This window comes from Paenibacillus xerothermodurans (assembly GCF_002220865.2).
GTDB classification, from domain to species: domain Bacteria; phylum Bacillota; class Bacilli; order Paenibacillales; family NBRC-103111; genus Paenibacillus_S; species Paenibacillus_S xerothermodurans.
The window spans coordinates 173015-230685 of sequence record NZ_NHRJ02000002.1 but is presented as its reverse complement, the minus strand read 5'-3'; the positions used below and the strand labels follow the sequence as shown (position 1 = coordinate 230685).

General features: G+C 50.8%; 52 protein-coding genes and 2 pseudogenes (2 of these 54 running past the window's edge). 47 read left to right on the top strand and 7 right to left on the bottom strand.

Annotation, left to right across the window (positions count from 1 at the left end; genetic code table 11):
* Window positions 1–906, bottom strand: partial view of a phosphatase PAP2 family protein gene (locus CBW46_RS04695; RefSeq protein WP_111361059.1) — the 5' portion only. It extends 27 nt beyond the left edge of the window; only the first 906 of its 933 coding nucleotides appear in the window; the start codon lies at window positions 904–906; the stop codon falls past the left edge of the window.
* Between the two features lie 294 nt (window positions 907–1200).
* Here CBW46_RS04695 and CBW46_RS22255 point away from each other — a divergent pair.
* The 11 genes and pseudogenes from CBW46_RS22255 (at window position 1201) to CBW46_RS04630 (ending at window position 14262) form a co-directional block, all read left to right on the top strand.
* Window positions 1201–1877: pseudogene (locus CBW46_RS22255) on the top strand (RraA family protein).
* A 563-nt stretch (window positions 1878–2440) separates the two neighbouring features.
* The gene (locus CBW46_RS04685; RefSeq protein WP_089198860.1) at window positions 2441–4009 is read left to right on the top strand and encodes a polysaccharide lyase 6 family protein; all 1569 of its coding nucleotides are present in this window, start codon (window positions 2441–2443) and stop codon (window positions 4007–4009) included.
* A gap of 262 nt (window positions 4010–4271) precedes the next feature.
* Window positions 4272–4823 (top strand): DJ-1/PfpI family protein, encoded by a 552-nt coding sequence (locus tag CBW46_RS04680; RefSeq protein ID WP_089198859.1) that lies wholly within the window; start codon window positions 4272–4274, stop codon window positions 4821–4823.
* Window positions 4824–5086: 263 nt separating this feature from the next.
* Window positions 5087–5629 carry a cyclase family protein gene (locus tag CBW46_RS04675; protein ID WP_089198858.1) on the top strand — a complete coding sequence of 181 codons (543 nt, stop codon included), beginning with the start codon at window positions 5087–5089 and terminating at the stop codon, window positions 5627–5629.
* A gap of 127 nt (window positions 5630–5756) precedes the next feature.
* Window positions 5757–6347 carry a TVP38/TMEM64 family protein gene (locus tag CBW46_RS04670; protein ID WP_089198857.1) on the top strand — a complete coding sequence of 197 codons (591 nt, stop codon included), beginning with the start codon at window positions 5757–5759 and terminating at the stop codon, window positions 6345–6347.
* A gap of 313 nt (window positions 6348–6660) precedes the next feature.
* Window positions 6661–7044 carry a hypothetical protein gene (locus CBW46_RS04665; RefSeq protein WP_089198856.1) on the top strand — a complete coding sequence of 128 codons (384 nt, stop codon included), beginning with the start codon at window positions 6661–6663 and terminating at the stop codon, window positions 7042–7044.
* Between the two features lie 13 nt (window positions 7045–7057).
* Entirely contained in the window at window positions 7058–7762 is a 705-nt protein-coding gene (locus CBW46_RS04660; RefSeq protein ID WP_089198855.1) for an SIR2 family protein, read from the top strand.
* Window positions 7746–9482: an ATP-binding protein gene (locus CBW46_RS04655; RefSeq protein ID WP_424446070.1), complete on the top strand. Its 1737-nt coding sequence runs from the start codon at window positions 7746–7748 to the stop codon at window positions 9480–9482. Before CBW46_RS04660 ends, CBW46_RS04655 begins: the two co-directional genes overlap by 17 nt.
* A 1393-nt stretch (window positions 9483–10875) precedes the next feature.
* Window positions 10876–12093, top strand: coding sequence for an MFS transporter (locus CBW46_RS04640; protein WP_089198851.1), 1218 nt, complete (start codon window positions 10876–10878; stop codon window positions 12091–12093).
* 125 nt (window positions 12094–12218) lie between these two features.
* Window positions 12219–13595, top strand: coding sequence for an Ig-like domain-containing protein (locus CBW46_RS04635; protein ID WP_089198850.1), 1377 nt, complete (start codon window positions 12219–12221; stop codon window positions 13593–13595).
* Between the two features lie 283 nt (window positions 13596–13878).
* Window positions 13879–14262, top strand: coding sequence for a VOC family protein (locus CBW46_RS04630; protein ID WP_089198849.1), 384 nt, complete (start codon window positions 13879–13881; stop codon window positions 14260–14262).
* Here CBW46_RS04630 and CBW46_RS04625 read toward each other — a convergent pair whose 3' ends face one another.
* A complete protein-coding gene (locus CBW46_RS04625; RefSeq protein ID WP_089198848.1) occupies window positions 14263–15135 on the bottom strand; it encodes a helix-turn-helix transcriptional regulator in 873 nt (290 codons plus the stop codon).
* Window positions 15136–15290: 155 nt separating this feature from the next.
* Between CBW46_RS04625 and CBW46_RS04620 the strand changes: the two genes are divergently transcribed.
* Both CBW46_RS04620 and CBW46_RS04615 read left to right on the top strand, forming a co-directional pair.
* Window positions 15291–16658: an MATE family efflux transporter gene (locus CBW46_RS04620; protein ID WP_089198847.1), complete on the top strand. Its 1368-nt coding sequence runs from the start codon at window positions 15291–15293 to the stop codon at window positions 16656–16658.
* Between the two features lie 258 nt (window positions 16659–16916).
* The gene (locus tag CBW46_RS04615; RefSeq protein WP_089198846.1) at window positions 16917–18614 is read left to right on the top strand and encodes a polysaccharide lyase 6 family protein; all 1698 of its coding nucleotides are present in this window, start codon (window positions 16917–16919) and stop codon (window positions 18612–18614) included.
* Window positions 18615–18791: 177 nt separating this feature from the next.
* On the opposite strand, the gene CBW46_RS04610 is transcribed toward CBW46_RS04615, so the two are convergent.
* On the bottom strand, window positions 18792–19718 hold the full coding sequence (locus tag CBW46_RS04610; RefSeq protein ID WP_165842195.1) for an AraC family transcriptional regulator: 927 nt from the start codon (window positions 19716–19718) through the stop codon (window positions 18792–18794).
* 246 nt (window positions 19719–19964) lie between these two features.
* Here CBW46_RS04610 and CBW46_RS04605 point away from each other — a divergent pair, with 246 nt between their 5' ends.
* The 3 genes and pseudogenes from CBW46_RS04605 to CBW46_RS04595 all read left to right on the top strand — a co-directional run.
* Window positions 19965–20501: an NfeD family membrane protein gene (locus CBW46_RS04605; protein WP_341538167.1), complete on the top strand. Its 537-nt coding sequence runs from the start codon at window positions 19965–19967 to the stop codon at window positions 20499–20501.
* A gap of 46 nt (window positions 20502–20547) precedes the next feature.
* The gene (locus tag CBW46_RS04600) at window positions 20548–22065 is read left to right on the top strand and encodes a flotillin family protein (RefSeq protein ID WP_089198844.1); all 1518 of its coding nucleotides are present in this window, start codon (window positions 20548–20550) and stop codon (window positions 22063–22065) included.
* A 227-nt stretch (window positions 22066–22292) separates the two neighbouring features.
* Window positions 22293–22557: pseudogene (locus CBW46_RS04595) on the top strand (transposase zinc-binding domain-containing protein); the annotation flags it as partial.
* Window positions 22558–22830: 273 nt separating this feature from the next.
* On the opposite strand, the gene CBW46_RS04585 reads toward CBW46_RS04595, so the two are convergent.
* Window positions 22831–23994 carry an epoxide hydrolase family protein gene (locus tag CBW46_RS04585; protein WP_089198843.1) on the bottom strand — a complete coding sequence of 388 codons (1164 nt, stop codon included), beginning with the start codon at window positions 23992–23994 and terminating at the stop codon, window positions 22831–22833.
* A 41-nt stretch (window positions 23995–24035) separates the two neighbouring features.
* Window positions 24036–24479: a MarR family winged helix-turn-helix transcriptional regulator gene (locus tag CBW46_RS04580; RefSeq protein WP_089198842.1), complete on the bottom strand. Its 444-nt coding sequence runs from the start codon at window positions 24477–24479 to the stop codon at window positions 24036–24038.
* A 377-nt stretch (window positions 24480–24856) separates the two neighbouring features.
* Here CBW46_RS04580 and CBW46_RS04575 point away from each other — a divergent pair, with 377 nt between their 5' ends.
* From CBW46_RS04575 to CBW46_RS04490, 19 genes are all read left to right on the top strand, one after another.
* Window positions 24857–25711 carry a hypothetical protein gene (locus CBW46_RS04575; protein WP_089198841.1) on the top strand — a complete coding sequence of 285 codons (855 nt, stop codon included), beginning with the start codon at window positions 24857–24859 and terminating at the stop codon, window positions 25709–25711.
* Window positions 25712–25869: 158 nt separating this feature from the next.
* Window positions 25870–26373, top strand: coding sequence for a PIG-L family deacetylase (locus CBW46_RS04570; protein WP_165842194.1), 504 nt, complete (start codon window positions 25870–25872; stop codon window positions 26371–26373).
* A gap of 149 nt (window positions 26374–26522) precedes the next feature.
* On the top strand, window positions 26523–26699 hold the full coding sequence (locus tag CBW46_RS21190) for a hypothetical protein (RefSeq protein WP_165842193.1): 177 nt from the start codon (window positions 26523–26525) through the stop codon (window positions 26697–26699).
* Window positions 26700–26886: 187 nt separating this feature from the next.
* A complete protein-coding gene (locus tag CBW46_RS04565) occupies window positions 26887–27165 on the top strand; it encodes a hypothetical protein (RefSeq protein WP_089198839.1) in 279 nt (92 codons plus the stop codon).
* A 365-nt stretch (window positions 27166–27530) separates the two neighbouring features.
* A complete protein-coding gene (locus tag CBW46_RS04560) occupies window positions 27531–29279 on the top strand; it encodes an ABC transporter ATP-binding protein (RefSeq protein WP_089198838.1) in 1749 nt (582 codons plus the stop codon).
* A 102-nt stretch (window positions 29280–29381) separates the two neighbouring features.
* On the top strand, window positions 29382–31508 hold the full coding sequence (locus tag CBW46_RS04555) for an ABC transporter ATP-binding protein (RefSeq protein ID WP_089198837.1): 2127 nt from the start codon (window positions 29382–29384) through the stop codon (window positions 31506–31508).
* Window positions 31509–31668: 160 nt separating this feature from the next.
* Window positions 31669–32346: a ribose-5-phosphate isomerase RpiA gene (gene rpiA, locus CBW46_RS04550; RefSeq protein WP_089198836.1), complete on the top strand. Its 678-nt coding sequence runs from the start codon at window positions 31669–31671 to the stop codon at window positions 32344–32346.
* Window positions 32347–32383: 37 nt separating this feature from the next.
* Window positions 32384–33568, top strand: a complete 1185-nt coding sequence (locus tag CBW46_RS04545) for a MalY/PatB family protein (RefSeq protein WP_089198835.1) — start codon at window positions 32384–32386, stop codon at window positions 33566–33568.
* Between the two features lie 180 nt (window positions 33569–33748).
* The gene (locus CBW46_RS04540) at window positions 33749–34918 is read left to right on the top strand and encodes an alpha-hydroxy-acid oxidizing protein (RefSeq protein ID WP_341538166.1); all 1170 of its coding nucleotides are present in this window, start codon (window positions 33749–33751) and stop codon (window positions 34916–34918) included.
* Between the two features lie 228 nt (window positions 34919–35146).
* Window positions 35147–35623: a hypothetical protein gene (locus CBW46_RS04535; protein ID WP_089198834.1), complete on the top strand. Its 477-nt coding sequence runs from the start codon at window positions 35147–35149 to the stop codon at window positions 35621–35623.
* Between the two features lie 221 nt (window positions 35624–35844).
* Window positions 35845–36627: an IclR family transcriptional regulator gene (locus CBW46_RS04530; protein WP_089198833.1), complete on the top strand. Its 783-nt coding sequence runs from the start codon at window positions 35845–35847 to the stop codon at window positions 36625–36627.
* Between the two features lie 297 nt (window positions 36628–36924).
* Complete coding sequence (locus CBW46_RS04525) at window positions 36925–38034, top strand: amidohydrolase family protein (RefSeq protein ID WP_089198832.1); 1110 nt, start codon at window positions 36925–36927, stop codon at window positions 38032–38034.
* Window positions 38019–38381 (top strand): Rieske (2Fe-2S) protein, encoded by a 363-nt coding sequence (locus CBW46_RS04520; protein ID WP_089198831.1) that lies wholly within the window; start codon window positions 38019–38021, stop codon window positions 38379–38381. The genes CBW46_RS04525 and CBW46_RS04520 overlap by 16 nt, the downstream gene beginning before the upstream one ends.
* A gap of 44 nt (window positions 38382–38425) precedes the next feature.
* Window positions 38426–39382, top strand: coding sequence for a glutarate dioxygenase GlaH (gene glaH / locus CBW46_RS04515; protein WP_089198830.1), 957 nt, complete (start codon window positions 38426–38428; stop codon window positions 39380–39382).
* Entirely contained in the window at window positions 39372–40436 is a 1065-nt protein-coding gene (locus CBW46_RS04510; RefSeq protein ID WP_089198829.1) for an Ldh family oxidoreductase, read from the top strand. Before glaH ends, CBW46_RS04510 begins: the two co-directional genes overlap by 11 nt.
* A 230-nt stretch (window positions 40437–40666) precedes the next feature.
* Window positions 40667–41674: a hypothetical protein gene (locus tag CBW46_RS04505; protein WP_089198828.1), complete on the top strand. Its 1008-nt coding sequence runs from the start codon at window positions 40667–40669 to the stop codon at window positions 41672–41674.
* Window positions 41675–41879: 205 nt separating this feature from the next.
* Window positions 41880–42311 (top strand): NUDIX domain-containing protein, encoded by a 432-nt coding sequence (locus CBW46_RS04500; protein WP_089198827.1) that lies wholly within the window; start codon window positions 41880–41882, stop codon window positions 42309–42311.
* 108 nt (window positions 42312–42419) lie between these two features.
* On the top strand, window positions 42420–42764 hold the full coding sequence (locus tag CBW46_RS04495; protein WP_089198826.1) for a hypothetical protein: 345 nt from the start codon (window positions 42420–42422) through the stop codon (window positions 42762–42764).
* A gap of 303 nt (window positions 42765–43067) precedes the next feature.
* Entirely contained in the window at window positions 43068–43382 is a 315-nt protein-coding gene (locus CBW46_RS04490; RefSeq protein ID WP_089198825.1) for an NIPSNAP family protein, read from the top strand.
* A gap of 268 nt (window positions 43383–43650) precedes the next feature.
* On the opposite strand, the gene CBW46_RS21185 is transcribed toward CBW46_RS04490, so the two are convergent.
* Window positions 43651–43806 carry a hypothetical protein gene (locus tag CBW46_RS21185; RefSeq protein WP_165842192.1) on the bottom strand — a complete coding sequence of 52 codons (156 nt, stop codon included), beginning with the start codon at window positions 43804–43806 and terminating at the stop codon, window positions 43651–43653.
* Window positions 43807–43997: 191 nt separating this feature from the next.
* On the opposite strand from CBW46_RS21185, the gene CBW46_RS04480 reads away from it, so the two are divergent.
* The 3 genes from CBW46_RS04480 (at window position 43998) to CBW46_RS04470 (ending at window position 45310) form a co-directional block, all read left to right on the top strand.
* Window positions 43998–44315 (top strand): DUF3892 domain-containing protein, encoded by a 318-nt coding sequence (locus CBW46_RS04480; RefSeq protein WP_089198823.1) that lies wholly within the window; start codon window positions 43998–44000, stop codon window positions 44313–44315.
* Window positions 44316–44824: 509 nt separating this feature from the next.
* Window positions 44825–44995, top strand: a complete 171-nt coding sequence (locus tag CBW46_RS04475) for a spore coat protein (protein ID WP_165842219.1) — start codon at window positions 44825–44827, stop codon at window positions 44993–44995.
* Window positions 44996–45013: 18 nt separating this feature from the next.
* The gene (locus CBW46_RS04470; RefSeq protein ID WP_089198821.1) at window positions 45014–45310 is read left to right on the top strand and encodes a spore coat protein; all 297 of its coding nucleotides are present in this window, start codon (window positions 45014–45016) and stop codon (window positions 45308–45310) included.
* A 226-nt stretch (window positions 45311–45536) separates the two neighbouring features.
* On the opposite strand, the gene CBW46_RS04465 is transcribed toward CBW46_RS04470, so the two are convergent.
* Window positions 45537–46160: a DUF3298 and DUF4163 domain-containing protein gene (locus CBW46_RS04465; protein ID WP_089198820.1), complete on the bottom strand. Its 624-nt coding sequence runs from the start codon at window positions 46158–46160 to the stop codon at window positions 45537–45539.
* A 146-nt stretch (window positions 46161–46306) separates the two neighbouring features.
* Between CBW46_RS04465 and CBW46_RS04460 the strand changes: the two genes are divergently transcribed.
* From CBW46_RS04460 to CBW46_RS04420, 9 genes are all read left to right on the top strand, one after another.
* Window positions 46307–47506: a NupC/NupG family nucleoside CNT transporter gene (locus CBW46_RS04460; protein ID WP_089199323.1), complete on the top strand. Its 1200-nt coding sequence runs from the start codon at window positions 46307–46309 to the stop codon at window positions 47504–47506.
* An 862-nt stretch (window positions 47507–48368) separates the two neighbouring features.
* The gene (locus tag CBW46_RS04455; protein ID WP_165842191.1) at window positions 48369–49670 is read left to right on the top strand and encodes an ABC transporter substrate-binding protein; all 1302 of its coding nucleotides are present in this window, start codon (window positions 48369–48371) and stop codon (window positions 49668–49670) included.
* 59 nt (window positions 49671–49729) lie between these two features.
* Window positions 49730–50629: a carbohydrate ABC transporter permease gene (locus CBW46_RS04450; protein WP_089198818.1), complete on the top strand. Its 900-nt coding sequence runs from the start codon at window positions 49730–49732 to the stop codon at window positions 50627–50629.
* An 8-nt stretch (window positions 50630–50637) separates the two neighbouring features.
* Window positions 50638–51477: a carbohydrate ABC transporter permease gene (locus tag CBW46_RS04445; protein ID WP_089198817.1), complete on the top strand. Its 840-nt coding sequence runs from the start codon at window positions 50638–50640 to the stop codon at window positions 51475–51477.
* Window positions 51478–51888: 411 nt separating this feature from the next.
* Complete coding sequence (gene aepX / locus CBW46_RS04440) at window positions 51889–52788, top strand: phosphoenolpyruvate mutase (protein ID WP_089198816.1); 900 nt, start codon at window positions 51889–51891, stop codon at window positions 52786–52788.
* Window positions 52788–53930 (top strand): phosphonopyruvate decarboxylase, encoded by a 1143-nt coding sequence (gene aepY / locus CBW46_RS04435; protein ID WP_424446068.1) that lies wholly within the window; start codon window positions 52788–52790, stop codon window positions 53928–53930. The genes aepX and aepY overlap by 1 nt, the downstream gene beginning before the upstream one ends.
* Window positions 53931–53945: 15 nt before the next feature.
* Window positions 53946–55085, top strand: a complete 1140-nt coding sequence (locus CBW46_RS04430) for a 2-aminoethylphosphonate aminotransferase (protein ID WP_089198814.1) — start codon at window positions 53946–53948, stop codon at window positions 55083–55085.
* Window positions 55072–56505 carry a YheC/YheD family protein gene (locus tag CBW46_RS04425; RefSeq protein ID WP_089198813.1) on the top strand — a complete coding sequence of 478 codons (1434 nt, stop codon included), beginning with the start codon at window positions 55072–55074 and terminating at the stop codon, window positions 56503–56505. Before CBW46_RS04430 ends, CBW46_RS04425 begins: the two co-directional genes overlap by 14 nt.
* Window positions 56506–56659: 154 nt before the next feature.
* A protein-coding gene (locus CBW46_RS04420) for a LacI family DNA-binding transcriptional regulator (RefSeq protein ID WP_089198812.1) crosses the window boundary here: on the top strand, window positions 56660–57671 show its 5' portion. It continues 8 nt past the right edge of the window; only the first 1012 of its 1020 coding nucleotides appear in the window; it begins with the start codon at window positions 56660–56662; the stop codon falls past the right edge of the window.

Below are 57671 nucleotides of genomic sequence, written 5' to 3'. Positions count from 1 at the left end.
CAGCGGTTTTTGTCCTTGTCCTGTCAGCAATGCATACAGGCGCAGTCCCAACCACTCCCAAGCTGATGTCACCTTTGTAAACGGCCTGCTGTCCACGATCACATCCGCAAGCTTCACGCAGACGTACGCAAACGCCACACCGGCGACCACATCGATAACCCAATGGATCTTCAAATACAGCGTGCTGAAAATAATGGCTGTGCAAAACACGGTCATCAGCCCCCGATACAACCGGCTGTTTTCCCGCTGAACGAGCAACAATGCCGCAAAGGCGATGGACGTATGCATGCTCGGGAAGCAGTTTACGCTATTTATCCCCTGCTCCACGGCATCCCAGCCCCTCTCAAGCATATCCGGTGTTCCCTGCACATACCAAACCTCCTGAAGCAGAACGGTGTTATAGAACGGTAGAATGAGCGGTACCTGCAGCAGGTAGCCTGCCAGAGAGTAACGGGCGAACCTTTTCACATCTTTCGTGAAAAAGGCGCGTATCACACACACCCAGTACGACAGAGTGAATCCAAACATATATACTGCCTTCAATACAGCGGTCAGCCACAGAGGCTGCCATTGACGGGCGAAGACCGCATCATTGCCAGGTATCGCATTAAAAGGCTCATTCCAATGAAACCAATGGCGGATCGACTCCGTTTGCCAGGCAACCACATGCTCCCAGAAGCCTCCTGCGTTTGCATAGATCAAATAGAACATAGACAGGGATAGACAGCCGGCAGGCATGAAAATCGGCCACGGTGTATCTTTGGCGTCATGGCGAACCCCGATTAACGACAGGAGCAGGATCGCGAAGCACGCGGCCCCCCAATGTTCAACACGGGTAACTTTATACAAAATTACAGCGGTCACAAGGGCCCAAGAGCCGGAATAAGCGAGTTCACGGGGTGACATAGATCCAGTCCTCCTGGCGAATTTTGTGTGTTCCTAGTTTGGCAGAATAAGCCGGATTTATTCCCGGCGGCTTCCAATCGGTACTGCAGCAAGCCAGTTGAAGCCAACAGAATGCCAGATGACCCTGCAATCCGCCGCGTGGGGGTCGCTATTTAATTGGCACACGAACAAGGCTTTTTACAATGATCTAAAAGTACTGTCCACGCAATATAAATATTAGCAGGTGGTGCTGACATGCTCGCAGCGCTGTAAGGCTTCACATTTTCATAATAAATATGGGAGGAACAATCGGATATGAATAACATTGGTTTTCGCATTTTCCCGAAAGTAAGAAAGGTGCCTGACCCGGTGCTGGCACAATATCATGAGTTTGTCACGGCACATCTGTCGGACAATATGAACCGCTTGAATGCAGTGCACGCTGCCATTCGTCCGATCCATACGAGCGGCAAATTAGTTGGCTCAGCGTTCACTGTCAAAACGAGACCAGGAGATAATTTAATGGTACATAAGGCGATCGATATGGCGGGCCCCGGGGATGTGATCGTGGTAGATGCGGGCGGTGACCAGACGAATTCCATGATGGGGGAGATTATGGTCAACATCGCTAAAAAGCGGGGAGTGGAGGGCTTCATTATCGATGGAGCCATACGCGACTTTGAGCAAATACGCGACCTCACTATCCGCTGTATGCCAGAGGCGTAACACATCGCGGTCCTTACAAAGATGGCCCCGGCGAAATCAACGTGACGGTTCAAGTGGGGGGAGCGATCATTCGCCCGGGAGATATCATTTTGGCAGACATGGACGGCGTTGTTGTTGTACCTTTCGAATACGCAGAAGCGCTCATCGATAAGGTCCGGAAGACAATGGCGATGGAAGCGGACGTTATGGAGTCCATTGACAATGGGACAGTGGATCGCAGTTGGGTGGACGAAGTGCTTCGTAAAAAAGGCTGCGAATGGATGTGATCGTAGAATCCGGCCTCGATTGAGCGGTCAGTGTGGCGGGAAAGTGCTGACTGGAATAGCGCAGAACACTCAAAACGGGGGTATCCTCTTCCGGCCGTATCTCTCCTCCAGAGGATACTCACCACCGTATCTGTTCGCTATTCCATTGATGAAAGCAGTTCTGTACTCGAGCTCCGGCGTCGTTGAGGCCGGTTTTTTTGTGTGGCAGCGGAAGGAAAAAGGATCGCACCACCGAATAATTTTACATATATGGTAAAAATAGTTAAACAACTGCACATCGCCATAAAATTGCATATCATGTTGTCTTAACTTTTGCACACTGGCAAACGCTTACATATTTCTCCCGGTATCCTCTCTGTAATATGTTGTGGACAAGTTGGTTTTCCCGCTCGGTTGTGCCCCATGTGATTTGCCAGGCTCGGAAAGGGGGTGGTTAGCGTTTACTAACAAACGGCTAAAGGCAGCTAGAGAGTTCACGTGGCATGGAGCAATGGCGGAATGGTTTCGTGGTTTTTGTGGATTGCGGGAAAAAAGTCGAAGAACAATGAGGAGGAGTACGTTAAATGATCCGGAAAAAAATGTTGGGTCTTACACTTTGTATGAGTCTCACAGCATCACTGATGCCGACGGTAGTAATGGCCGCGGAGAAAGCAGAGGCGGATGCTGCTGCAGCGAGTGTCACTGGAAATGTATATTGGGACAACTCTAATGGTACCGGCCTCTATGGCGATCTGCCGTATGTCGGCAGCTTCGCTATCGTATACGTGTCCAACTCGGAGCAATTAACCGCGGCGATAGCTAAAGTCTCCGCAGGCACTCTCATCATCCTGGCCGACGGCAGTTATACCAATTCGGGGCCGTTCGTGGTTCAGAGCAAAAATGGCACAAAAGAGAAGCCCATCCTGATCCGGGCACTTCACCGCGGCAAGGCGGAGATCACCGGCGGCGCCTACTTTGAAGTAAAAGGCTCCTCCCATATCATCCTGGACGGCCTCAAGTTTACCAATACAGACAACACCTCCGTTGTGTTGGATGCCTCCAACAATGTTCGGGTAACCCGCAGCACCTTTGCGTTAAAAGAAAACGGCAAAACGTTGAAGTGGCTGCAGATCAAGGGCCAGAACAGTCATCACAACAGGATCGATCATAATGAGTTCGGTCCCCGGCGCGATCTGGGACAAATGATTTCGATTGAGGGCCACGGCTCCCAGGTGTCGCAATATGACACGATCGAATACAATTATTTCCATGATTCCGCTCATCAAACGGCTAACGGCGGTGAAACGATCCGTGTCGGCCTGTCCGGGCTGTCCATGTCCGACGGCTTCATTACGGTGCAGCATAACCTCTTCGTCAACTGCAACGCAGACCCCGAGGTTATTTCAGTAAAAAGCGGGCACAACACGATCCGATATAATACCTTCATCAATAATGCGGGCCAAGTGACAGCACGGCACGGCCATAATAATAGCTACTACGGCAATTTCTTCATCGGCGACGGCGTTAAGCCCGGCGTAGGCGGATTCCGTCTGTACGGCAACGACCAGAAGGTGTATAACAACTATCTGGCCAACCTGACTGCAGATGCGATCAGCATCGACGGAGGGGATTTTGACGCAGGTCCGGAGGGCAAAGAGTATACGAATGCCAACTTGACGGCACATTGGAGGATTTACCGCGCCCAGGTGACAAATAACACCGTAGTCAACAGTACGACGGGCATTGTTCTCGGCAGAAGCTACAAATTCGCGCCGGTAGATAGCGTTGTGGCTAACAACATCGTCAAGAATTCCTCAGGTACCCTCTACAATGAGGTGAAACAGGTGAATACAGCCTTCGAGGGCAACATTGGTTATGGCTCAACGGTCGGTAACGTGCCGCGGACGGAAGCTGAAATCCGCAATGTTGATCCTCTGTTGGTAGAAGTGAACGGCCTGCACAAGATCTCTGCTAACAGTCCGGCAATAGATGCTGCCGTTGGTTCTTACCCATACGTGACAGAAGATATGGATGGGCAAAAGCGCTCAGCCAACGATGTCGGCGCGGATGAATACTCGAAGCGGCTGGTTTGGCGCGCACCGCTGACTCCGGCACACGTAGGCCCGAATTCGATCCACATTCCCATCGACTGATGTGCCCAAATGTTCGCTTGCACTGCTGCGAGTCCGATTATGCCCGCGTCCGGGGCTTGCTTAGCTGCGGCAAACGCACGCACTGCCCCGAATCCACCCCATTGCTCATAACGGTTCACGGTGGTACAGGAATATCAACCTGTTGTCCTTCGACTACGCCTTTCCTTGGGGGAAACTTGCGGCAAGATTCAGAACTGGTGTATGCTAACAATGATGTTGGGCATATTATCCTTAAATGGTTGGAATGGGAGGCTATGTTTGTATGAGCAAAAAAGTGTTGATTTTGACGGGAGACGCCGTAGAGGCTCTTGAGGTGTTTTATCCTTATTACCGCTGCTTAGAAGAAGGGTTTGATGTCACGATCGCATCCCCGGCGGTGAAGAAGCTTTACACCGTTAGCCACGACTTTATCGAAGGCTTGGAAACATACGTGGAAAGACCGGCCTACAATCTTGATTCCCATGCAGCTTTAGCTGATATTGATCCTGAGCAATTCGATGGGTTAATCATACCGGGAGGTCGGGCACCCGAATACATTCGCATGAATGAAGCTGTGCCGGCGATTCTGCGTCATTTTTTTGAAAAGAACAAACCGGTTGGAGCAATCTGTCATGCGGCACTGATGCTTGAAGTGATTCCAGATGTGATGAAAGGCCGGGAGTATACGGCTTATCCTGCTTGTAAGCCGGATGTGCTGGCGTGCGGCGCCACGTATATCGACCAAAATCTGCACACTCACAAAAACCTTGTTTCCGGCAAGGCATGGCCGGATTTGCCAGGATTCATGCGGGAGTTTATTCGCTTGCTGAAGTAATCTCACATGTGGCTTGGTCGCCACAATGCCTATCTGATCCCCTTGCGGTACACAGTGATTCAGCGTCCATGGTGTTACGGACTGGTCACTGTCGCCCCGAGGGGATTTCTTTGTTTGGCATGCAAAAAAATCACCGTTCCAGCAGGCTGTCTTACATCGTTGGGGCGGCCTGCACGTGCATTGATCGGTGCACGAGGTGAACACTACCATGCCGGTATGTTAATCTTAGTACAATAAGATAGCCGCACCGGGAGGGCAGTTCTATGAAAGTGATCGACCTATCCATGCCGCTATACACAGGTATGCCTGTGTATGATGGTGATCCGCAAGTGACATTTGACATTGTACATACACACGAGACGCATAGCTGGGAGCTCAGACAGTTGAGTTTGGGATCCCATACCGGAACGCATGTGGATGCCTTCTCTCATATGCACAAAGGTCAGGCGACGCTGGATGATATGCCGCTAGAGAGATTTTTTGGTAAGGCGCAAGCGGTCACTCTGCACTGCGATTGGCCGAGCAATACAGGGCTGTTGTTCGTAGGGGATGTTGGACCGGGCTTAGCGGCTGACATCATCAGCCGCAACCCGGGTTTTGTCGGCGGCAATATCCACGAGGATCTGGAGAGAATTTTGCTCGGTCAAGGAATCGTCACCTATACCAACTTGGTCAATTTGGAGCTGCTGCCACTTGGCACGGCTTTTATGTTTTACGGATTGCCTCTGAAAATTCACGCCGGAGATGGATCACCTATACGGGCAATAGCTATACTGCCCGGGCAGCAGGAAGACACCGGAAGTTAAACCGCGATCATACCATCGAAGAATGGAACGGGCGACGATTTTGTGTTATCGTTACCGAATAAGGATGAGTTTCACTCGATAGCGGCCGAGGCCGGAGATTGCAGACCATTAGAAGGGTGAGTCACAGATGAACTTGATAGATCAGCTTTCCGGACTCTCCTGGGAAGATATCGAATATATATTGCATCAGTATGAGGGCCTAGGGCCTTTGCCGGGAATTTTCGGGGCGTTTCTCGAATCGTTCCTCCCCATTTTACCGTTAATTGCAATTATCGTGGCGAATGTCAATGCTTATGGCTTATGGGAAGGCGCAGTTTATTCATGGTTTGGAGTTGTTGGAGGCGCTACGTGCGTATTCCTGCTTGTGCGCAAATTCGGAGGCCGCTTCCGCGGCTTCATTGAGAGCAGATATCCTAAGTCGAACAAATTCATTCACTGGGTAGAGACGCACGGTTTTACTCCCATTTTTATACTGGCATGTTTTCCGTTTACACCATCCGCATTTATCAATATAGTCGCGGGTATATCAAAGCTGCCTACCAGGGTATTTCTGATCGCCACTGCGATGGGGAAAGCGGTCATGATTTTATTGGTGTCGATTGCTGGACATGATCTTGGTAACCTGCTGGAACAGCCTTGGAAAATCGTTACCATCGTTGTGCTGTTGGCTCTTATCTGGCTGATGGGGCGTAAGTTGGAGTCACGGTACACGCGATGACAGCAGACGTACAACACGCACACGTGGACTAGCTGCAACAGAAACCACTGCAAATTCACATTGTTTCTTTTGTTTTATCATACCACTGGTTGAGGAGGAAACGCTTGGACCGGAGGTCCAAGCCGCTGCAGCTGTGGCCGATCTACGTTTGGCTGACCGGATGAGGCGGAACATCAACCAAGCACACCTGAGCGTTTACCAGGCCTGATAATTGTAAACACTGGTTAATACCAAACATGCTAAGGGCGTAGCGCACCTATCTACACCTGGCAGCAATCTATTAGGTGTTATTTGTGGTAAGAGGAGGGAGCCTATGAAACAATATGCGCGCTTTATCGAAGAGACCATTAAATCGAATCCGGTATACATAGTTGGAAGCGGTTCCTCTGCTGGGGCAGGGATTTCGGGCATGGGTGCGTTAGCTGACTATCTCGTAAAAAGTGTGTCTCTCACGCATTTTGCCCCGGCTGAAGCAGATGCATGGCAAGAGATTGTTCACCGCCTGGTCAATGAAAACAAGGGATTAGAACAAGCGCTGCAAGAGTCCGGAGACAGGATAAGCACAATGATCACCAATGAGATTGTGCAGCATACTTGGCGCTGCATCTCTGCAGACGAGTGTGAGCTGCTCATGCGATACGCTGCCGGTGAAGATCCTATTGGATTCGGAAGACTTTTTCACTACTTAGTCAAATAATAAAGTCGTTCATATCATCACAACAAACTATGATCATCTGATAGAATGGTCGGCGGCAGCCCACGGCTGGCAAATATGGGACGGATTCAACACAGGCGCTATCGCCGAGCCATTGAGTTCGACAGAGTTGACTGAACGAATGAGCCGAAGTATCAAAACAGGCAAGCTGCATAGCACTGAAACGATTCAACATCTCAGGATCTACAAGCCGCACGGATCTCTTTCCTGGTTCAGAATGCCGGACGGTGCCATAAAGAAGGTGAGCAGCGTACCAATGCATCAGCTGCATAATTTGAGCCGGGCAGGTATCACCCCTGTGATAGTGACTCCGGGAATGGGCAAGTACCTGGAAACACATTTTGAACCGTATTCAAATATCCTCGCGGAGATGAAACGAGCGATTGACAGGGCGAGCGGTCTCGTGTTCGTGGGATTCGGGTTTAACGATATTCATATACAGGGCAATTTTCTTGCTGCGCTGAGAAATGCTGCTGTGCCGATACTGATCATCACCAGGACACTGAGCCCGGCATTCTTCAATATGGTGGCAGCCGGAGAAATTCGCAACTATGTTGCTATACAAGAATTAGGTAAAAAAAGTCAAGTGTTCAGCGACATCATGAATGTCGATATTGTGGAGGAACCAAACCATTGGACTTTGAAGGGACTGCTGCGGCAGGCATGGGGGGATGACAGTGAGTATGCAGCTTCTGTTTAACATGGCTGACGACTGCTGCGTGGGCGTCGTAAATAGAGTAGACAGCTACCGTGTGCACATCGCGGTGCCTGACGATATGCTGCTGCGCAAAGTTCATGTCAACGGATACGTGCTGCTCCATACTTCTGATCCAAACACCAGGTTAGTTGGGCGGATCGAGCGGGTTGTTTGGCTGGAGCCGGAACAACAGAAATTGGAAGAGGACGCAGAAGAGCAGTACGAATATATCGTAAACAACGATGTCTGCGTGAATGCCCTCGGGACATTGAAAGGCCCCGGCGGAGGACGGGAGAAGACGTCGTTCACCAGAGCGGTAGAACTGCTGCCGGAGATTGGTGCCAAGTGTTTTTTGCTGGCAGGGCCCTATCTCACGGCTTTCACCGGGTTGGTTGCAGAAGAAAGTGTTGGCTTGAGCAATCCGCTATGCCTAGGGTCCTATACTATCGCTCCTGACGCCAAGGCGATCATTGACGGCAACGTCTTTTTTCAACGGCATGCGATGGTCGTTGGATCCACCGGGTCCGGCAAATCATGGACAGCAGCCAAGATCATAGAGCAAGTGGCGGGCCTTGATTCGTCAAACATGCTGATCTTCGATTTGCATGGCGAATACGCACCATTGACTGATCATCCAAATATCGTACGCTACCGTATAGCCGGCCCGAGCGATTTAGAGAGCCCTGGAGATGATGTAATCTTTTTGCCATATTGGTTGCTGGGCTATGAAGACATGCTCGCTCTGGTGCTGGATAGATCAGACGACAATGCCCCTAACCAAGCTATGGCTTTCAGTTGTGCAGTGATTAACGCGAAAAGAAAAGCGCTGCAAGAAGCAGAGATGCTGGAGGAGCTGCGCACCTTCACGATAGATAGTCCTGTCCCCTATGATATGGAGCATGTTGCTGCCGAATTGGATTACTTGAACCGCGAGAAAGTATTGAATCGCAGCACCGGAAAAGAAAATAACGGCCCCTTTAACGGACGGTTTAGCCGCTTTTTGCCGCGGTTATCTGCCAAAAGAAGTGACCGCAGGCATGGATTTTTGTTTCATCTCGGGGGCGAACAGCTCCAAGCTGATTATTTGCATAAGCTGGTAGATCAATTGATGCATTATAATCGTCCACCGCGGGCGGGTGTGAAAATCGTTGATTTTAGCGAAGTTCCGTCCGATATACTTCCGATTATTATCAGTTTGGTAGCGAAATTAGTTTTACAGGTTCAACAATGGTCACACGCCGAAAACAGATACCCTATCTCACTAGTATGTGATGAAGCACATTTGTACCTTCCGAATCGTCACAGCGCCGGCGCGGCTGAATTGCGTGCTTTGGCACACTTTGAACGTATTGCCAAAGAAGGCAGAAAGTACGGCGTGAACCTATTAATAATCAGCCAGCGGCCGTCGGAGCTGAGTACTACGGTGCTGAGCCAATGCAACAACGTAGTGGCGCTGCGGCTGTCAAATCAGTCCGACAAATTGGCGGTGTCCAATTTATTGCCGGAAAATCTCGGCGGTATCCAAGAAATATTGCCCACGCTAGGCGTTGGCGAAGCGGTAATTGTGGGCGATGCCTGTCTATTGCCAAGCAGAATAAAAATCGATGAACCTGAGTACAAACCCAGCTCGGGCTCGGTGCAGTTTTGGGATATTTGGGCAGAGCCAAATGCAAAGCAGGATTTGACTGGTGCGGTGCGCAACATGTGGCGGCAAAGCACGTAGACGCCGGAGCAGTAACGGCATCGTGCAGCCCGACAGCAGCAAATCGCTGGTTTTGCAATCTGAAGTCACCCTTTCACCGAGCCTGCCGTGATGCCCTCTATGAGCGTACCCGCAAACTTTGTCACCGACAGCGTAATCCAACACCTCGCCGCCAACCTCAGTGCTCCGTCCTACCCATTGGTTGCCCAAATTCCATTGCCCATAGCTGCCATGCCCAGAGGGGGTTCCAGTGCGCGGGAGAAAGGCATGCCACTCCTCATCGTAATACTCGTCGATGTGCGGGCTTTCGTTGCGGAAGGCGGCAAGTTCCGAGCCGTGTTTTGATGAAGCAAATTCAACGCGAACTCTGACTTCATCGGGCTCAACTGCACGGCTGTCCGCATCCAGAATAGCCGCTTGGCGCGGCGCTGTGGCTATTAATTGTTTTATCATGGAGAAACCTCCCGCGGCGTTGTTTAAAAGCGCTTACAATTGAATTATATAACGGGACTGGAGGATTGAGATTAGCCAGGATACATCATTTTTTATCACTTTTACAGGTACGCAAAAGTAATTCGGCTATGAGGTGGATGCTGAGGCGTAATTCCGTCAAGCAGGGGAAATGCAATCAAAAACATCCACAGCTAACGGCAGCCATACGCAGGAGGGCTCCACAGACTCGGCCGGGATGGCCTGAGTGTGAAGACCTATTTATACTCTGCCGGACAATGGAATATTAAATATCCCAACCCGGGAAACATTCCGTAGTGTTCACCAACATTTTGTGGAACAGGTGGGATATGATTTTACTCATTGTATTATGTTTCGACAAAATTTGAAATAGAGGAGTGAGTAGGGGCGTACGATCTGAATACTCAACGTGCTAAAAGAACCACGAAATAAAAAACACCTAAGATGTGCAGACACCGGCGATAAAGGGAGTGAGCTCCATACGGCGATGTATATGTACAAAGGTGAAGGAATGATCGGAGCAAACGCGAATCTGATGTTCCAGGGTGGCCAGTTTGAATCCAAAGCACAAATGGGCTTGTTGTAAATTACGAGTATGGTATGATCGAGATAGGGAGAGTGAGCGGACATGACTAACGAAGGATTACTGCAGCAGATCGCTTCTAAGATGGACGGGTTGCGTGATGAAGTGAAAGGCATCAACGCACGGTTCGAAAGACGGTTCGACAGAATGGACAATAAAAAATAACATAGAGAACACGAGCATATAACTTCCGCACGAATATTCAACCCCTCTGCAATTCACCAAACGAATTTATCGCTACCGGTGTAGACCCTTTTCATCGCGATCAAGCGGGCTTGTCTCGTTGTGCGATTCGTCATACTACGGCCTGTGGTTGCGGTCATTATACATATAAAGCTGATCTGTTAGGGAGTTGAGCGTTTGAAACAGTTGGAGTTGCTGCAGAATCCGAAACACCGGAAATTGCTTGTCAGTGCCGGCTTAAGCTGGTTGTTCGATGCCATGGATGTCGGCATTATTTCATTCATCGTGGCGTCGCTCGCGGTTGAATGGCAGTTGTCACCTCAGCAAGTGGGAATATTCACAAGCATCAATTCGATAGGGATGGTCTTTGGTGCAGCCATCGCCGGGTATATGGCCGACCGATTCGGCCGTGCGCCGGTGCTCGTTTGGACGCTTCTCGTTTTCTCTGTGGCAAGCGGTTTATCTGCGCTAGCGACCAGCTTTGTCGTGCTGTGCGTGCTGCGTTTTGTGGCGGGCGTCGGATTGGGCGGCGAACTTCCGGTTGCCTCAACACTCGTATCCGAAAGCATGCCGGTGAAAGATCGGGGAAGAGCCGTGGTGCTGTTGGAGAGCTTTTGGGCAGGCGGATGGCTGGCAGCCGCATTAATTGCTTACTTCGTCATCCCGCGTTACGGCTGGCAGGCGGCTTTTGTTATCGGCGCGCTGCCCGCGTTGTATGCATTCTACTTGCGGCGCACTATCTCTGATCCTCCACGATTCAGCAGCAACCGGGCCGCCCGTGCGATCAGCTATAGGGAACGGTTTCTTGCCGTGTGGGCTGCAAAATACCGCAGTTCCACTATTATGCTGTGGGTGCTATGGTTTACCGTTGTGTTCTCTTATTACGGTATGTTTTTATGGCTTCCGACGGTGATGGTGTTAAAAGGGTTCGATTTGGTCAAAGGTTTCCAATACGTGTTGATTATGACGCTGGCGCAGCTGCCCGGTTATTTCACGGCCGCATATTTTATCGAGCGGTTCGGCCGCAAATTTGTCATCATCACTTACCTCGTTCTGACGGCGGTCAGCGCGCTTTGGTTCGGCAGTGCGAACTCCGAGGGGATGCTGATTGCGGCAGGTATTTGCTTATCCTTCTTTAATCTTGGAGCGTGGGGAGGTTTATACGCCTATACTCCGGAGCTATATCCCACCGCCGTGCGGTCCACGGGAGTTGGCTTAGCGGCCTCGTTCGGGCGTGTGGGCGGTGTGGTCGCACCGTTCCTTGTGGGCACTCTGGTTACGGCCGGAGTGGGGATACAGGGCATTTTTATCATGTTTTTCGTTGCGATACTGATCGGTGCACTAGCTGTGTTTGTGCTTGGTAAAGAGACAAAAGGACAGGAGCTGTTGGGGTAATCCTGCAACTCGTCTCACATTATTTGTCATTTTTTTCGCACGACGTTCTTTAACCAGCTTCTTACAGCGAATACTGTAAATAGGCAGTAGTCAGGCCCAAGTTCTAATAACATAAGGAGGAGCCGATGAACAAACAACTATGGAAAAAGCGGTGGCTGGCGGGTGCACTGACCTTTGCCTTAACCACAGGGTGGAGCGCGGGATCCGCCGCAGCAGCCGTTGCTGTGCCGCATGTGGAGTGGGAAAAGACGTACGACCACGTGCCGGGTGAGGCGCAAAGTACGGAGGACGGAGGGTATATTATGATCGGAGAGCCGCAGTTTACCCATCCCGATTCCTTCGTCAAAACTGACGCCGGTGGAAAGGTTGAATGGGCGAAGCCGATGCACGGCCATACCATTGCGGCAACCCAAGATGGAGGCTACATTACAGGCGAAGGCGGCGGTACCAAAGTCGATCCAACATTCACCGTGCGGAAAACGGATGCGGTCGGGACGGTGCAATGGACCTCCACGCTCAAAGGCAATGTCATCAAATATATGACACAGATCCGGCAGACGCGCGACGGAGGATTTATTTTCATAGGGTATGACAGCGTGGTCAAGTTAGATCAAAGCGGCCAAGTGGCATGGCGCAAGGCTTCGGACGACTTTTACAACCTCGAGTCCGTTGAACAAACAGCGGACGGAGGATATGTTTTGGGAAGCGGCAACTCTAACGGATTACATCTGTGGAAATTGGACGAGATGGGCAATATCACGTGGACGCGGAGTTATCTGGCATCAGGTAAGGGTAATGCTCTGACGGGCGCCGGACATGCTGCGCAAACACCGGATGGAGGTTACGCTATAGCAGGTAACAAGGACGGACAGTTTGTGCTCATCAAAACCGACGCCACCGGCCGGTCACAATGGTCCAAGACCTATGGCACCGAGCGGGATGAATACATTGCCTCGCTTCGTGTGACCCGGGACGGCGGGTACCTGCTCGGTGGATACGCTCTTACCCGCAAACTTAATTATAGACAAATGTATGAAAATGTTGTCATTCAAACAGACAGCGCCGGCAGAGAGTTGTGGTCGCGTGTCATGGACGATGGCAACGCCCAGACAGAGACTATGATGGAGCAAGCCTTTCCGACTCCGGACGGCGGAGTAGCCGTGTATGGAAGGAAAACGACCTACTCGCCCCAGGGTGCGTATCAGCAGAGCTCCGCTCAGCTGATCAAGCTATCGCCCGGCTCACCGTCACCTGCAGCCGGCTTACGGTTGGATTCGGAAGAGTACAGTGTAATTGTAGGCGGGCAGTTGGACACCGTGGTGACAGCAACTTACGGAGGCCAAAAACGAGATGTCACGAAATACACCCAGTTTAAGGTGGACAATGGGGACATCGTATCAGTGGATGCCGCCGGGAATATCACCGGGTTGAAATACGGCCAAACCGTACTAACGGCTACCTACAACAACTTGGAGGCTAGAGCGACCGTGTATGTCTATTAAAAGCGGCGGTCTATGTGTGAATGATTTAGGTATCCCCCCGACGAGGGTCGGGTTTTTTTTGCTGTGGAGCGCTTTCGGGACTGTGTAGATAAATCATTACCCGGCGCTGCAAGGCGTTGTACTTTTGGCGTATCGCCCTGTTAACGAAACACCGAGCCCTGGCCCGAGCCATCGGTTGTGCTCGTTACTTCCGGTAACCCGAGGCAGCCAAAACATTTTCCCATAACGGCTCGTCATTATGTATAATTTGCAAGTAACGAATTTCCGAGAGGGGATGTCAACGATGATCGAGTTTCAGCATCTGCATCATGTCAGTCTCGCGGTGAGGGATTTGGCAACGGCGAGGAAATTTTACGAGGAAGTGCTGCAATTGCAGCAGATTGAACGTCCGCCGTTAAAATCCAAAGGCACGTGGTACGCCATAGGCAGCCAGCATCTTCATCTGCTGGAGAATCCGAATGGCGAAGCCTTGCGCGAAAGCGGCATAGATACGATTGACGGCCACTTCGCCATCTGGGTGAAAAGTCACAGCGAAACGGTCCAGTATCTAGAAAAGTCTGGAGTGCCCTATGAGGCACGACCGAATAGCGTCGTGGGCTTCACCCAGATTTACATCCTGGACCCGGATAATAATATTATCGAGTTCGATGCCCCCTATGACTCATAGCTATTCCAGCATGAATCGGAACCGTTTCCTGTAGTCCCTGGGCGAAATTTTCTCATATTTGGTGAAGCTAGAGCTGAAATAGGAGGGCTGCTGAAAGCCGACCTGCTCGGCGATACGGGCCACGGGCAAATCTGTCTGGAGAAGCAGAAGCTTGGCTTGCTCCAGACGATACTGCATCAAGTACTCAAACGGTGAACATCCGAACTCCTTTTGCATGCATCGGGCAATGTACACGGGATGAAAATTTAAGCTCTCCCCAAGCATTTTCGCACTAATGTCTTCTTTGTAATGCATTCTTAGATAGGATGCCGCCTGGTCAGCCACCCTAACGCCGGGTGCGGTGGCATGCACGTCGAGCGAAGCGCTAAGCAGCTCGAGGATCTCTTGAAAGATCAGCTGCTGTCTCCAGCGTACTTCGTTGCTGTATGAGGTTTGTCTCACTTGCAGCAGCTGATGAAGCTTTTCGTAGCAGCTGGACGGCTGTAGAAACCTCACAAATTGGGGGATCAATAATGTAAAGGTTTCCATTGTTAAAGTATTTGTGGTTGACACCGGCTCCGGGCGGGCAGCGCTCTCATCCGCCTGCCCCCATTTACCCAGCGTGTTAAAATGCAGCCAATAGTGTCCCGTTTCAACAGCGCATGCCTCAGCCGGATAGTGATGACGGTCAGGACGAAGAATTAACGCATGACCTGCCGAAACCTCGTACCGCCGGTCTTCCTCACCGATGTACAAGCAGCCGTGCGTTACGATCAGCAGATCGAACACGCCGATGTTTTTCCGGTTTAAGTGTTGTTGTCCCGGTTCAAATACCGCGAACCCGCCGGCGATAAAGTGGGGCAGCGGGGGAGCGTTAAACTGCAGTATGGACAAGTGTTATCACCTCGGCTATCCGAAGTTGGAATAGTGAAAGTTTTGGTTCAAATAATGAACACATCCATCCCAGTATAGCGGTTATACTGTGGAATGACCAGCTCGAAAGAACTGAGATCGATAAGGCACCAGCGGGGAGCGGGAGGCGTTTTTGCATGCAGAGGAATGACCGGAAGATGTCGCTGTGGATGCTGGCATGGCCGATTTTTCTGGAAATGTTTTTACAGTTTTTGCTTGGCACGGCAGACACATTGATGGTGAGCCGTATCTCGGATGATTCAGTCGCAGTGATCGGTATTTCAACGCAGCTGTTTGCTGCCGTCAATATTTTGTTTATGGCGGTTGCCAGCGGAACAGGGATCCTGGTTGCCCAGCGTTTAGGCGCCGGCAAAGAAGAAGATGCGCGGTTGATCAGTATTATCGGCTCGAAGCTCTGCATAGGGATTGGGCTGGCGCTCAGTTTTGGGCTGTACTTCGGCGCAGGCGCCATCGCCGGCTGGCTGCAGCTGCCTCCGGAGCTGCAGCCGCTCGGGCAAACTTATATCTCCATAGTCGGCCTGGGGATGGTGTTTATGGCGGCGATGACGGCTTTGAGTACCGTGATACGCAACACAGGCAACACGCGCAGTCCCATGTATATTGCCATTGGCATGAACCTTGTCCATGTGGCGCTGAACTATATAGTGATCTACGGCGCGTTCGGCGTACCTCAATGGGGCCTGGCTGGAATCGCGTGGTCTACTACGATCAGCCGTGTGTTGGCGGTTGTCGCCTTGCTGTTCGTTTATCGTTATTCCTTCCGGCAGCGCATTGAGTGGAGCGACATCCGATTATTCAATCGGCCGTTGTTCAAGGAGACGTTGAAACTAAGCTGGCCGCTCGGCATCAGCATGTCATCGTGGTGCTTTACTCAGCTGCTGATTTTTGCTTTTATAGCTATGCTCGGAGCGAGGGAACTCAGTGCTCGGACATACCTGAATACAATGGAATCGTTTTGTTTTTTGACCGGGTATTCCATCGCATTGGCAGGACAGATTCGAATTGCCCATCTATTCGGCTCGGGCGATGAGACGGCCGCTTATCGAAGTGCCTACCGTGTAATGTGGATAGGGCTGATGTTTGTTCAGGCGAACGCATTGCTGCTCTGTTTATTCGGCAGGGAGGCGATAATGCTGTTCACCGACGATACGGAGATTGTGGCGATGGGAGTCGCGATGCTGGGGCTGAACCTGCTTTTGCAGCCGGCGAAGATGCTCAATATGGCGATAGGCAACGCCCTTGTAGCGGTAGGGGAGACGCGCTTTTTTATGTACACCGGTTTAGGCTCGATGTGGATTGTTGCTGCTGGACTCTCGTATTATTTAAGCATTCACCTCGGGTGGGGATTATACGGTGTCTATGCGGCCATGATTGCAGATGAATTGCTCCGCGGAGTGCTGGTTTTATTGCGGTGGAGATCCAAAAAATTTATGACCGAATCCAAAGTGCGGGTGGAGTCAAGAGCGACGGTTTCGATGCCGTAATCATGCGGGGACAAGCAGGAGGGACAGGGACACAGCCTGTCCTTTTTTATTTTGCAGTGGGGTACACCTCAATTGTAGATTGGTTCAGGCATGCACAGCGCTGGATGGTTAATTTTTGACAAGGATCAGGATAACAATTGTCATGCGGTGGCGGTTTATTCTTAGTGTGCTGGCGATCGCGCTGCACCTTGTGGCGGCATTTCGCCTTACCGCGCGATTAGCGCGCAACCACCATTCCAAAAAGGGAGGAAGCCACAGATGCAAAAAAATGAGTCACGCAAAGGTCAACGCAAAATGGCAGCGCTTACTATCGCCACTAGTCTTGTCACGGTACCCTTAAGCGCTGGTTCTGGCCACGCAGCGGCACAGCGGCCGCACGAGTTGGAAACGTCCGTATTCTCCGAATCCGCCAGGGCCGAGACCCGTGCCTACGGCAGCAAGCCACGAGGCAGGGCCACCCAAGTTGAACGAGTCGCGAACATGACTGAGCTGGCGGCAGCGATGGGCAGGATACAGCCGGGCGGAGTAATTGAGATGGCGGATGGCGTGTGGAAAGATGCGGAGATTGTCTTTCGGGCGGAGGCCACAGCGGATCGACCTGTTACGCTGTGCGCTAAAACGCCGGGCAAAGTCATCTTGGAGGGCAATTCCAAGCTGAGCGTGCAAAGCCCGCATCTGATCGTGGACGGTCTGCACTTCAAGCAGAGCACGCCCACGAACACAGGTGTCGTCATCTCGCTGAATTCCGACTACGGCCGGCTAACAAACACGGCCATTGACAACTACAATCCGCCAAACACCAACACCAGATACCAGTGGGTTTACATTAACGGGGATTATAACACGGTAGACAACAATTATTTTGCAGGCAAAAACCACAGCGGCCCGCTTCTTGCCCAGCACCGCGACTCCAAGCATAACACAGTGGCGCGCAATCATTTTAAGGACATTCCTTTCCACAACGAGAATGGCCGTGAAATTGTCCAGGTTGTCGGGTACGGGGATAATGAGGAGTTGGGGAGCGACGGGGCGTTCATGACCATCGAATACAATTTGTTCGAGCACGCTGACGGTGAGGGCGCCGAAATCATATCGCTCAAATCGAACCATAACCTCGTCCGGTATAACACTTTCCGCGGTTCGAGAGGAGGGATAGTCGGCCGCAGCGGTAACAATAACACGATCCAAGGTAATTTTATTTTAGGGGAGAAAATAGAAGGTACCTCAGGGATCCGAGTATCAGGTCAAAACCACACGGTCATTCAAAACTACGTCGCGGACACAACCGGAATCGGGCTAACGCTGACATCAGGGGAATATTATGTTGATGCTGATGGTAAGCCCGGATACTTGACACCCAGCTATGAGCCCATCTTTCGTCCCAATACCCCATATGGACTTGTGCCGACCTACGGGCAAGTGAAGAACGGGTTATTCGCATTCAACACATTCGTGAACAACGGCAGCGAGGACATTCATATCGGTTATTGGTACAAAAACCATTGGCCTAGGAAGCAACTCGTCCTGCTCCCGGAAAATAACAAGATCCAATATAATCTGAGCTACAAAGCGCCTGGGAGTGTGCCCTCTGTAACGAATTCCGTATACGCTCCGCCGCAGGACCGCATGCCGCCGCTTGACGTATTTGAGTTCCAGCCAAATCACTACAAAGGCAATGCTGTGATAGGCGGACAGGTCGCCCTGCATACGAATCAGGGTACGCAAGGTTTTCAGATACTTAACAGCAAGATGCGCAAATTGGACAATGGAATACACGAGTTAGCGCCGGGGCAGATGGACATCAACGCAGGCCGCCGCCATTTCCAAACGGACCATGATCAGAAGTTGCGCTCCCGCGGCGTTTGGCTGGATCCGGGCGGCGATGGCTCGGCGATCCGCGCGCTGCTGAACCGGCCATTGACAGGGGCGGATGTTGGGCCAAACTGGATGCCTTGATTTTTCGTTAATAAAAAGAGAACTTCCCGTGCCAATAAGCAGCACATACCGCGGTCAGAGCGGCTACCAGCGAAGCTACCGGTGAGCTGGCAAATCCCGCGATATGTCACAGTGGTGCGGGATGTTTTTTGTGCGTCAGCGGCTGCGCCTGTCGTCTATGGATCCTGGTGATGTCGTCTATCCGCTTGGTTGGGTGTGTTCGCAGGGTGCACCTTGCCACCGGTTCGCGGCCGGCGTATCCCGTAATGCCATAGTATCTGTCCGTTCGGCTTGTGCTCCGGCGTGCAATCTGCGGTAATCGGTCGGTGTGAGCGCGGTGGCCTGTTTAAACATTTTTGCAAAGGGAATCGGCTTCATACCGATGATGTCCGCGATTTTTCCCACGGACCATTTTGAATTTTCAAGCAGCCATTGCCCTTTTTCCAGCCTCATTTGAGTGATGTACCGGTGGGGAGAAACATGGAAAATGGACTTGAAGTACCGGATAAAATAGTTAGGACTGTAATGAAACGCCGCCGCCAATTGTTCCAGGGATAGAGGCCCGGCGAGATGTTCTTCAATGTAACTGTGAATTCGATAGCGCTGAGCGGCGGTCACCACCGGGTTCAATCTCACTGGGCGGGCGCGCTCTATCAGATAGATAATGAGATCGGATAAGCAATTGTGTATTTTCAATAGGGCTGTGATATCTTCAGCTTCCTGCTTGGCGCTGAGCAGCCGGTCGAATAAGTCCCGTAAATCATTCCCTTCACTTTCTAGAACCTCGATGTAAGGTGGGAATTCGAGCATTTGGAACATTTGCATATGACCGATTTTGGCCGAAAAATGACACCAGAACTTGACCAGTTTCTCACCGCGAATTGAGCGGTAAGAGAGTGGAAATCCAGCGGGAATCACAACCAGATGTCCTCCTGAAGCCACAAATTCCCTTCCGGCGGCTTTGATGCTGCACTTTCCTTCCACAACATAATACAGCCTATTATAGGTTGGCACGAACTCCGTTCTTCCCCAGCCTTGTGATACTTGACCAAAGCCTGCGAGCACCAGCTTTAAATGCAGGTCTTCGAAAACACTTTTTGCGACTTGCAGGTTATTTGTCCGCATAATACCAGCCCCCCTTATCAAGCTAGTGTTTTTTGACCGCTGCGAAGGTTGCACAAGCCTCATGTAAAACCATAGTAGTACAAACTCATCCAGAAGATAAAGTGCTTTCTGGTCTTGGATCGGATGACATGCATCGGCGGTTCGAGGAAAAATTATCCTTAAAAACGGAAATAATTAGAAACTTTTGCTCTTTTTAGAGCGTATAGGTTACGTACAGTTACGTTTCTTTGATTGAGGAGGTCGCCAATGATGCTCACACTGTATTGGGCATTGCTTATTACTGGAGTGCTGTTCGCCATCGTCAGTGTTCTGTTCGGCGATTTGCTAAGCAGCGCACTGGATGGTCCGCTGGATTTTTTGTGGGGCGATCATTTGCACGCCTTGCAGCCGACGGTTGTGCTCAGCGGCCTTACGGCATGCGGCGGCGCGGGGATTCTGCTCACCCGTTACACCTGGTGGGGGAGCGCGGCAATTCTCATCACAGCTATCACATGTGCCGTTGCAGCTTCCATACTGGTCTATTTATTCTGTGTGAAACCCATGCAAAACAGCGAGAATTCGGTGGCTTATTCGATGCAGGATTTGGTAGGAAGGGCCGCTGAAGTGTCTGTTCCCATACCGGCGGAAGGCTATGGAGAGGTAGTAATGCGCGTTGGCGCGGGAAACACCAACCACATCGCAGCGAGTTATGACAAAGTGGATATCGGGGCGGGCACGAAAGTGGTCACCGTCGAAGTGATTGACGGAACGCTTTTCGTCACCTGCTTAGATACAGAGGTGTAGCAGCAGCCGCACCTTCAACATCATACAAAAAAAGGAGGCATGGCAAATGCCGGAAGCGTTAGTAGTTCCCGCTATTGTGGTGGGTGTCATTATTGTATTGGGGTTGGCTTTTTGGGCGAGGTACAAAACGGTCAGTCCCGACGAAGCAATGATTGTCACCGGGTCATTCTTGGGTGCACGCAATGTCATGACGGATGAATCGGGACGCAGAATCAAAATCGTGCGCGGAGGAGGAGCGTTCATCCTTCCGATTTTTCAACAATCGCAGTTTTTATCTCTACTCTCTCATAAGCTCGACGTTTCCACACCGGAGGTGTACACGGAGCAAGGGGTGCCTGTCATGGCCGATGGCGTGGCGATTATTAAGATCGGTGGTTCGGTGGAAGATATTGCGACCGCAGCCGAACAGTTCATGGGTAAACCGACCGAGGCGTTGCAAGGAGAGGCTCAAGAAGTATTAGAGGGTCATCTGCGCGCTATCCTCGGTTCGATGACGGTGGAGGAGGTGTACCGCAACCGCGATAAGTTCGCGCAGGAGGTACAAGGGGTCGCAGCCAAGGATTTGAAGAAAATGGGGCTCCAGATCGTATCGTTCACGATCAAGGATTTGCGCGACAAGCATGGATATCTGGATGCGCTCGGCAAGCCCCGGATTGCCGCGGTGAAGCGCGATGCGGATATAGCGGAGGCACAAGCGCTGCGGGATGCCCGTATCCAGAAAGCACAAGCGGAGGAAGAAGGGCAGAAAGCGGAGCTGCTGCGGGACACAAACATCGCTGAAGCTGACAAGGATAAGGAGCTGAAAATAGCTTCCTTTAAGAAAGAACAAGATCAGGCCAGAGCGGAAGCGGATCAGTCCTATCATATCCAAGAGGCCCGCTCGAAGCAAAGTGTCGTTGAGGAGCAAATGAAAGTCGAGCTCGTGCGCAAAGAGCGCGAAATTGATCTGGAGGCGAAGGAAATCCTTCGCCGCGAGAAGCAGTATGACGCCGAAGTCAAAAAGAAGGCGGACGCAGACCGTTACGCTGTCGAGCAAGCTGCGGAGGCCGATAAGGCGAAGCGGCTTCGCGAAGCGGACGCGATGCAGTACCGCATCGAGGCGGAAGCCAAAGCCATGGCCGAGCAGAAGCGCCTTGAAGGCTTGGCGGTGGCGGACGCGGAGCGTGCGAAGGGTACTGCCGAGGCGGAGGTCATCCGCCTGCGCGGTTTGGCGGAAGCGGAAGCGAAGCAGAAGCTGGCAGAGGCGTTCGAGAAGTTCGGTGAGGCCGCAGTGTTAGACATCATCGTGAAGATGCTGCCTGAGCTAGCGGGCAAGGTCGCGGAGCCGATCAGGTCGATTGATAAGCTGACTGTCGTCGACACCGGCCACGGCGAAGGAGCAGCCCGTGTCAGCAACTATGTCACATCACTGATGGCAACGGCGCCGGAGATGTTGAAAGACGTAAGCGGCATCGATCTGGATAAGCTGGTGAAAGGATTTGCGGAACGCAGCAAAATGAAGACCAACGTGCCAGCCGCCCAGCCGGCAAACACTTCGAATCCTGCGCTGACAACCGAAGTGTAGTTAAGGTGCCTGCGCATACCCCGCGAATGCTCGGACGGAGGGCTGGTTTATCATAAGTGCATCTGACTGCTCACGCGAGCGCCCTCCTAACTTCCCATATAACGTCCATCCGGCTATTGTACCGGCAATTCGTGCCTAGCAGAATGTCCGCTAGGTTTTTTTTGTCATAATAGAAGGTATAAGTTTTGGGGAGCCTTAGGGTTTACCTTTTTTTGGTAAATAAGAGTATGGAGACGAATATCTTACGACAAATATTTTTTGATGAGCACCAACATTGGGAAGCATTCGTGAAGAAGCATGGGAAGAACATACGAGCGGTAGTAGTGAAAGAAGTAGAAAGGTTCAAGAATTGCAGAAATCCTAAGAAGGGATTCAAATTATTAGTCTGTGAAGGCTGTCATGACATGAAAGTGATTCCGTATCGATGCAAGCCGGTTTTGTACAACATGCTCATGCGGTGAGACCGAGGAATGGAGTCGAGTGTTGACGGAACTGAATCGTATCTCTGAAATATCCAGATCTCCAAGTTCCTTAAAAAGAATCCTAGTTGCAATGCGTATGCCTTCAACGTATTTGGGCTAAAGCCCTGGATCCGCTTTTCAAATTCATACGCCTGCCATAGTTCACTCACAGCATCTAATTTCTAGTTTGCTCTTATAGGAGGCTTGTAAGCTCTTCCTTTGAACTAGCGTTATCCGATACTTGAATAAAACGTTACACTACGACACTGTTGCTACCCTATTCAATGTTATACTTACAACCATCTCAGCGGAACCTCCGGAAGAATGTCCGCAGATCTCTGACGATCAGATCCGGTGCCTCAATTGCGGGGAAGTGTCCTCCACGTTCGAACTCGGTCCAGTGTACGATTTTGTACTTGCGCTCCGCGAGGCGGCGTACCGGTAGCACAAGATCATGTGGGAAGACGGCCACCCCTACTGGCACAGGGCAAGGCATTTGTTGGCCCCTATACGCGGCAGACTCATAGTAGAGCCGAGCTGATGATCCAGCAGTGCCCGTGAGCCAGTAAATCATCACATTGGTGAGAAGCCGATCGATCTCGATCCGACATGCTGGATCAATCCATTCGTTGAACTTTTCTGCGATCCAGGCCAGTTGTCCAACGGGTGAGTCGGTTAGTCCGTAGGCTAGAGTCTGTGGGCGAGAGGCCTGGATCTTCATGTAGCCAGCGGGTTCGGCTAGATAGAGCTCAAGCCTGGCCAGTCTAGCCTTATCCTCCTCGGATAGGTTGCCAACATCACCCGCAGGGATGGTTGGAAGATAATTTACGTGTACACCAATGACGTGCTCAGGGTCCACCCCGCCCAGCTCGCGAGAAATTGCCGAACCCCAGTCGCCACCCTGCGCGCCGTACGCCACATAACCCAACCGTTTCATCAGCACGCTCCATGCAAAGGCAATTCGGCGTACGTTCCAGCCAGCCTCACGGGTGGTGCCGGAAAAACCGTACCCAGGGATGGACGGGATCACTAGGTGGAAGGCGTCGGTCGAATTTCCCCCGTTGGCACGTGGATCGGTCAGCGGACCGATCACGTCAAGGAATTCTACAATAGACCCCGGCCAGCCGTGGGTGAGGATAAGAGGCGTTGCGTTCTTTTCGGGTGAACGCACGTGTAAGAAATGTACATTTGCACCGTCGATCGTTGTGGTGAATTGTGGAAATTGATTCAACTGAGCTTCGTACTTGCGCCAATCATATGAGGTTCGCCAATACTCTGTCAACTCCTTCAAATGCTCCCTCGGTACACCATAGCGCCAGCCTGCGTCGGGCAACTCATCGGGCCAGCGGGTACCGGCTAGGCGATTTCGCAGACCGTCGAGTTCATTTTGGGGGATCTCTATGCGGAACGGCCGTATAGACGGATCCGATTGATCAACGGTACTACCGCCTTTATTTGAATTGTCCATGGAAAGCCTCCTTTTAGTTTCTCCAACCACCGCATGTATCGTTATTCATCACCTTTGGTTTTGGCCAAAGCGTTCGCCGACATTCGTTTTATTTTTTTGATCATGTCGTCTGTTTCTTCTCTTGTGAATCCGGCTGATATCGTTTGGGTCCAATTTCCCAGCTTGCTTTTAATAAAATTTCGCATCTCTAATCCTTTGGTCGTCAACCTGACCAGATAAGCTCTGCCGTCTAATGGATCGCGTGTTCTTTGAACGTAACCGAGGTCTTCTAGCCGACTGATAGCGCGTGTTGTAGCGGCTTTATTAACGAATAGGTTAGAGGACAGCGTCTCTTGCGAAACACTGTCTTTTTCATAAAGGTTGACCAGAAAGACATATTCAGACGAATTAATATCATACTCCCTGAGCTCCCGGTTCAGATAAATTTGAAATTGCCGATGCAGCACTGAAATCCACTTGGCGATGCTTTGCATTTCTTCCGGCATCTGCACACTCCCTCACCATTAATTTACAAGTCGACTATAAAGAAAATATAACGAACAACGGTTGATATGTCAACTAATAAGGCGCAATCAACTACTCATTTGTGTGGTTATCATGTTTATATTCGCTTGGATGTCGGTGCGTAAAAATGCTTTTGCTTCTTCGTTTCCTGACAATTGCAGAAAAATCGGCTTGTCCTCGTTACTTGCGATCACCGTAGATAAAAAATACCGGTACCTGTTAGGAAGGGGCATGTCTTTGTGCTGCGGCAATATTCATTTTTGTGCTTGCTCGATTCGCTGAAAATTGGCGGGGGTTATTTGTCATGCAAGACAGGGTATCGTTTGTTCCCGAGGCAACATTCTCTTGAGGTTTTTTTGTGCGCGCGGTACGCTTAATTTATTCTAATAAGGCAGGTGACTGGGCGCTGGGCGGAACATTGATTATTAAGCTTATCATCTCCGTGTTCATTATCGTAGGCCTGGCGGAGATATCAAAGAGGACAAGTCCGCAGGTAGGCGGAATTATTGCGGGATTACCGCTCGGCACCGGGCTGTCGATTTATTTTATCTCGTATGAGCAGGGTGTCGGCTTTGCCGTGGCCGGGATGCCATGGGGCATCGCAGGACTCGCGGCTTCTCTCATATGCTGTTTAACTTATCTAATTACTGCCAGGGGCGCTGCTCGCGGCAGCAGGGTCCTTGCGATTGGCTATCCCACGGCAGCCAGTATAGCCGTATTTGCCGGCGCCGGCGCCATTTTATTTTCGTTGGAGATGAATGTCCTACATTCGACAGCTGCGTTCGCGGCTGTGTTTGTGCTTAATTTGTTCATTGTCAATAAACTGGTGAACACTCAGCCGCACCTGAGCAAATCTGTCAGTAGCATACTGGAGCTCGTAATGCGAGGTATCATCGTAGGTTTGATTCTTTTGTTTATCACCAGCATTGCCGCTGTCGTCGGGAGCAAGTGGGCCGGCATTTTCAGTTCGTTTCCATCCACGCTTTTTCCATTAATTTTGCTGCTGCACTATGAGCATGGTAAAGATTTGTTTCCACATGTAATCCGCGGCTTTTCCTACAGTGTGAGCACGCTGCTTGTGTTTTATCTGGCTTACTTGCATCTCGTGCCTGCGTATGGTCTCAATGTTGGTTTTTTGCTCGTGTATGCTGTTTGCGCTCTATATTTGTGTTCGCTGCGCCTTTTGGCGGCTTCGTATAAGCGGGCACAGTAGGGTTTGCCCAATCATCGGCTAAGCGGGCGCAATAGGGGTTTGCCCAATCATTGGCGAATTGAGCGTAATATGATAGCAAGGGACCATCGATTGATGGCCAGAGACCGGCGGCGCAGATGAGCAGCCTGGGCGCAGCCCACGTGGGTGAAGGAGGGCTTATGTACACGAAGCTAATGATAGTCGCCCATCCGGATGACGAGAGTATATTCGGCGGCACACAGCTGCTGCAAAGCAAAGGCTGGAAGGTCATATGCGTCACTAACGGTTACAATCCGGTGCGAAGGAAAGAATTCGCCAAGGCCATGGCTAAGGCGGGCGCCCTGTTTGAAATTTGGAAATATCGAGACCGGCGGCATGGCGGTTTTGACTGTGCGCGGCTGACAGTGGATTTAAAACAGGCCATTTCCCGCAAAACAGTGGCAAAGGTGGTCACTCATAATTTAAATGGCGAGTATGGTCATAACCAGCACAAAGTTTTGTCTAAGCTGGTGCACACGCTGGTCGCTAAAAATTTGTACGTGTTTGATCCCGCGGGCAGACGGCTAGACAAGCGCTTGTTAACGCAGAAAAAAACGTTGTTGGCGATGTACACGAGCCAAAAATTCAATTTGCGAAAGTTTACTTACTACGTGGAACACGAGGGCTTGAAAAGGGTGAAATAAGAGCTCCGGCGTGCCGGCCAACTCTGCCCCGGCCCGAGGCCAGGTTTTTTTCGATGGCACCAGCACAGTTAAACAGCCCCAAGCGGCGTATAATTTTCCGGTATCCACGTCACAATAACGCTAGACTTTTCTATTGGGAGGTGCCCAACATGGCTGAAAACAACCAAAACCAGAATCAAGATCAAAACGGAATGCTAGAGAATACGACCAATGCGGTGCAGCAGAGCGTGGAATCCGTGACAAACAACTTTAAGAAGGTCGCGCAGAACATGACTGGCAACAGCGAGAATGCTCAGCAAAACCAGCAGACCGGATCCCAACAATAGCTGTCTCGATAGCTGACAGAGACCAGGCCAACCCACGCAGTGCAATTGTGTGGGTTTTTTGGCAAGTGACCAGCCAAAAAAGGCGCTGAAGCAGGAAAAATAGTCAATTTTGGCCGTTGCGGGGCTGGATGACGGGATAAATTATGGTAAAATGGCATGAAGACGTTCAGGAGGGAGGAGCGATACAATGAGTGGGAAGGTTAATGAGCAGGAGCTGGTCGACTACATAGTAAGCCGGACGAATGCCGATCCCGAGAGTATTCAGCTGGTTTTGAAACACGCTGAGTCGTTCATAAACAACGCAACGGCCGACGCTAAGGGTGAAGTAGACATCGACAGTGATGAGCTGGTGGATTATGTGTTAGCGCGGCCGGATGTGAAATTGGACGAGCTGACCGTTGAGACGATCTTGGAATCCGAAATGGATTATTTGATGGAAAAGGGACTAGCCGGATACATCGACTAGGATGCAGCTTTTTTTCGGCAGCGGCTTATGCGCAGTTTGCTTGGAGAAAAGAAGCGGTCCACGACGCGCAATGCAAATGGTCCTAATTGTTCCAAATAGGTTTCATGACGATTGCATACGCACATTTATACCCCTACTAAACAACCTTACTCCGATGCAGAAGTAAGGTTTTTTATTTCTACGTGTAAAACCTACATGACCGCGCAAGCCCACAGCGAGAGACTTCCCGTGCTGAATGCCAAGGAGCCCCTGGTAAAACCGGCCAAGTTTTTTTAAACGCGTTTTTTCCCTTTTTGCCGCATAAACCATGAGTTAACATTGCAACTAGTTAATGTAAGCTGCTTCGGAGAGGAGAGAACAACTGTATGCTTGCAGTGCTAGGAAAGTTAGGCTGGTTTTTTCAATTGGAATGGAAGCGCTACACCATCGCGATTTCTCTGCTTATAATAGCTGGCGTGATTGAGATCATGCCTCCCAAAATCGTAGGGGATATGATGGACAGGATACAGCAAGGCACGCTGAGCTGGGAATTGGTCACAGAAACTCTGCTCCTGATCGGGGGGCTGACCGTCGTCATTTATGTCATAACGTACATTTGGATGTATCGGTTATTTGGCGGCGCGTTCGTGGTGGAACGGCTGCTGCGGTCCAGCCTGATGCGGCATTTTCTTGCAATGACGCCTGGGTTCTATGAAAAACACCGGACGGGTGACCTGATGGCGCGGGCGACCAATGATCTAAAGGATGTCGCGATGACCGCCGGCTTGGGGATTTTGACGCTGGTGGATTCAACTGTGTGGGTATTGACGTTAATTACCGTTATGTCGGTTCTCATATCGTGGAAATTGACCCTGGCCGCCGTTGTTCCGCTTCCAATTCTGGCTGTCACCGTACAATTGTACGGAAAATGGATGCACCAGCGGTTTAAACTAGCCCAGGACGCTTTCGGCCGTATGAATGACGGCGTTCTGGAAACGGTCTCAGGCACCCGTGTAATCCGTGCATTCGTGCAGGAGCGGGCGGCGGAGCGGGATTTTCGTGCGGTGACGTCCGATGTGCTTAACAAGAATATCTCCGTCGCCAGGATCGACGCGCTCTTCGAGCCCACCATTAAAATCGTGGTTGCCGCCAGCTACCTCATCGGTCTCGGCTATGGCGCTTATCTTGTGTTCCACAGTGAGTTGACCGTCGGCGCTCTAGTCACTTTCAACGTCTATCTCGGGATGTTGATTTGGCCGATGTTTGCCATTGGCGAGCTGATCAACATCATGCAGCGCGGCAACGCGTCATTAGATCGGGTCAACGAGATATTATCAAGTCCTGCTGACATACAGGAATCGGCACATCCAATCCGGCTTGATCAGCCGGGCGACATCCACTTCGATAAGGTTACGTTCCGGTACCCTGCTTCGGAGGCATATAATCTCAGCTGTTTAACGCTCAGTCTGCAACGCGGCGGTACGCTCGGCATCGTAGGCCGCACGGGCAGCGGAAAAACGACACTGATCAAACAGCTGCTCCGGGAGTACCCGATGGGTGACGGCCAAATTCATATCTCCGGGGAGCGGCTCACAGAGATAGCTTTGGATGATTTGAAAGGATGGATCGGCTACGTGCCGCAAACTCCTTTCTTATTCTCCGGGACGATACGGGAAAATATTCTATTCGCCGCAGGCGATACTTCATCAGGGGAATTGGCCAGAGCATTACAGTTGTCTGCGTTCGAAAAAGATTTGCAGTTCTTGCCGAAAGGGCTGGAGACGGTGGTAGGCGAGAAAGGCGTGGCGCTGTCGGGCGGGCAAAAGCAGCGCATATCCATCGCCCGGGCGTTGGTGACCGACCCGCAAATTTTGATCCTGGATGATGCCTTATCCGCGGTGGACGCTAGAACAGAGGCTGAAATCATCTCCAACATAAGGTCATCCCGACAAGGTAAAACGACACTGATCGCCACGCACCGCCTGTCGGCTGTGCAGCACGCTGATCATATTATCGTTCTGGACGGCGGTCGAGTGATTGAGGAAGGTGCACACGAGACGCTGTTGAAGCTCGGCGGCTGGTACCGCGCGCAGTGGGAGCGCCAGCAGGCGGCAGGTGTGCGGGAGCTGTGCTGAACCCGCAAGCGCGCCTAATCTCAAGCTCTCTTAGTCAGCGACATGACTAAACAATCGAACAAGACAGCGGTATTTCTGATAGGCAGTCGAGGGGGGACGACAATGAGCGAGGATTTGGAAATGGAGATCGACCGCGACGAAGTGCGGCGGGCCCGGCCGGGCCGGAAGCTGTTTCAATATGCAATGCTGTATTGGAAGACGATCCTAGCCGCGCTGCTCATGCTGGCTGTGGCGATCGGCACGGAGCTAAGCGGTCCGTTTATCGCCAAGCGTATCATCGATGAACACATAGCCGGCATCCAGAGACCATGGTACCAGGTGCAGAGTGCCGGTCCACATAGCGTGCCGTACGCTGGCGCTTTTTGGAGTCGGGAAGACCGGGTGCCGATGAGCGACCGGCAGGGCCAAGCGAGGGTGCTGCAGATCGGCCGCGACTTCTTTTTCGTGCCTGGTGGTATCCGCGAGGACGGTCCGCGCTCCGTGTCTGTGGGCCAGGATGGAGAAGCTGTGATCACCATAGCTGCAGCCGATAATACCGCCCAGTATAGTGCGAGGCGACTCACGGCCGACCAACTGTTTGCTTTTTACAAACCGGAAATTGCAGCGATAGTGGACCTGTCTCTGATTTACTTGGCCCTGTTGGCAGTGTCGGCATTGTTCAGCTACGGACAGCGCTATTGGCTGCAGGCATCGGCGAATAGAATTATCCAGAAAATGAGGGATGACGTCTTCTCGCATATTAACCGTCTTCCTATCCGCTATTTCGATAATTTGCCTGCAGGCAAAGTGGTTTCGAGGATAACGAACGACACCGAGGCGATTAAGGATCTGTATGTGACGGTGCTGGCTAACTTTTTTTCAGGTGCGCTGTATATGCTAGCCATTCTCGGAGCCATGTTGTTGCTTGATGTGCGATTGGCGCTTATGTGTGCGTTGATCATCCCGGTGCTCGCCGTATGGATAGTGATTTATCGAAAATTCGCTGCGCATTACAACCGGGTAATCCGGACAACGCTCTCTGATATGAATGCGATGATCAACGAATCCATTCAGGGCATGCCGATTATCCAGGCTTTTCGCCGGGAGCAGAAACAGCAAGATGAGTTTGAACGATTCAATCTGCGCTATTTCAATTTTCGCAACAAAATGCTGCATCTTAACTCTCTCACTTCGCACAACCTGGTCGGCGTCTTCAGAAACATCGCGTTTGTCGCAATGATTTGGTATTTTTCGGGCGTCTCTCTCGATATCATAGCCGGCGGGATTTCGCTGGGCGTACTGTATGCCTTTGTTGATCTGTTGAACCGGATGTTCCAGCCGATCGTGAACATTGTGAATCAGCTGCCGAATATGGAGCAGGCATTTGTCAGCGCGGAGCGCGTGTTTGTGCTGATGGGGGAGGAGGGAGAAGAGGTATCCGGCGAAACCATGCCGCGCTACGCAGGGAATGTTAAGTTCGACAATGTGTGGTTTTCTTATACAGCGGGCGAGCCTGTGTTAAAAGGCATTTCATTCGAAGCAAGACAGGGCCAGACGGTAGCACTTGTCGGACATACCGGGTCGGGGAAAAGCTCGATTCTTAATTTGCTCTTTCGATTCTACGATATAGATTCCGGCGCGATTACAATTGACGGGGTGGAGACTCGAGCGATACCGCGGCAGACGCTGCGCCAACACATGGGCATTGTGCTGCAGGACCCGTTCCTTTTTACAGGCACCATTGCCTCGAACATATCGCTCAACCACCCCGGGATCTCACGTGAACGGATAGAGAAAGCATTGCGGGACGTAGGTGGGGATCGCGCTCTGGCGCACCTGCCCGGCGGCATCGATGAACCGGTGCTTGAAAAAGGAAGCACATTGTCCGCCGGCCAACGGCAATTGATTTCGTTTGCCCGTGCGCTAGCCTTTGACCCGGCGATTCTTATTCTGGATGAAGCGACCTCGAACATCGACACGGAGACCGAAGCGGTTATACAAGACGCATTGGACGTTGTGAAGAAGGGCAGAACAACGTTCGTTATTGCACATAGACTGTCCACTATTAAGAGTGCCGACCTGATACTAGTTCTGCACCACGGCGAGATTGCGGAACGCGGTACCCACGATGAGCTCATAGCTGCAGGCGGCTTGTACTATCAAATGTATGAGCTCCACCGGGGAAAAGAAGCGAATCCCGCCGCGTCGGCATCAAGCGTGCGTGGGGCGTCAACCGCCGGCGCGCTGTAGCAGCCCCGGCGCGCTGCCGGCAACGCAGGTGCGCGAACAGCCAGCTTTCGCGGACCGATTAGGCAGCGCTAATAAAGGCAATACGTTACTGTCCATTGGCAATGTATCCGCCCCATGTTGTAAAATGGTGACTAACATTCTGCTAAGGGAAGGATGACCTATGGACAGCAAACGGTTGGCCGGAGAAGCCGCGGTGAACTATGTGGAGGACGGAATGCTGCTAGGCTTGGGGACGGGCTCCACCGTTTACTGGAGTCTGCAGAAGATTGGAGAATTGGTGCAAAGCGGGCTGCGCATACGAGGTGCTCCCACATCGGCGGAAACCGAAAAAATCGCTCGGCAGTTGGGCATTCCATTGATTGCCCTGTCGGAAGTGAGCGAATTGGATTTAACCATCGACGGCGCGGATGAAGTCAACCCGGACTTTCAGCTGATCAAAGGTGGCGGCGGCGCACTATTGCGCGAAAAAATGGCAGCCTCGATCTCGCGCCGTTTCATCGTCGTCGTCGACAACAGCAAATATGTGCCCGCTCTCGGACAGTTCCCGCTGCCTGTGGAGGTGGTCCCGTTCGGTTGGCAGATCACCCGCCGCCAGATCAGCGGATTCGGTTGTGAGCCCGTGCTTCGCCAGGTGCATGGCAGCCCCTTTGTAACAGATAATGGAAACTATATTCTTGACTGCCAGTTTGCAGCGCTGGAAGCACCCGAGGAACTGCATAGGCAGTTGAACTTGATACCCGGGGTCGTGGAAAACGGTCTGTTTGTCAACATGGCCGACATGGTCATTATAGGCGCCAGTGACGGATCTATTGAAACTAAAGTCAACACCGGGGTTTAATGGTATAATCTTAAAAACGAAATTGAGGTGATTTATCGTGGCATTTAATTTTGATGAGTTGATTGACAGGCGGAATACGCGCTCTTATAAATGGGACCAAGGCCAGCAGCTGTTTGGTGCACCTGATGTGCTCCCTATGTGGGTGGCAGACATGGATTTTCCCAGTCCGCCTGCAGTCCGTGAAATACTGAAAAGGCGTGCCGACCTGGGCGTGTATGGTTACGCGATCCACACCGACAGCTACTTTGATGCGATTGTGGATTGGTTCCGGCAGCGCCATAACTGGGAAATACAGCCAAGTTGGATCACAGACTCGCCTAGCATCGTCACATCACTGAGTTTGGCGGTGGAGCTGTTCAGCGAGCCCGGCGCACCGGTGGTCATTCAGTCACCCGTGTATTATCCGTTCTACGACGTAATTGAAAGCAATGGCCGGGTGGTAGCAAAAAATCCGCTGTTGCTTCGCAACGGACGCTTTGAGATGGATTACGAGCATTTGGAATCGTTGTTCAAATCCGGAGCGAGGCTGCTGCTGCTCTGCAGTCCCCACAATCCGGGCGGGCGTGTTTGGGACCGCGACGAGCTGATTCGGCTAGGCGAGCTCTGCCTGCGGTATGAGGTGACCGTCATATCCGATGAGATTCATTGCGACTTAACGTTCCCGGGACATCGGCACGTTCCTTTCGCGTCACTTTCCCCGGAGATTGCGAATGTAACGGTCACTTGCCTTGCAGCTACAAAAACTTTCAATTTACCGGGACTGCATACATCATTTATCGTAGCATCCAACGCGAGCTTAAAGCGCAAAATCGAACGCCGGCTGAAAACGCTAAGTCTGCACATGGCTCAGCATTTCGCACAGGATGCGGTTGAGGCCGCGTACAGGGAAGGTGCGGATTGGCTGGATGAAATGCTGGAGTATGTCAAAGGGAACCTTGATTACGGGATCGATTATTTACAGGCACATTTGCCGCAAGTCAAGCCGCTCAGGCCGGAAGGCACGTACTTGCTGTGGGTGGACTGCCGGGGACTTGGCTTGGACATCCAGGGGTTGAAAGAGCTGATGTTCCATGATGCGAAAGTGGCGTTCAGCGAAGGTTCTGTTTTTGGCACGGAAGGCGAGGGCTGGCTGCGCATTAATTTGGCCTGCCCAAGATCTATCGTGGAGCAAGGGCTGCGGCAGTTTTGCGATGCTGCCAAGAGGAAGCTGGCACGCGCTTGATAAATAAATAATACGTTATTGCGCACTCTTCAATCATGTTGACTGCAACCCGTCGGATGGACGAAGCTTGGACAAGCGGACCATTCGGTTTTTTTGTTTGCAGCAGGCGAATGAAACGGTGCAACATACGGTAAGCTATCCAAAGGTAACCGCTGAACAAAAGAAGGAGTGACAATAGCCTTGGTTAAGCTGGACAGCGAACGCATTCAGATGAACTACTACGAAAAGTCGGACTTGGCTATCCGGCATCTGCCCGTGGCATTCCATGAATGGGAAGAGAAAGCCAGGCATATACTCGCAGCCGGTCCGTTCGGCTATGTGCATGGCGGCGCGGGGGCAGGAGACACGATGCTTGCGAACCGGAAGGCATTCGATAAGTACCGTATCCGGCCGCGTATTTGCTGCGATATTTCTACGCGCGATTTAACAATCGAAATTTTCGGCCGGAAATTCCCGGTGCCTTTTTTGCTGGCGCCTATTGGCGTGAACTCCATATTGCACCCCGAAGGCGAAATCATCCCGGCGAAGGTATGCGCTGATGCCGGAGTGCCGTACGTGCTGAGCAATGTCTCGTCACGTTCGATGGAAGAAGTGGCTGACGTGATGAAAGATGCCGTACGCTGGTTCCAGCTGTATCCGCCCAAAGATCTCGAGCTGACTCGAAGCTTTCTGGATCGGGCGAAGAAGGCGGGTTATTCGGCGATCGTCGTTACTGTAGACTCCACGATGTTGGGCTGGCGGGAGACGGACCTGAGAAATGCATATCTCCCTTTTCTGGAAGGGCATGGTATGGGGAACTATTTCTCGGATCCCGTGTTTCGGTCGAAGCTCGAACAACCACCTGAGAAGGACAAAAAAACCGCAGTACTCAAGGCGCTGTCCGAGGGCAATAATACCTGTTTCACGTGGGAACACTTTGCGGAAATACGTAAACTGACGGATCTGCCACTGCTGCTCAAGGGAATGACACATCCGCATGATGCCCGTTTGGCCATTGAACATGGAGCGAATGGGATTATTGTTTCCAATCACGGCGGGAGACAGCTCGACGGTGCGATTGCCACTTTGGAGGCACTGCCTGAAATTGTGGACGCGGTAGGCGGGGATGTTCCAATCGTGATGGACAGCGGCATCCGACGTGGAGCAGACATCCTGAAGGCTTTGGCACTCGGGGCTACGGCGGTGCTGGTTGGGCGTCCTTACGCATACGCCTTAGCTGCTGCCGGCCATATAGGTGTGAAATCAGTCATAGAAAACCTGGTCGCGGAAACGGAGTTTCAGTTAGCCATCTCAGGAAGATCCTCGCTGCAGCAGATCGATTCCTCATTGTTGACAGAGATTGAAGTATAAGAAGCTGGGCAGCTTAGGCGCACATCGTCACGTCAACTCTGGCGGTGTGTTTTTTTATGGTGCAAACGGCCTCATGTCGCCCTCTCAACGGCTAGTCCTGCGTGCTAAGGGGCGGAAAGTCTTCCTGCAGCGCAGTCTTCGCGGAACCCGAAATCAGGCGCGCCGCGTCGTCCCTTTTAACATGTCAAGGCATAAACTGGTAAGCAAAAGTAGAAGGAGAGCTGCGAGTTGAAGTACACCGTGCAATATGTACCTATTAGTAAGATTATGCCCGGGCCTGTTGGAAAACTAACCAAGCGCACGCACGAATTACGCAAAGCGGCACAGGATTGTATGCATTTGTTGATCGTGCGTAAAAACAAGAAAAACAAAGGTTACATTATTGTAAGCGGACACAACCATTATGAGTACCTCAAAAGGCATACCAGAAATAAGCTAGTTCCCTGTCTCGTGGACGGAAATAAACTGTTATTGACTTTATCTACGCTGGTGTCTAGATTGCAGCTGCCAATGCTGCCCAATGACGCGCGGGATATGATACCAACCGGCAGCAGTTGGACGATCATCAAATCCTTCTTGAAGCAGGAGCCCCGGTTTAGACGCCTCTCCCGCCGCCAACAAATAAGAGTGCTTCGGCTGGGCTTACAGTATAAGAGCACCACGCTATCGGCAATGAGAGCCAAGGTGGATGATTTACTGCGGTAGCCGGTGTCATTCCGGCGAAACTGCGGGTGTGAATAGACTGCTGAGCCCTATATGGGGAAAAGGTGTAATCTCACTTTGGCGCAACATACACACCTACATATGAATATGAGGGGTATTACAGGTTTATCAACCCAACACACCTTGACAATAATTCATTTGTCCGATAACTTCAGTTTATTGGATGTGATTACAAATTATGAATTGTGGCAGGTGGATACTATATGGCCCAACCAGATGGAACATTTCGCACCGTCAGCCGGATCTTCGCTGTACTGCGCCTGCTATCCAAGAAAACGGAAGGGCTATCGTTCACCGAGATTATTACGCAATTCGAGGACATACCCAAAAGCAGTATGCATAATTTGTTAAAGCAAATGCACGCTCATGGATATGTCTGCTACAACGACCGGGCGAAGACGTACTCCATCGGCGGCGGGATGATTGAGCTTGCATCTTCGATAGTACATCATTTCACAGTGAAGCCGTTAGCCAGACCGTATCTGGACACGCTGGGTATACAAACGGGGGAGGATATTTATCTCGGTATTCTGAGCGGTGAGGAAACGGTATATATCGATAACGTGAAGGGGACGCACCCCATCAGGTTCGACATTCCTGTCGGCTCTCGCAGGCAGCTGTACAGCACAGCGACAGGGAAATTGTTTTTGGCGCACATGAGTGATCACGATCTGAGCCGCTACCTGGAGAACAAGCCGCTGGTACCTCTGACCAAACGCACGATTACCGAGCCGTCCGAACTCAAGGAGCACCTAAAAGCCATCCGGTCTGCGGGGATCTCCATCAGCTATGAGGAAAACATGGATGGTATTGTCGGCATTAGCGCTCCCATTATGGACGAATTCGGACGTATGGCGGCCGGCATCGTCATTTCCGTTCCTAACGATAGGGCAGTCCCTTCGCAAGTGGCGTTCTTGGTGCAGCACGTGAAAGAGACGGCCGGTCAAATCACGCGGCGCGTTGGCGGAAAAGTTCCAACGTGTTGAGCTTGATGGGCGAGATACCTCGGGTAATGCGGAAACCGCTGGTTACACCCGCCTGCAATGTTTTCTATATCGTTCGGCACTTTGTCGACGCTCTGAACCGCTTACCGCCGGGTAAGCGGTTTTCTGCGCGTTCTCACCTAAATTGCGAGAAAACACGGTTCTAAATTGAACAGCAGTTCAATAATATGAACTATGTTTACCAACACATGACAAACAGTTGCCGCATAATTTATCCCGATAGGTTGTCAACAAATATGCTTTCAACACATATAGTTACACGAAGGGAGCCTGAAACACATGGCTTTAAAAGGATTCAAGGTCGTCGACACCGACGCACACTACCTCGAGCCGATCGACCAGCTGGCAGACTACGTCGATGATGTCTGGAAATCACGGATTAAAGGGGTGAGTCCGACCAGGCTTTTGCCGATGACGCTTGGAGATAGAATGATGGAGGGCCGGATTAGGCGGGAAGACATGGACTACAACTACCAGATCGGTGCCAACAAAGACGGTGAGATCAGAGCTGCGATGAACCGGCTGAATATTGATGCGTCCATATTTGTGCCGAATCACCTGATAGCCATGGGCCACACCCCGGTGAGAGATCTCGTAGTTGCGCTCTGCAACGGCTACATCGATTATATGCTGGATAAAGTGGTCGATCCGGACGCGGGAATCTACACGATGGTCATAGTACCTTGGCAGGACCCTGAGGAAGGCGCTAAAATCATCGATCGCACGGCCCATCACCCCGGCGTCGTCGGAGTATGTTTCATGTGCTCCGGCGCTAACCCGCCGCTCGGAGATATCCGGTACGATCCCGTGTATCAGGCTGCCGAGCGGCATGATCTGCCTATGGTGTTCCATTCCGCTCCGGGCTTGACTCTGGTGGAAGGCGCATCACCAGCGGATGGTTTTCAAAGGCTGATTGAGTCGCACTCGATAGGCTTCGCGGTGAGCAACATGGTGCAGCTAACAAGCTTGCTGATGCAGGGTATTCCGGAGCGTTACCCAAAGCTGAAATTTGTATTTCAGGAGTCCGGACTGTTTTGGGTGCCTATGATGATGTATCGGCTTGACGAGTATTACTTAAAACGCCGACTGGAAGCCCCACTATTGAAAGCGCTACCTAGCGAGTACATGCTCGACCGATTCTACTTCGGCAGCCAGCCGATTGAGATGCCGAAGCAGATGCGGCACTTGCAGGCTGTGTTCGATATGGCTAACGGGTACGACCATTTCATGTACGCCAGCGATTATCCCCATTTCGATTACGACGATCCTTCCGTCGCTTTTCGTATGCCGTTCCTGGACAATGAGGCTAGAGCAAAATTTTTGGCCGGTAATGCAATGAAAATATTTAACCTGCGGAAGGGCGGCGTCAAGCGATGGGAAAACACGTGATTGGTCAAACGGATGAATTCGTCGAGGGAACGATCAAGGTGGTCAGCCTGGAAGGCAAATCCATTGGCGTGGTTTACGCCCGCGGCAATTTTTACGCCCTTCGCAACCTTTGTCCTCACCAAGGCGGGCCCCTATGCGGCGGCGTGTTTCCCGCTTTAAAGGCAGCGATTCAGCCGAACGGCCGGATACGGGAGTATCATGATCACGATGAACCGGTTGTCGCTTGCCCGTGGCACGGCTGGGAGTTCGATGTGAAAACCGGCGAATGCTTGGCCGACCGCAGTCGACGGGTGGCGACTTATGAAACCAGCGTGGAGGATAATGCTGTAGCGGTCATCATTCCTTAGTTGGCAAATTCCTGTGAAACCTTGAGAGGAAAGGAAGAGGACGCATGACTCACTTTAACATGATAGAAAGCTATGAAATCAACGTGCATTCGCAGCACAAGCGATTGCGGCATATCGAGCTGAGCAATCAAGCGGTGAAGCAGTTTCTGCAAGCGGTGGAGCATATGACGATTGAAAGAATTGAGTACGTCCCGTTCGAGCGCTTCTATCTATCTGCCCGGCTGCAGGAAATATTCGGCTCCGCTCTCCGGCAGGAGCTGCGTGACATTCTGCATGATCGCAGCAGCGGCGGATTTACGATCGGACTTGAGGAGCAAACCGACTGTATCGATGATTATATAAAGTTTGCCACAGCAGTAACTCACCACCTGGGCGTGCCGAATCACGACGCGATGTCCGGCAAATTTTACGCCAGGTTTGCAGTGCAGCAGACGGATGACAGTGATACATATCTCCGCCAGGCGTTTCGTGTGCTGGAGCTGCATACGGACGGCATTTTCGTGGATGAGCCGACGGATTGGATTCTGATGATGAAACTGGTCGAGCACAACGCGGCTGGCGGAGAATCACGCCTTTTGCATTTGGATGACTGGGAGGATCTGGCGAGATTTAGCGCGCATCCGCTGGCGTCCCACATATATAAGTATGACTACTCCGATAGAGGAAGCAAGAATGTCAGCAGTGCGGTTCACAACCCCACTTTCTATCAGCGGGATAACGCCGTCTGCATGCGTTATAACCATCAATGCACCCATCCGCAAAACATAGAAGAAGCAATATATCTAAAAGAGATTCAAGAATCGATGGAGAACAGCGCCGGCACGCTGCCCATCCGGTTACCGGTCGGTCAATTGGTTGTGTTGAACAATCATTTCTGGCTGCATGGCCGCGAGGCGTTTGCGCCGCACGCTGGTCTGTACCGGGAACTGATGCGCCAAAGGGGCGTGTTCGAAAGCGTTGGAGCCGCGGCACTCCAGGAGGTGATACCGCGTGAGCACTAACGTAGTACGAGTTCAGAAGGAACAATTGCAGGATTTTGTGTACCGGATTTTTATCAGCTCGGGGTTGGATGAGAACCAGTCCCACGTCATTGCCCGCCACTTGGTATTGGCTAATCTCAGGGGTGTGGATTCACATGGAGTGAGCCGGGTAGCGATTTACACCAAACGTTTGGACCTGGACTTAACTAATAAACAGTGTGATTTGCTCACAGTTAGAGAGTCGGCCGCGTCCGCACTTCTTGATGCGCGCAATTGTTCGGGGATCGCTGCTGCTACCAAAGGCATAGAACTTGCGGTGCGAAAGGCCAAGGAAAGCGGGATCGGCGTAGTTGGGATTTATCATTCCAACCACTGCGGCATGCTGGCCGATTATACGATGTATGCGGCTGCTAACGATTGCATTGCACTGGCCATGACGAATGCCCGGGCTAACATGGCTCCATGGGGAGGCCGGGAGAGATTTTTTGGGACGAACCCCATATCCTACGGCATTCCAGCCGGTGAAGAAACGGATATTGTGTTTGACATGGCGACGAGCGTCGTAGCGAGAGGAAAAATCATTAACGCACAAAAAAATCAGCAATCCATCCCGGTAGGCTGGGCGATTACGAAAGAGGGGAAACCCACGAGCGACGCCACTGAAGCGCTCGAGGGATTGGTTTTGCCTGTCGGTGGCCACAAAGGCTCGGGGATCGCGATGCTGGTCGATATTTTATCAGGCTTGTTCACAGGAGCGAGGTACGGGCCCCATATAAGCGATCTATACAACAACTTTGAAGAGCATCAGAATGTCGGCCAGTTCTTCATGGTAATGCGCGCCGACTTGTTTCAACCGCTAGAGCAGTTCAAGGCACGTGTCGACGGTATGATTCGTGAAATACGGCAGGTGCCTTTGGTTGAGGGCGTCGAGAAAATATACTTGCCGGGCGAGATGGAACAAGAAGTGATGGCTGAACGTCTGCGGGATGGTGTACCGTTGTCGGCGCAGGTGTATGACGAGCTCGCACAGGTGAGCAGACGTTATGATCTGCCGCAATCATTGGACGTAATTTAGCGCATGTGCATTTTTGCACAGCTGCTGCTGTGTGTATTATCCTCGTCTTACCGCTGAGATCCGAACACCGCCGGTGGTCGAATCCTTGCAGCGTTGAGCCGGGGAATTTTTTTATTGAGCCTGTTCCCGCGATGCCGGCTCCCTGCCCCCGGTGGTCAGCCAGCAATTGCATTTATTTTCTTACCGTCGCTGGGTGAAAATAAACTTACATCTGAAGGAGGGGGATCCCATTGAAAAAAACTTTCCTGCTTGCGCTAATTTGTTCGCTTACGGCACTCGCTGGTTGCAATGACGACGGGCAAATGAACATGCAGGACATGACAAATAATATGGCACACGATGAGTCGGTGCAGAGAGCCTTTTCCGATGGCAGAATCGATGTGATGAACAAGGACGAGCAAACCAAACGCTCCATACTGCAAAATACGATGGACGAGCAGAACATGATGATGAACGATCCGCAATTAAGCGAGCAGTTTGTTGAATTAAACATAAATACGAATCGAATGATGACGAGCAGCCCCAAAGGCCAAGAGCAGCTGAAACAGTCGACATTGACGGTATTGGACGGAATCAACCAAGATTTTAATGAGCTCCGGAGTCTCACCCGGATTCAGGCTGCTTCCCGAAGACAGGCGGTCACCGATGCGGAGCTGCGGAATGTCATCTTACAGCAAAATGTGCAGGAGCAAGCTCTGGCATTGAATCATGCTGCGACTTCGCAGAACGTCAAAGAGCTGTCGCTGAAAACTACAAGTGCCATAATGAACGACAACGTGCTACGGACAAGCCTGTTGAAACAAAATGTTCAAGCATTCGGCGGCATTACCGGCACGCCCGCTTTGCGTTCGGAAATGGCGACCGCAATGCTGCCGCTGCTCAAAGATCCTAAAATAGCTGCAGAGTTAGAAAAAATGATTCAAACAGCGGTCGCGAAGGAAGCTCAAAAAATGCAGGCTGAGATGAAAGCGAAGATGCAGCAGATGCAGCAGCAAATGCAGCAGATGAGACAAGAAGTCCCTCAACAAACGGAGCAAGCAGCGCCCCAGAAACGGCCGCCGCAGCAGCCGCAGAACCAGCCACCGCAACAGCAAGAGCCAGAACAGCAGCAATCAGCGCAGCAACAGCGGCCACAGAAGCAGCAACCGGCGCAGCGTCAGGGCCCGGCAGATCCACAGAGCAATGCGAATCACGAAGCGAGTACGGCTGCAGCCCAGCAAGTCGCTGGGGAAGATTAGCGGCGCCGACATGCCTAAAATCGTTGAGCTAAGCTGTGTCGCGGCGGTCCCTTTGCACAAGCGGCGGTCGGACAATAGCGTGCGTACCGCCACTGCCGGCCGGCCCATTCCGCACGCGGCGCCCGGACAATAGCGTGGATACCGCCACTGCCGGCCGCCCATTCCGCACGTGGCGGCCGGACAATAGCTGGAGGGAGGGAACACGATGAAAGTCACATCAGTGGGAGCATTCATCACAGACGGCCGGTCCTATCTGGCCTGCCACTCCACCGGCAACTCATTCTACGATCTGCCCAAGGGCCTGAAGGAAGCTGATGAGCTGCCGATTGACGCCTGCTGCCGTGAGACGAGAGAAGAGACGGGGATCACACTAAATCCGAATCAACTGACGGACCTGGGGGTTTTTCCGTATCTAAAAAACAAAGATTTGCATCTGTTTTCATGGGTGCCGGACCAACTGCCCGATCCGGACGACCTGGTATGCAGCTCTTTTTTCGAACATCCCAAGAGCAAACGGATAACACCTGAAGTCGATGGATACCGGTATGTGCAATTTCACGAAACAGACGCTCTGATGGCTAAAAACATGGCTCGCATTATTCACCAACTCGTGGATAAACAAATGTTTAGGCGCTGAGCGGGTTTCATTTTTCAGTCAACAAGTACTAGAATGAATAAGGTAATAATGCCGTGGTACACAGGTACAGGTTAACGCTCTGCAAGACGAAGAGAGGAGATTTTGCGGATGGACATTCGACTGCTTACGGATTTGATCAAAGATGAACGGGGTAACTATTACGTGGCCGTGGCTAAGGAAGGCACACAATTGACGTTGGTCAATGCCTTGGTCGAGCGGTCGTACCAAACACTGCTGGAATTCAATGAAGACTTTGCAAAAGCGTATGCCGAGTATGATCACCAGTTTATTGGAAAAATCACAACCGATATACTGCGGCACGACGTGGTGTTCGCGCAGAACGAGAGGGGCGACAGCCGACTGTACGATTTGGAAACCATCAGCCGCACGTACCAGCTCACCTTCATCGACAGCATCGAATTTTACCGTCACCCTCGGGCAGCGCGCGCTTGATACATCGACCGGTGTATTCTGGTTGAGCTGTCGGGGCAGCTGACCCAACGCAAGCCGCTACCACGAAACAGCGAGATCCTTCCGCGGGCTCGTTTTAAAGATGCCGGGCATCATCCCGCTGTGCGAGGCGGACCGGGTGTGGGCAGCGCCGGTTGCAAAGAAGTTCAAAGATATGCGCTGGCAAAAGAGTTTGTCAATCAGCCGAGAGTGATGATAAAATTTGCGGTGTAAACGGATTCAGAAACCGGCATGCTGCTCAGGTCCGTCCACCAGTGAAACACAGTCGAAGGAGGAATCAAGCCCATGGTCTATGAAATGAGAACTTATACGATTAAAATTGGCAAATTGCAGGCATATCTTAAGCATTTTGAGGACGTCGGCATACCGATCATCTCTAACTACGCCAAATTAATAGGCTACTGGTATACGGACATCGGGGAATTAAATCAAATTGTACATATCTGGGAGTACGAGACGCTGGACCAACGAGCCGAGAGGAGAACCGCTTTGTACAATGATCCCATATGGGTGGAAACCTTTTTGCCCATCGCCGGACCGATGTTGGAAAAGCAGGAGAGCAGGATTATGTATGCCGCTAACTTTTCTCCGATCAGATAAGAAGGCGTGTGAAGAGCCAACAGTTCGGTGACGGCGCGGCGCGAAAAGTTAGGGATACCGTTTAATAGCCAAATGGAACTGCGCTGTGCGATCGCCGAATGACAGGAATGCTGATGTAATAGCCAAAATGAAGGAATGCTGATGAAATAGCCAAATGGAACAACGCTTTGCAATAGCTAAAATGAAAGGAATGCTGGTGTCATAGCCAAATGCTGGTCGTTTAAGCAAACCGGCTGCGCCGCAGCCGGTTTCGCTCATTCCGCACAACTTATTCCAGCTCCCGGCACGCATCGGCCTCCGGCTCGTTGGCATCAGCCACGAGCTGCTCGTTGACTAAGTTAAGGTCTCTGCTGTTGTCATTTTCCAGCCTGGTTTCGGCATCGTTCTCGGATTGATTCACAAAGTTTTGGTTCTCCAGCGGCATTTCGCAGACCTCCTTTTTTGTATTAGCCTGCGCATTATGCAGCGGAATATGAGTGCTTGGATTTACCAGTGTACTACCATGAAGAGCCGTGAAAAATATATGGGCGGACACCGAGAAAACGAAAATTTCACTGTAGCGGAACAGGACAGCCTTTTTTTGCAGGAGCATCCTTTGATGGAGGTGTGTACAATATGGATGGAGTGAATCAAAACGATGACCGGGAGCGGCATCAAGTATTCAATCAGCTGCGGCCCAGGGACCAGGTGCAATCGCGCAACCAGAATAACCCGCAGTACAACAAAAGGGAACGAGTCGTCGCAGCAAGAACGACGCCGGACGGGAACGTTGTTGCAGTGCGGCTCGAGTCTGGCCGGGAGCTGAATTTCGACGAGGCCCTTGCAGAAACCAAGTTCAATCATATTACGGGCGTTCATGTGTTTAACATGGATGGCCGGGACTTGCTCAGGCCTGACCAGAGACAGGACATGGACCAACTTCCCTCGTTCTAGTTTCGACCCGGGCGGTCGCCGGCGACGCACTGGCGTTTGTGCGCAAGCCAAAAAATCGGTGATGATCTGTGACATAACAAGAACCCTGCGCAGCGGCGTAGGGTTCTTTTATCGTGGGAAGCCGTAATTTGTTATCGTCGACATTCATTCAAATTTCAGGAAACATTGAGCAGCTTCGGTATTTTCCCAAGCTCTGAGAGAACTTGTTTGCGTCGAAGAGCTTTTAGTTTTTTCATCCTCTTGAGAGAGAACATGGTATCAACCAACCTTTCGGAATCACAACTCGTGTTGTCCGCTGTTTGATTATTACTTATTACCACTTCCCACTTATTGTATATTACCCCGGTTTGCTGATGTTTAAACAGGTTGGATGGAATCAATGGAAAATTTGTGATTGCGCGCAGACGCAGTGCAAAGTGCATAGTTTCAGTCGATGTCGGAAACTCTATGCTGTGGCAAAGCAGGGGAGGTGATCCACAGTGGCCGAACAATTGGCGGTGCACGAGACGATGGAACTGCACGAGTTGATGATGTTTAAGACTACTTGCATGACGAAGTCGAGTACCATGCAGAAGCTGGCCGAGGATGAAGAGCTGCGTACGTTAATGCAGCAGGATGCAGAACAATCATCGCGAGCCGTGAATGCGCTGCAGACTCTTTTATCACGCACGCAATCATAAAATGGAGGTGACCGCCGGATGAATACCGTAGAAAATAAGACGGCAATGCAGCCCCTCACGGATCAGGTGTTGGCTACGGATCTGTTGTTTGCCGCGAAAACCGGGATCAAAAGCTATGCGCTCGCACTAAGCGAGGCTGCCACACCGGAAGTGAGACAGGTGCTGCATGATCAGCTGGAAGAGACCATTGCTATGCATGGCAGAGTGACCAGCTACATGATGAACAAAGGGTGGTACCACCCTTATAACGCCAATGAGCAAATTATGACGGATATGAAGTATGCACAATCAGCGTTAAACCAGCGTCAAACATAAGCGGGGCGGCTATCAGCCGTCTTTTTTGTGTTGAGCGCAGCCTTCGCAGCCTGCTGCAGAAGCAATAGGCAACATGCACGCACGGCCTGCCGACAGCAGAACAAACAAAAGGCAGTTTCAAGCCGTCGGGCTTGAAGCTGCCTTCGTCGTCTAAGTATATGAGCGAGCATGGCAAATATTCTAATTCAGCACCTCAGATGGAATGCGCGATGCTGTTCCCGGGCAGTCAAACCACATCCGCCGACAGCGTGCTCAAAGGTCCAGGCTCGGCAGCGATCGATTGGACTTCATAAATGGAGATAGGGAACATCGGGAAGCCGACATAATAAGGGGAGATTTCATACAGCTGGTAAAAGATTACCAATGCCTTATCGGCCAAGTAATAGTCTTGGTCGGGACGGACGGACGGCGGTCCTTGCAAAAGGGGGATATCTCTCTCGTTCACTTGTTCAGCAATGAGCCGAGCGAGAAGCTCCTGGTAATTGGATCCGGGTTGAAACAAGTTGTGCAGCTCGTACAGTTGCCCGGTGTTTACGTCAAACGTGAGTGACTTGGCTATGGTGAAGCCATGCGCCATGGGGTAGGAGTAGGCGTAGTTGGTCAGCATCAAGCTCAGTATGCCTCTTTCATTCGTCTTAATTTCATACCGTCCGGTCATTTCCATATTGGTGCCGGTTTGCACTTTGAGCTGCGCCTGCTGTAATGCTTGCACGGATTGAACGATGGTCCGATTCAAGTATGCTTCCACAGTTTGGTCGCGGAGCCCATACACTACAGGATAATATATGGACGTACGGGGAGCCGTAAACGACGCGGTGCGGATGCCGACCGGGAACTGAAAGGTTGCCATAGGGCGTATCTCCTTTGTCAGGGAAAATGAACTGATATTTCAGCCTATTCAAGTCCCGGCCTACCGGTGCTGCCAGGCAAATCATAATTGCCCAATCACTGGACACACTAGTTATAACCTTAGGCGCATTGAGGAGGCGAAACGTGGTGAGTTCACTGATAGGGTTCGTCGGCATATTATTTGTTCTGGGATTGTGCTTTGCGTTGTCAATCGACAGGAAAAACATCAAATATAAATCGATTGGGATCATGCTTGTGCTGCAATTTGGCTTGGCATGGTTTATGTTGAATACTGCGGTCGGTCAGGACATCATAAACACGATATCGGCAGGGTTTAACGAACTCATCCGTTTTGCCGGAGTCGGTGTTACTTTTGTGTTTGGCGGCATTACCGATGCACCGTTTGTGTTTTTCCTTAATGTGCTGCTGGTCATTGTATTCTTTTCGACTCTGCTCTCCATTTTGACTTACATAAAAGTTCTGCCTGTCGTCATTCGTTTTTTCGGCGGGTTGTTATCCAGGATCACAGGCATGCCCAAGGTCGAATCGTTCAATGCTGTGAACTCGATGTTTTTTGGACAGTCCGAGGCGCTGTTAGCCATCAAATCGCAATTTCGTCAACTTAGCAAGGAACGGTTATTCATAGTGTGCGCTTCAGCGATGGGATCGGTGTCCGCGTCGATCAGCGGCTCTTATATGGAACTTGTTCCCGCCCGGTTTGTCCTGGTGGCGATGGTGTTAAACGCGTTCTCAGCGCTAATTATCTCATCCCTGCTCATGCCGGTGCGGGTGCCGAAGGAAGAGGACGTCATTACCGTCAATGAGGTGGAACAACCGAGAAGTATATTCGAAGCCATGGGTGACGGCGCGCTCGACGGTCTGAAGATTGCCGCCATCGTAGCCGGGATGCTGATTGCCTTCATCGCTACAATGGAACTGGTCAATGCAATTATTCAGTATATAACGGGCTTATTCGGTTTTCGCACGAACCTGCAGGAAATTTTGGGTTACATTCTGGCACCGTTCGTGTATCTTAGCGGTGTTCCCGCGGAAGAAGTGATCCAGGCCGGCGGCATTATGGGAACCAAAATCGTAATCAACGAGTTCGTCGCCATGCTTCAATTTCAACCGTTGATTCCCATTTTCTCCGACCGAACTGTCGCTATTGTTTCGACCTACTTAATATCGTTCGCGAATTTCAGCTCAATAGGTATCATCGCCGGATCGGTAAAAGCGATAGATGATGAGAAAGCGAAAGTAGTCGCAGGCTTTGGTCTGAAGATGTTGTTCGCGGCGACACTTGCATCACTGCTGTCAGCGATGATCGTGGGGATCTTTATCGGCTAGTCCGATCCTTGCCGGTCTTTCTATTGGCGCTTTCGGAGGAGTAAGGCCGTTCTTGTAACCTATGGCTATTCCAGCGGCACTTCACTTTGTTAGCACTGTCGTGCGCCTTGTGCAGGGGTGCCTTTGTGGATGCACCGGATTTTTCTACCAAAATGGGACACAGAGTAATTATGTAAGTATTTTTCAGTATGAATTGGCATATTACGAAATGGTGCCTAATATAAATATCCTCAAATGAACTGCCCAACAACTTAAATGAGTAGCGGACGTTGAATTCTGATTGGCCTGGTGTAATAGTATGAGCTGAAAGATGCTGAAAAGAGACGAACATCGATGGGCTTATTTGGAATCGCTTACAAACAAGTAAGTTCACACGGCGTTAAGATGTTGAATGTGGACGTGCACAATCGCTACAGCTTGGAAGCAGCATACCACTAATGGCTAAACAATTGGAGAGGTACGGCGAAAAAAGCTCCTGTTCACTGTCCCATAAAGATGGGCAACTGCTGGCTGAGTCGTCGATGTGAACGGAGTAGGAAACCCGTAGCAATATTGCAGGCTGGGTTTGCGGGGGAGGGGGGATGTTTACCAAACGGCAGCTAGAACGGCGACACGGCTTCGGAGAGAAGCCTAATTTATTGTGTATGTGCGGTCAAAGCCAGGTTTATCCTCGAAGTTCGTGACGAGAGGGACCGGGTACAATGACGCTAAAAAGCGAGCTAATTCACTTTTAAGCGCGTCAACGTCTGTTCCAGCCGCTTCTTCGCGGGGAAGACGTACTGAGTAAAATGCACGCGCGTACATTATAAAATAGTTGAAATAAATTTTTAAAATAAAAATTTAAAGGATGGTGCAGTCCTTTATGCGCAAACAAATTGCTTCTTCTGTTTTGATTGGTTTTATGGGTTTAGCCATCATGATATCGGGATGCTCTTCTTCAACGGCGACGAATGAATCGGCCGATAGTGCGAATAGGAAAAGCAGCTCCACTAAAGAAATTACCGTTTGGAGTTTTACTGACGAAGCTAAGTATGCTATTCAGAAGTTTCAAGAAAAATACCCCGATACTAAAGTGAATTTTGTTTATATTGCAGGAGATCAATACCAGACCAAATTGAATTCTGCTCTCCAAACCGGGGCGAAAGCGCCAGACGTTTTTGCGATGGAGAATGCATTCGTGCGTAAATTTATTGATAACCCGGCTTTAACTGATTTGGCACAATTTAATGCAAAAGATCTTATTACTAAGCAATATCCTTACATTCAAGCAACCGAAAAAGATTCTAAAGGTAATATCAAAGCGATTGGATATCAGGGTACACCCGGCGGATTTTATTATCGTCGAGATCTTGCCAAACAATACATAGGCACAGATGACCCAGATAAAGTGAGTGAGGCCATTTCATCGTGGGATAAGGTTCTGCAGCTTGGACAAAAAGTCGTACAAGAAAGCAATGGAAAGATCCATGCATTTGCGCACTGGAATGCTATTATGACGGTAAATAATGGAAGTGTGAAAGAACCGTGGGTTAGGGACGGAAAATTAATCATCGATCAAGCACGTTTAGATGGCTTGGATGTAGCCAAAAAAGCATATGATACCAATGTTACTGCTAAATTCGAATCTGGCAGTCCTGCAGAATATGCTAGCATGCAAAATGGTGAAGTCATGTTTTATCCAGGGCCGACTTGGTACTTGCAGTACGTGCTAAAGAAAAATGCGCCTAAAACTTCAGGGCAATGGGGATTGGCTCATGGTCCGGGTTCCTTTTATGGAGGCGGAACATTCTACGGCATTTACAGCAAAAGCAAAAATCAAGATGCGGCATGGCAATTTATCAATTTCTACTCTTTCGACCAGGATTTCTTAAAACAATTGGGCAAAGAGCAGACTTATTTCACAAGTAATAAAGAGGTAAATTCAGCGTTAGCGCCGGAAGTGAAAGATGACTTTATAGGCGGTCAAAAGTATTTTGAGTTCTTCAATATAGAAGGGGATAAAGTCCCAAGTGTGACCAGATCCAAATATGACGGCGACATCGACACTATTTTCACAAAAGATGTGCAGTTGTACATGAAGGGCGACATAAAATCACGGGATGAGTTGATCGCTAGATTTAAAGAAGATGTGAAGCATGACTTCCCGGAGTTGAACGTAGACTGAAATTTTATTTAGCAGACCCGGCCGCCACCGGGTCTGCCCGTGAAGGTGGTGTGCTGACTATGTTTTCTAATCCAATTCGAAAAGACAATTATGGATATTTATTTATTACTCCATTCTTCATTCTCTTTCTGATGTTTCACATTTATCCAATCCTATACTCTTTTTATTTGAGCTTTACAAATAGTGACGGTATGAGCCCACCTGAATTTATTGGTACTGCTAACTATACTCGCGCATTAACGGATTCTGTATTTTACCAATCTTTATTCAACACATTTATGATTTGGATCCCGTCTGTGATTCCGCAGTTGACAGTGAGTCTAGTTTTGGCGGTTATATTAAATGAGAGATTCCTGAAAGGGAAGGACTTTTTTCGGGCTGTCTTTTTCTTTCCAAACATTGTTACAGCAGCTTCAATAGGCCTATTGGTCAGTTTAATGTTTGATTGGCAATCGGGAAGTGTGAACCACATGCTTGCGAGCTTCGGCCTAATAGAGGATCCAGTGGATTGGAAGAATAACCCGGTTTTTATGAGATTTTTGATCTCAACTATTTTATTTTTTCAATATTTTGGTTATTCCATGCTGCTTTATATTGCTGGGTTGCAGGGAATTTCATCAGATTATTCCGAAGCGGCTCAGATTGACGGAGCAAATAAGACCCAAATCTTCTTCAGAATCACCATTCCTTTGCTTAAACCCATTATTATATTTCAAATTATTACTTCCCTCATTGGAGGGATTCAAATCTTTGACCAGCCTTATACTCTGACAAATGGTGCGGGTGGGCCTGATAATGCCACACTAACAAGTGTCATGTATTTATATATTACCGCTTTCAAACAAAATAAATTCGGCTATGGGGCATCAATAGCATTCTGCTTGTTTGTACTTATTATCATCCTTGCCATCATATCATTCCGTCTGACAAATGGAAAAAATAACGAACAAGCGAGGTGAAAAAAGATATGTACGCGTCGCACAATTCTAAGCGTCTGTTCAGCAATTTTTTAATTTACTCGTTTTTAATATCATTAGCTCTTTTATGCATTATACCTTTTTATTTGATGTTAATTTACTCCACTCATAGTAATGAAGACATCGCAGCAAAATTTATTTATTTACCCGGCAATTCCTTAATTGACAATTTTGCAACAATGATGACGAATGTCAATATTGGGCGTGGCTTCATAAACAGTATCATTATCTCAGTTTCCTCCACTGTCCTGAACTTGTATTTCGGTGCATTAACAGGCTACGGTTTTTCCAAATTTAATTTCAAAGGTAACAAGAAATTATTTACTTTTCTGCTAGCCACTATGATGGTACCTGGTCAATTATCCTTAATAGGAAGCTATCGTTGGATGAATACCTTAGGTTTACTGGATTCGTATGCGGCGATCATACTGCCTGCAGCGTCAAGTGCGTTTACTGTTTTTTTCTTAAAACAATTTATCGACAGTTCCATACCGAACGAAATTTTGGAATCGGGGCGAGTGGACGGTGCAGGCGAGTTTATGATGTACAATAGAATTATACTACCAATGCTTTTGCCTGCCCTGTCGGCATTGGGGATATTTTCTTTTATCGGTTCCTGGAACAATTTTATGGGACCATTAGTGTTGTTATTTTCCGAAGATAAGTTTCCACTGCCCGTGATAGTATCTCTAGTTCAGAGTTATTATGGTACGGATTATGGGCTTCTTTATTTGGGTGTTGCTCTGTCTGTTATGCCTATAATTATCGTATTTTCAATATTCTCCAAGAGAATTATGGGTAGCGTTGCAATTGGTTCAGTCAAAGGTTAGTTAGCTCTATTAGGACTACGGACGGGCGGTTAAAGCATTTAGTGTGGCATATTCGCTCCGCCGTTGGCATATATATTCGATGGGACGTAATGACCTCCTTGGGAGAGGAGAATCTGGACTGAGTGAGCCATCTTAACGGAGATGGAGGAGAGTTGTATGAGTTCAGAGCTCATCGATCTGCTCACGCTGGTCGTCATGATCATCGGGCTTAGCAGAAAGGACTAGTCATTCAGGTTCCTGCAAAGGGAGATGCTCTTCGGAGTAACTCCCTTTTTTTTCTGCCCAATCCCACCCATATTTACAAAATCTCAATAGCTGTACCATGCAAGCCTGCGTGCCCGGCATACAATGTAAACGTTAAAACCGATTTGGATAAGTGGCAGATCATATATCCGCGTAAAGGAGTACACCATGAGAAAAACACAACAGCTAATGGCAATGCTAAAATCCACAAGCCTTGACTTTATAATGGAGGCTCATAACGGGTTATCCGCTAAAATAGTAGAAGAGACCGGGTTTAAAGGCATTTGGGCGAGCGGTCTGTCTATCTCGGCATCACTCGGCGTGCGTGATAATAACGAGGCTTCGTGGACCCAGGTGCTGGATGTGCTGGAATTTATGAGCGACGCCACATCGATTCCGATTCTGCTGGACGGGGATACGGGCTACGGCAACTTCAACAATGCAAGACGGTTGGTGAAAAAGCTGGAACAACGCGGGATCGCCGGGGTGTGCATTGAAGACAAACTTTTTCCAAAAACCAACTCCTTTATCAACGCCTCAGCACAACCACTGGCAGATATCCACGAGTTTTGCGGCAAAATCAGGGCTATGAAAGACATGCAGACTGACGACGATTTTGCGGTCGTGGCAAGAGTGGAGGCCTTTATTACAGGCTGGGGGCTCGAAGAGGCGCTGCGTCGTGCGGAGGCCTACCGGCAGGCGGGCGCAGATGCCATACTTATGCACAGTAAGCGCGCGGACACGCTTGAAATTGAAGCGTTTATGCAAGAGTGGGGCGGAAGATCGCCTGTGGTGATCGTGCCGACCAAGTATTACACCACACCAACAGTGAAGTTTCAGGAGCTCGGCGTCAATCTTGTGATTTGGGCGAACCATAACCTGAGGGCGTCGATCGATGCCATGAAAAAAATATCCGGACAAATCATGCGGGAGCACAGTCTGGCGCATGTCGAGGGCGTGGTGACCCCACTGGAAGAAGTATTCCGGCTGCAAGGGGCTGATGAACTGGAGATGGCGGAGAAAAAATACCTTCCTGCCGTCGAGCCGGGTGCGGATGATCGCCTATGATGTCAACAAGCGACTTTGGAGAAGAGTTGAAAAAATTAGGGTTCACGCTGTTTACCGGCGTGCCCTGTTCCTTTCTGAAAAGCTTGATCAACTATGCTATCAACGAATGCGAATATGTCGCCGCTGCCAATGAGGGCGACGCGGTGGCTATAGCGGCCGGCGCCTATGTGGGCGGAAGGAAACCGGTTGTGCTGATGCAAAATTCAGGGCTGACCAATGCGGTATCGCCGCTGACTTCGCTCAACTATCCTTTTCGCATCCCTACACTTGGTTTCGTCAGTCTGCGAGGGGAACCGGGAATACCGGATGAACCGCAGCATCAGCTGATGGGCCCGATCACGACGAAGATGCTTGATCTGATGCAGGTGGAGTGGCAGTACCTGTCCGACGATTTGGAGGAGGCGCGGCGGCAGCTTGCAGAGGCCGACAGGCATATTGCTAATCACCGAACATTTTTCTTTGTTGTCAAAAGAGGAACACTCGGTCCGCAGGATTTGGGTCCTCAGTCATCATTTGTTCGCGTAAATCAGCTGAAAAAGAAAAGCAGCGGCAAGAATCAAATGCCCGCGCGCCGTGAAGCACTTAGCGTGATCAACGCATTGAAAGACCGGCACACCGTGCAGCTCGCCACGACCGGCGTCACCGGCCGGGAGCTCTACGAGGTAGAAGACAGCAGCAATAACTTCTACATGGTAGGTTCCATGGGATGTGTCAGCTCCTTCGGACTCGGTCTTTCTTTGGCTCAAACTGGCAAAGATGTGATCGTGATCGATGGCGACGGCTCCCTGCTGATGCGGATGGGAAGCCTCGCTACAAACGGTTACTACAATCCATCGAATATGCTGCATATTTTGCTGGATAATAATGCACATGACTCCACGGGAGGACAGAGCACGGTATCCCATAACGTTGATTTTATCGAAATCGCCGCTTCGTGCGGATATACCAAAGCATTGCACGTCCACAATCTGGATGAATTGGCCGCTGCCATGACAGAGTGGAAAAAGACAAAAGGATTGACGTTTCTATACATGAAAATATCTAAAAGCAGCAGTGCTGACCTCGGCCGTCCCCGGATTAAGCCTTACGAAGTGAAAGAACGGTTGCAGCGGTTTTTGAACATACCAACTACGGGAAAATAAGGGAGAGGGAGACGAATGCGGGCGACAAAGAGAACGATTTTGCTTAATCCTGGTCCAGCTACCACCACTGACAGTGTGAAATTAGCGCAAGTAGTGCCGGATATTTGCCCCCGTGAAAGGGAGTTCGGCTTGCTCATGGCAAATGTTTGTGAAGAGTTGACCCGGCTTGCTGCCGATCCCGACCGGTACACGGCGGTGTTGTTCGGCGGTTCGGGAACCGCAGCGGTCGAGTCGATACTCAGCTCGGTCGTGGATGATGGCACAGTAGTGATTATAAATAACGGCGCATACGGCAGACGTATGTGTGAAATTGCGGACGCGTACGGGCTGCGATATTTCGAGGTAAAAAGTCCGCCGGACGAGATGATTGATCTCGAGGCACTGGAAACGGTCATCCGCAACAATGACAAAATCTCGCATCTTGCCATCGTGCACCACGAGACGACGACAGGTCTGCTGAACGATATTCATGCCGTCGGGGCGCTGTGCAAGCTTCATGGAATCGATATGATTGTGGATGCAATGAGTTCATTCGCCGCCGTGCCGATCGACATGCAGCAGATGAACATCTCTTATTTGGCCTCCAGCTCAAACAAAAATTTGCAGGGGATGCCGGGTGTGTCGTTCGTTATCGCTGAAAAAAGGAAACTGGAGCTTACACAGCATTTACGCAGGCGAAATTACTACCTTAATTTGTATGACCAATATGCATACTTCGTGAAGCATTTGCAGATGCGGTTCACCCCGCCCGTTCAAACCCTGTACGCGCTTAAACAAGCGATCGAGGAGCTGAAGCAAGAGGGAATTCCAGGCAGATACGGCCGATATGTGGAGTCATGGGAAACCTTGATTCGCGGAATTACCAGGCTGGGTCTTTCTTTCATAGTCCCCGAATCGCTCCACTCGAAAATTGTCACCGCGATCGTGGAACCTGATTGTTCAGGCTATGACTTTGAAGCAATGCACGACTATTTTTACAGCCATAACATAATGATCTATCCGGGCAAGCTCGACGGGTTGAAGACGTTTCGGATCGCCAACATGGGGGACATCCGTTCGGAAGATATAGAACATTTCGTCGGCCTGTTAGAGGCGTACCTGCGCAGCATCGGATTCAATAAGGGCGAAGGGGATGACGGGCGTGCGGAGTATTAAAAGGGATAAGTGGTTCAAATTCCGGGTGCTTAAAAACCTCGACGAGCTGGCGGCACATATACCGGAGACACATATTTTCACGGAAAAGCGGCTGTGGCTCTTCGTGCGCAAATACAAGCACGTCATCGTCAAACCTGTTTCCGGCAGCAGAGGGCGCGGTGTGATCCAAGTGTCCGCTTTAGGTGACAACAGATATTTGCTGCATTATGACAACAACAAAGACACATTGCGTGGAAAAGACAGCGCATATACGTATATCAAGCGCTTAACCGGCTCCGCCAAATATTTGGTCCAACGAAAAATTTGTCGTCCTAAGATCGACGGCCGGTCATTTGATATGCGGGTCATCACCCAGCGCGACCCAAGCTCCGGGGAGTGGAGGGTAACCGCGAGAGTGGCGAAAGTCGCAGGCAAAGGATATATTGTGTCGAACATTACGAGGAGTAAGGGCCAACTGCTGCTGCCGTCAACGGCCCTTAAGCGTTCCACCATCCAACATCTGCCGGAAAGCACTTTACTAGCTGAGATTGACCGGATTGCGCTGCAAACCAGCAAGGCATTAGCCCGCTATTACAAGGGCCACCGCATCTATGGGATGGATATGGGTCCCGACCGGAACGGGCATATATGGATTATTGAAGCGAATCTGTTTCCATCTATATCTCACTTCGTGAAGCTCAAGGACACATCGATGTATCGTCGAATCATCGCATTTCAAAGAGCAGGGAAAGCAAAGCAGCGCAATTCGCTCACGAAGGAGCATTCGGCGTGGTCCGGTGACAACGATGGCATACGTGCCGCGCGGCCCGGTTTCAACCATGGCACGCATGCGGAATGGCCCGTGTCGAGAGAGAGCGAACGCGCTTTGTGGGCCGGCAGGAGTGACGGCAAACGTGCTGAGCGCACCGGTCGCAATGACGGCCCACCTTCGGCATCGCCCGGTAACAGCACACCAGCTGCATGGCCTGGTCCGAGCGGTGGCAACCAAGCCGCACAGCCCGGGCCCCGCGAGGGCAAGCGTGCCGCAAGGCCCGGTGCCCGCGAGGGTAAGCGTGCCGCACAGCCCGGGGCCCGCGATGACAAGCGTGCCGCACAGCCCGGGGCCCGCGATGACAAGCGTGCCGCACAGCCCGGGGCCCGCGATGGCAAGCGCACCGCAGGGCCCGGCGCACAAGAGGGCAAGCGTGCCGTAAGGCCCGGCGCACGCGAGGGCAAGCGCACCGCAGGGCTCGGCCATGGCGCCGGTCCGCGCGCGGCGCGGTCGGACAACGGTACCGGTGCCGGCTCGCGGAACAGACCGACCCGCTCACAGCATGGCATGCGTGCTGCGCGCTCGGACGGCCGCACAGGCGTAGGCTCTGCGCCGATTCGACCGTCGGTACCGAGCACTCCTGCACCGCTTGGCCATGTTCTTTCCTGATTGGCACACACGTGACCAGTGGTGGCAAGACTGAGTAGTCCATGGCCGTGGGAATAACTAATTGACAACGAAAAGAGGCCTAAGTTAACATGGCATTATAAACTAATGTAAAAACGTTTTTACCAAACAACAACTTCAAATATGAGGATTCACGATGAAAATTACGATAAAAGATGTTGCAACGGAAGCAGGAGTTTCCATCGCCACGGTATCCAGAGTGCTGAACAAGAAAAATAGGGTCAAACAAGAAACGAAGCTCCGTGTGCAACAAGCGATTCACAAGCTCAACTTCCAGCCCGACCATACGGCTCGCTCCATGATTATGAAAGAAACCAGAACAGTCGGACTGATTGTGCCTAATCTCTCTAACGAGTACTGGGCGCTTTTGGCTGAAGTTATTCAGGATAAGCTGTGGGAGCACGGCTATTCTCTCATCGTATGCTCGACCAACAAAAGTGCCGACAAAGAGATGGCGTTTGTGAAATCGTTCACGGTACGAAGGGTGGACGGCGTTGTATTCGGATCTTCTACACTGTTCGGCAGCTCCCGACACGACGAACAATTGGCAAATATGTTGAAGTCTTTGCCTACCGTTTCGATTGATCCTTCCATATCTGGTTTAAACAGCGTGGTCGGGGACAATCTGCAAGGGGCCACAGATGCGGTGGAGCATTTAATTGGACTCGGCCACCGGCGCATCGCTTACATCGGCGGCCCCACCGTATCCAAGCAGAGGGAGCTGGGGTACCGTAACGCGATGATGAACCACGAGCTGCCGGTGCTCGAGGAATTAATCAAAAGAGGGGACGACAACACAATTGCGTTCAGCTCGTTTGGCTATCATTCGATGTTATCCTTGTTGGAGTCCGGCGAGAAGTTTACGGCTGTTTTCTGCGGTAACGATTTGATCGCAATCGGTGCGATCAGGGCATTGGAGGATCGGCGTATTCAGGTGCCTGCAGATATTTCGGTCATCGGTTACGACGACATCAATATAGCTGCGCTATACAAGCCGTCTCTGACCACGGTCCGTCAGCCGATGCGCGAAATGGGCAGCGCCGCTGTAGATATGCTGCTTGAGTTGATACAGTGTCCGGACGGAAATAACGTGCCGAAGAAGATTGTTTATCAAAACCAATTGGTGCAGCGGGAAAGCAGCGGCCCCG

What these genes read in the sequence shown, in the direction of transcription:
- CBW46_RS04685 (WP_089198860.1), top strand. Translation starts at nt 2,441, where the DNA reads ATGATCCGGAAAAAAATGTTGGGTCTTACACTTTGTATGAGTCTCACA.
- CBW46_RS04680 (WP_089198859.1), top strand. Translation starts at nt 4,272, where the DNA reads ATGAGCAAAAAAGTGTTGATTTTGACGGGAGACGCCGTAGAGGCTCTT.
- CBW46_RS04675 (WP_089198858.1), top strand. Translation starts at nt 5,087, where the DNA reads ATGAAAGTGATCGACCTATCCATGCCGCTATACACAGGTATGCCTGTG.
- CBW46_RS04670 (WP_089198857.1), top strand. Translation starts at nt 5,757, where the DNA reads ATGAACTTGATAGATCAGCTTTCCGGACTCTCCTGGGAAGATATCGAA.
- CBW46_RS04665 (WP_089198856.1), top strand. Translation starts at nt 6,661, where the DNA reads ATGAAACAATATGCGCGCTTTATCGAAGAGACCATTAAATCGAATCCG.
- CBW46_RS04655 (WP_424446070.1), top strand. Translation starts at nt 7,746, where the DNA reads ATGCAGCTTCTGTTTAACATGGCTGACGACTGCTGCGTGGGCGTCGTA.
- CBW46_RS04635 (WP_089198850.1), top strand. Translation starts at nt 12,219, where the DNA reads ATGAACAAACAACTATGGAAAAAGCGGTGGCTGGCGGGTGCACTGACC.
- CBW46_RS04630 (WP_089198849.1), top strand. Translation starts at nt 13,879, where the DNA reads ATGATCGAGTTTCAGCATCTGCATCATGTCAGTCTCGCGGTGAGGGAT.
- CBW46_RS04620 (WP_089198847.1), top strand. Translation starts at nt 15,291, where the DNA reads ATGCAGAGGAATGACCGGAAGATGTCGCTGTGGATGCTGGCATGGCCG.
- CBW46_RS04615 (WP_089198846.1), top strand. Translation starts at nt 16,917, where the DNA reads ATGCAAAAAAATGAGTCACGCAAAGGTCAACGCAAAATGGCAGCGCTT.
- CBW46_RS04610 (WP_165842195.1), bottom strand. Translation starts at nt 19,718, where the DNA reads ATGCGGACAAATAACCTGCAAGTCGCAAAAAGTGTTTTCGAAGACCTG.
- CBW46_RS04605 (WP_341538167.1), top strand. Translation starts at nt 19,965, where the DNA reads ATGATGCTCACACTGTATTGGGCATTGCTTATTACTGGAGTGCTGTTC.
- CBW46_RS04600 (WP_089198844.1), top strand. Translation starts at nt 20,548, where the DNA reads ATGCCGGAAGCGTTAGTAGTTCCCGCTATTGTGGTGGGTGTCATTATT.
- CBW46_RS04585 (WP_089198843.1), bottom strand. Translation starts at nt 23,994, where the DNA reads ATGGACAATTCAAATAAAGGCGGTAGTACCGTTGATCAATCGGATCCG.
- CBW46_RS04580 (WP_089198842.1), bottom strand. Translation starts at nt 24,479, where the DNA reads ATGCCGGAAGAAATGCAAAGCATCGCCAAGTGGATTTCAGTGCTGCAT.
- CBW46_RS04570 (WP_165842194.1), top strand. Translation starts at nt 25,870, where the DNA reads ATGTACACGAAGCTAATGATAGTCGCCCATCCGGATGACGAGAGTATA.
- CBW46_RS21190 (WP_165842193.1), top strand. Translation starts at nt 26,523, where the DNA reads ATGGCTGAAAACAACCAAAACCAGAATCAAGATCAAAACGGAATGCTA.
- CBW46_RS04565 (WP_089198839.1), top strand. Translation starts at nt 26,887, where the DNA reads ATGAGTGGGAAGGTTAATGAGCAGGAGCTGGTCGACTACATAGTAAGC.
- CBW46_RS04560 (WP_089198838.1), top strand. Translation starts at nt 27,531, where the DNA reads ATGCTTGCAGTGCTAGGAAAGTTAGGCTGGTTTTTTCAATTGGAATGG.
- CBW46_RS04555 (WP_089198837.1), top strand. Translation starts at nt 29,382, where the DNA reads ATGAGCGAGGATTTGGAAATGGAGATCGACCGCGACGAAGTGCGGCGG.
- rpiA (WP_089198836.1), top strand. Translation starts at nt 31,669, where the DNA reads ATGGACAGCAAACGGTTGGCCGGAGAAGCCGCGGTGAACTATGTGGAG.
- CBW46_RS04530 (WP_089198833.1), top strand. Translation starts at nt 35,845, where the DNA reads ATGGCCCAACCAGATGGAACATTTCGCACCGTCAGCCGGATCTTCGCT.
- CBW46_RS04525 (WP_089198832.1), top strand. Translation starts at nt 36,925, where the DNA reads ATGGCTTTAAAAGGATTCAAGGTCGTCGACACCGACGCACACTACCTC.
- CBW46_RS04520 (WP_089198831.1), top strand. Translation starts at nt 38,019, where the DNA reads ATGGGAAAACACGTGATTGGTCAAACGGATGAATTCGTCGAGGGAACG.
- glaH (WP_089198830.1), top strand. Translation starts at nt 38,426, where the DNA reads ATGACTCACTTTAACATGATAGAAAGCTATGAAATCAACGTGCATTCG.
- CBW46_RS04500 (WP_089198827.1), top strand. Translation starts at nt 41,880, where the DNA reads ATGAAAGTCACATCAGTGGGAGCATTCATCACAGACGGCCGGTCCTAT.
- CBW46_RS04495 (WP_089198826.1), top strand. Translation starts at nt 42,420, where the DNA reads ATGGACATTCGACTGCTTACGGATTTGATCAAAGATGAACGGGGTAAC.
- CBW46_RS04490 (WP_089198825.1), top strand. Translation starts at nt 43,068, where the DNA reads ATGGTCTATGAAATGAGAACTTATACGATTAAAATTGGCAAATTGCAG.
- CBW46_RS21185 (WP_165842192.1), bottom strand. Translation starts at nt 43,806, where the DNA reads ATGCCGCTGGAGAACCAAAACTTTGTGAATCAATCCGAGAACGATGCC.
- CBW46_RS04480 (WP_089198823.1), top strand. Translation starts at nt 43,998, where the DNA reads ATGGATGGAGTGAATCAAAACGATGACCGGGAGCGGCATCAAGTATTC.
- CBW46_RS04475 (WP_165842219.1), top strand. Translation starts at nt 44,825, where the DNA reads ATGGAACTGCACGAGTTGATGATGTTTAAGACTACTTGCATGACGAAG.
- CBW46_RS04470 (WP_089198821.1), top strand. Translation starts at nt 45,014, where the DNA reads ATGAATACCGTAGAAAATAAGACGGCAATGCAGCCCCTCACGGATCAG.
- CBW46_RS04465 (WP_089198820.1), bottom strand. Translation starts at nt 46,160, where the DNA reads ATGGCAACCTTTCAGTTCCCGGTCGGCATCCGCACCGCGTCGTTTACG.
- CBW46_RS04455 (WP_165842191.1), top strand. Translation starts at nt 48,369, where the DNA reads ATGCGCAAACAAATTGCTTCTTCTGTTTTGATTGGTTTTATGGGTTTA.
- CBW46_RS04450 (WP_089198818.1), top strand. Translation starts at nt 49,730, where the DNA reads ATGTTTTCTAATCCAATTCGAAAAGACAATTATGGATATTTATTTATT.
- CBW46_RS04445 (WP_089198817.1), top strand. Translation starts at nt 50,638, where the DNA reads ATGTACGCGTCGCACAATTCTAAGCGTCTGTTCAGCAATTTTTTAATT.
- aepX (WP_089198816.1), top strand. Translation starts at nt 51,889, where the DNA reads ATGAGAAAAACACAACAGCTAATGGCAATGCTAAAATCCACAAGCCTT.
- aepY (WP_424446068.1), top strand. Translation starts at nt 52,788, where the DNA reads ATGTCAACAAGCGACTTTGGAGAAGAGTTGAAAAAATTAGGGTTCACG.
- CBW46_RS04430 (WP_089198814.1), top strand. Translation starts at nt 53,946, where the DNA reads ATGCGGGCGACAAAGAGAACGATTTTGCTTAATCCTGGTCCAGCTACC.